This is a genomic window from Mycobacterium sp. NGS22 (assembly GCF_059813095.1).
Map to the genome: position 1 here is coordinate 57396 of NZ_JCALDY010000005.1, position 57305 is coordinate 114700.

The window sequence follows — 57305 nt, forward strand, 5'->3', positions numbered from 1 at the left end:
GGCATCGCCCGGGCGATCGCCGACGGTGGCAACAGCGTCACCCAGACCGCGGCGGTGATCGGCACCGCTCAGTACCTGTCGCCCGAGCAGGCCCGCGGCGACCCGGTCGACGCCCGCTCGGATGTCTATTCGCTGGGCTGTGTGCTGTACGAGATGCTCACCGGCGAGCCACCTTTCACCGGTGATTCGCCGGTGTCGGTGGCCTACCAGCACGTCCGCGAAGATCCCATCCCGCCCTCGGAACGCCACGAGGGGATCTCCGCCGACCTCGACGCCGTCGTGCTCAAGGCGCTGGCCAAGAACCCCGAGAACCGGTACCAGACCGCCGCCGAAATGCGCACCGACCTGGTCCGCGTGCACAACGGCGAGGCGCCCGAGGCTCCCAAGGTGCTCACCGGCGCCGAGCGCAAGGCATTCATGTCCTCCTCGGGTCCCGGTCACGGCGGTCCGCGGACCGACCCGCTGCCCCGGCAGAACTTCGACGAGTCCGACACCGGCGGTGGTGCCTCGGTGGGCCGCTGGATCGCCGTGGTCGCGGTGCTGGCGGTGCTGACGATCGCGGTGACCATCGCCATCAACACCTTCGGCGGTAACACCCGCAAGGTCCAGGTTCCCGACGTGCGCGGACAGGCATCCGCCGACGCGATCGCCGCCCTGCAGAACAAGGGCTTCAAGACGCGCACCCAGCAAAGGCCCGACTCGACGATCCTGCCTGACCATGTGATCGGCACCGACCCGGTCGCCAACGCCTCGGTGGGCGCCGGCGACGAGATCACCGTCAACGTTTCGACCGGGCCCGAGCAGCGCGAAGTGCCCGACGTGTCGTCGCTGACCTATGCCGAAGCGGTCAAGAAACTCACCGCGGCCGGTTTCAGCAAGTTCAAGGAAGCCAAGTCGCCGTCGACCGCCGAGCAAGCCGGCAAGGTGATCGGCACCAACCCGCCGGCCAATCAGACCCAGGCGATCACCAACGTGATCACCATCATCATCGGCTCGGGTCCGGAGACCAAGCAGATTCCCGACGTCGCGGGTCAGACCGTGGAGATGGCGCAGCGCAACCTCACCGTCTACGGGTTCTCGAAGTTCAGTCAGTCGTTTGTGGACAGCCCCCGCACCGCCGGCGACGTGATCTCCACCAGTCCGCCCGCAGGCACCACGGTGCCGGTCGATTCGGTCATCGAATTGCAGGTGTCCAAGGGCAATCAATTCGTGATGCCCGACCTGTCCGGGATGTTCTGGACGGACGCCGAGCCCCGGCTGCGGGCGCTGGGCTGGACCGGGTTACTGGACAAAGGCCCCGACGTGGACGCCGGTGGCGCCCAGCACAACAAGGTCGTCTACCAGAGCCCGCCGGCCGGTACGGGAGTGAACCGCGACGGCGTGATCACGCTGAAGTTCGGTCAGTAGCCCCGGCCTGACCGGCCGCCTCGGCCGGGAAATGCGGCCGCACCGCGGTGAGAACCTCGTTTTCCAGCCGGCGCACCAACGTGTCGTCGCGCGCCCAGCCGCAGTAGGTCAGCCAGTTGGCCAGCATCCGGTGACCGCCTTCGGTCAGGATCGATTCGGGGTGGAACTGGACGCCGTGGATGGGCAGCGCGGTGTGCCGCACGGCCATGATCACGCCGCTGGGGGTGTGCGCGATCGCCTCCAACTCGGCTGGCAGCGACTCCGGCAGGATGGTCAGGGAATGGTAGCGCGTTGCGGTGAAGGGATCCGGAAGTCCTTGCAGCACACCGGCATTGGTGTGGATAACGCTGCTGGTCTTGCCGTGCAGCAACTCCGGTGCGCGGTCGACGGTGGCCCCGAACGCCACCCCGATCGCCTGGTGTCCCAGGCATACCCCGAGCAGCGGCGTGCCGGCCGCGGCGCAGGCATGGACCATGCTGATCGAGGCGCCCGCGCGCTCGGGGGTGCCGGGGCCGGGACTGAGCAGCACACCGTCGAAGTCGGTGGCGACGGTCTCGGGGCCTTCGGCGCCGGTGAGTCGTGCGTCGTCGTTGCGCCACACGGCGGCCTCGACGCCCAGCTGACCCAGGTACTGGACCAGGTTGAACACGAAGCTGTCGTAGTTGTCGACGACCAGAATCCGCACCGTGACAGGTTACCGCCCGGGTCCGATGACCGTTGTCAGTAGCCGATCGGCCCCATCGGCTTCGCGTAGTGCAGGCGGACCGGTTCGGCATGGCCGACGATCTGGACGTCGGGCTTGACGTCCTCGCGATAACCGAGCCCGAATCGCACCACGTACTGCTTGTACAGCGTGACCAGAGGAGCGGCGGCCAGGGCGTTCTGCATGGCGGTGGCGTTGCCGATCGCGGTGATCGAATAGGGCGGGCTGTAGGTACGGCCGTTGAGCAGCAGCGTGTTTCCGACGCAGCGCACCACCGAGGTGGCGATGATGCGCTGGTCCTGCATCTGGATCGCCTCCGCCCCCGCGCTCCACAGCGCGTTGAGGACCCCGTCGATGTCCTGCTGGTGCACGACCAGGTCGTCCGGAGTCGCGTCGCGGGGGAACCGGCCGTTGGCGTCGCGCTGCGCGTCGTTGAGGACGACCACCAGGCCGGGCCCGTGCACCGGATTCATGTCGGCTTCGCCGGCCAGCTCGGCGGCCCGCCGCAGCATCGCGCGCAGCGCGGTGTCCGCGGAGCGGCCGTGCGCGGTGTCGAGCTTGCCGGTCAACTCCTCCCGTTCGGCGTCCAACCGGATCACCGAAGCCCGGGCCTCACGCACCAGGTCGACCAGGCGCGGCGCGTCGCTGCGGCGGATCTCGCTGCCGCCGGACACTCCGTGCGTCGCGGCCAGCAGCACCCCGGCCAGCAGACACACCACCGGGACGCCGAAGCGCCACGGCGACCGGCGCTGGTCGGCTCGCTGATCGGCCAAGGCTGTCTCCGTCTCCTGGTCGTGGCTGCCGGTGAGCTAATCTCGTACCCGAGATCCGCCTGCAGCTGCAACCGTAATCGTTGCACTTGTCCCGTTCGTTCGATTACCAGTCGCTACGTTCGATTACCACTCGCTCGTCCAGTATCAGAGGTAGCAAATGCCGAAGTCCAAGGTCCGCAAGAAGAACGACTTCACCGTCAGTGCGGTAAGCCGCACACCGGTGAAGGTCAAGGTCGGTCCGTCGAGCGTGTGGTTCGTTTGCCTGTTCATCGGTCTGATGCTGATCGGCCTGGTGTGGCTGATGGTTTTCCAGCTGGCGGCGTACGGGCCGCAGGCTCCGGCTGCCCTGCACTGGATGGCCGAACTGGGTCCGTGGAACTACGCGATCGCGTTCGCCTTCATGATCACCGGGTTGTTGCTGACGATGCGCTGGCACTGACCGTCAGCGCAGGCGTAATGGATTCATGTCGTGTGCGTCGTGTTAGCACGCCAGCAACCATCCGGACACCCAATCACACGCGTGTGATTCATCCCCACTGTTGATAGCTGCTGTGGATAACCGTATCCGTGGTGGTGAAAGGGTCCAAAGAGGGCATGCAGCAAACTGAATGGTCGCCGCGTACCGCCGGAATCGCAGCGTGCGGCGTTGGCGGTGCGATACTAGCTATCGCCGCTGTGACCCTGGTCACAGATCCTCCGGGGCGCTTTATCGCCGGAGTTGCCGCGGTGGGTCTGCTGCTGTTTGCCGGCGCGTCGTGGCGGGCGCGACCCAAGCTGGCAATCACCGCCGACGCCCTGCTGGTGCGCGGTTGGTTCCGCACCCAGGTACTGTGCCGCGAGATGATCGAGATCATCAAGATCAGCGAGTTCCGCCGGCACGGGCGCCGGGTGCGGCTACTGGAGATCGAGACCGTCGGCGGGGGACTGATCGTGCTGTCCCGGTGGGACCTGGGCACCGACCCGCTGGAGGTACTCGACGCGCTCACCGACGCCGGCTACGCCGGTTAAGCCGGTCGGGGCCACGTTTCGGCCGAGCAGACGCAAAAGCACCCGATTTGGCCGGTCTAAGGGGGCTTTTGCGTCTGCTCGGCAGGGTTCAGGAGATGGTGATGGACTCGATCGCGACCGCTTCGAGCGGGCGGTCGCTGCCGTCGGTGGCCGTCGACGCGATCGCGTCCACGACGCGCTGCGACTCCGGGTCGACGACCTCGCCGAAGATGGTGTGCCGCCTGTTCAGGTGCGGGGTCGGGCCGACGGTGATGAAGAACTGCGAGCCGTTGGTGCCCGGGCCGGCGTTGGCCATCGCAAGCAGGTAGGGCCGGTCGAACTGCAACTCGGGGTGGAACTCGTCGGCGAACTTGTAGCCTGGGCCGCCGCGCCCGGTGCCGGTGGGGTCGCCGCCCTGGATCATGAAGCCCCGGATCACCCGGTGGAACACCGCGCCGTCGTAGAACGGTCCCGACGGCCCGCCCGACGCGTTCTGGGTCGAGTACTCCTTGGTGCCTTGCGCCAGGCCGACGAAGTTGGCGACGGTCTTGGGCGCGTGGTTGCCGAACAGGGCGACCTTGATGTCTCCCTTGTTGGTGTGCAGCGTGGCGCTGGCGGTCTGATTAGGGCTGTTGGTCACGGGATCACAGTCTGCCATCACGCGCGGATCGCGCGTCAGCCGGTGCCACTGGCATCTGTTTGATGTCGGTACTGGCTCGACGACCCGGTACCTGATAGGACTGCGTAGGACTCGAGCGGTAGACAGAGAGGCGGCGCGATGAGCGTGAAGTCCGACGGCACGGTCGCATCCGGGCTGACCCCCCGGGAGCGGCTGACCAGAGGCCTGACCTACTCGACGGTAGGACCGGTGGATGTCACCCGCGGCCTCGTCGGGCTCGGGGCGCAGGGCACCCGGTCGACCGCGACGGAGATTCGTCGCCGCTACCGGGAGGGCCGGCTGGCCCGCGAACTCGCCGCGGCCCAGGAGACGATCGGCCAGGAGCTGGCAGCCGCCCAGGAAGTCGTCGCCAACTTGCCGCAGTTGCTGCAGGAGGCCCGCCGTAATCAGCGCCGCAGCAAGAAGCCCTGGGTGATCGCGGGTGCCGCTGGTGTCGCGGTCCTGGCCGCCGGGGGTATCGCGTTCAGCATCGTGCGCCGCTCGTCGCGTCCGGACCCGTCGCCCCTTCCGCCCAGCGTCGACGTCCAACCCCGTCCGTAGTCGCTGCCGCGGCCCCCGCGAGGGGCCGCAAAATGTACGGCGAAGCACCGGTTTTCTGACATTTTGGGGACCCTCGCGCGCTCAGCCTCGCCCCACGATGCCCGTCACAGGTGCGGTTTGACGTCCTCGGCCACCCACTGCGCGTAATCCAGATACTCCTGAACTCCCCGCACCCGCGGGATCGGCACCGAGCTGTACGTGACGCCCTGCGCGGCAAGCCAACTCAGCCGGTCGATGAGTTCGGCGGCGCTCTTGCCGGCGCGCGCATCGGGGTCGTCGCGCACCACATGTCCTTCGCCGACACGGTTGGTCCCCAAGCCGTGCACGACGTCGAAGGCGCGGCCGTCGTAGCCGGGCTGGGACTTGATGAACTCGATCCGTTCGGCGATGTGGTGCGGCGGCGTCAGAAAGCACCACCACCCAGTGGCGAAGCGGGCCGCGCGGCGCAACGCGGCGTCCGAGTCACCGCCGATCCACACCGGAAGATGCGGCCGCTGAACGGGTTTGGGTTCGAAGGCCACGTCGCGGAAGGACACGTACCGGCCGTCGAAGCTGGGGCTGTCGCTGGTCCATAACTCGAGGATGGCGGCCAGATATTCGTCGGCCATCCGGCCCCGCTCGTGAAACGGGACTCCGAGCAATTCGAATTCGGGCTTCAGCCAACCGATGCCGAAGGTGACCGTGATGCGCCCGCCGCTCATCCAGTCGGCGGTGGCCAGGGCCTTGGCGAGCACGATGGGATGCTGCAGCGGCAGCAGGGTGACCGCTGAGCTGAGCCGGATCCGGTCGGTGGCGCCGGCGAGGTAGGCCTGCGCCACCGTAGACTGCAGGAAATGCGGGCCGGACAGTTCGACGTGCTCGGTGGGTATGACGTAGTGCTCGGGCACCGCGATCATGTCGTATCCCCACTGGTCCGCGTATTTGGCCATCCGGGTCTGCTCGGCGCCGGTCACGTCGGCTTCCCACGGTTGCATCATGGCTTTGAGTCGCATGGTGTGGGGGAGCGGGAACAGTAATTTCACAGCCGCGACGTCCTTTCCCGGACCGAGTGACTCTCGGCCCTGGCCGGTGCATTGTCTACCCGTACAGGATGGCCATGAGGAGGCCCGATGAGCGAGCACGATGTACGCATGATCATCCTGTCGACCGACGATTTGGACGAATCGATCCGGTTCTACAGCGAGACGCTTGGGATGGCGGTCAAGTTTCGCGACGGAACCCACTTCGCGGCGTTGGACGGCGGATCGGTGACGCTGGCGCTGGCGACCGCGGTGGACCATCCGATCCCCGGCCAGGTCGTCGTCGGGATCAAGACCGATGACGTCGACGCCGCGGCGAAAGCCGTCGAGGCCAGTGGCGGCGGCATCGTGAACGGTCCGTACGACGACGCGCACGAGCGGCGGGCCGTGGTCTATGACAACAAGGGCAACGGATTGGTGTTCTACAGTCCGCTGAGGCGCTGAACAGCTGCTTCGAAAATTTGTGGAGCCTAGGGGAATCGAACCCCTGACACCCGCCTTGCAAAGGCGGTGCTCTACCAACTGAGCTAAGGCCCCTCTGGGTGACCGGGTGGGTGATCAGAGGTTGGGTCGGGCGCCACGTGCCAGACTTCGACATCGCGCCGCGAGCGGACTACCGCCGCAGTCGCCGCGCCGAGGGCGGCGGTTACTGCCAGCGGCAATGCCAACTTCACACGACGTCTTGACGGGCTCATGTCGTGGGCCTAGGAGGACTCGAACCTCCGACCTCTTCGTTATCAGCGAAGCGCTCTAACCGCCTGAGCTATAGGCCCGTACTGCGCGTACGGCCGAGCAGCGAGATTACCGCACCGGCCGCCCGACTCCCAAAACGCTAATCCCGATCCGCCAGTGTGACTTCGATACCGCCGATCAGATCGGTCGTCAGGTTGTAGACGAACGCGGCGATCGTGGCCATCGCGGTCATCAGCACGATGTTGACCAACCCGATCAGCACGGCCCCCCCGAAGATGGTGCCGCTGGAGACGAGTTCGCCGCTGCTGCCGCTGGTGTTGTTCAGCAGGTCGCCGACGTTGCTGTTGAGCTTGGCCCACACACCCATACCGCCGAGCACCAGATAGAGGAACGCGACCGCGATCATCCACACGAAGAACAACGCCACCGACAGCAGCAGCGACACCTTCAAGGTGCTCCACGGGTCGATCCGGCGGATCTGCATGCTGGCCCGTACCGGCCCCCGCGCCCGGCGGGACCCGACGGCGACCCGAGACTCCCGCGCCTCACCGCTGGACCGGCGGGTGCCCGACGAGGTGGCGGTGTCCGAGCTGCGCTCGGAAGTGGATTTGTTCGACGTCGCCCGCGGGATCGGCCCGGACAGGTCGGGCAGTTCGCTGGCGTACGCCTCGTTGGGTGAATTCTCGCTACGCACTGCTTGGGCCTCCGCCTGTGAGCCGGTGGTCGGGGCCGACCCTCCGGAGATGAAGCGATTCAGCCGCGCCTCGGGATTGGTGGGCGGGCGGACATCGGTGGGCCGGTCGGCCGCGGGCCGTGGCCCCGATTGGGATCCGGATTGGGACGAGGCTCGAGCAGCTCCGCGCTGCCAGGGCGGCGGATCGCCGGCATCCGGCACGCGGCCCGGTCCGGTCGTGGCTCGGTGTGCGCCGGCACGTTCACCGGACCCGTCCCCGTTCGGGTTGTCACCCGGGCTGGGTGCACCCGGCTCGTTCGGTGAACTCACCCCGACTCCTAACGTGTGTTCTCGAGTAGCCGAGTCTATGCCGGGTCGGCAGGGCGCCGATCCACCGCCCGCTAGGTGGCCGAACCCTCGTCGCTTTCGCCGTTCTCCTCCGCGCCTTCCTCGGCGTTGCGGGCGATGGCCAGCAGCGTGTCGCCTTCACCCAGGTTCATCAGGCGGACACCCTTGGTCTGGCGTCCCGCCTTGCGCACCTGGCGGGCCGTGGTCCGGATGACGCCGCCACCGGAGGTGATCGCGTAGAGCTCGCTCTCGTCGTCGACGATCAAAGCGCCGACCAGTCGGCCGCGCCGCCGGTCGTACATGATGGTCAGCACACCCTTGCCGCCGCGGCCCTGCACCGGGTACTCCTCGATCCCGGTGCGTTTGGCGTAACCGCCCGCGGTGGCCACCAGCAGATAGGTGCCTTCGCGGACCACGTTCAGCGACAGCAGCCGGTCGTCGGCGTTGAACCGCATGCCCTGTACGCCGGAGGTGGCGCGGCCCATCGGTCGCAGCGCCTCGTCGGTCGCCGAGAACCGGATGGATTGCCCGTTCGCCGACACCAGCAACAAGTCGTCGTCTGCCGAGCACAGCACGGCCCCGACGAGTTCGTCTTCGCCGCGCAAGTTGACCGCGACGATGCCGCCTGAGCGGTTGGAGTCGAAGTCGGTGAGTCGGGACTTCTTCACCAGGCCGTTGCGGGTGGCCAGTACCAGGTACGGCGCGTCTTCGTAACTCTTGATCTGGATGACCTGGGCGATGCGCTCCTCCGGCTGGAACGCCAGCAGGTTGGCGACGTGCTGGCCGCGCGCCGTGCGCAGCGCCTCGGGCAATTCGTAGGCCTTCGCCCGATATACCCGGCCCTGGGTGGTGAAGAACAGGATCCAGTCATGGGTCGAGCAGACGAAGAAGTGTCGCACGATGTCGTCTTGCTTGAGTCCGGCACCTTGCACGCCCTTGCCGCCGCGCTTTTGGCTGCGGTACAGATCGGTCTTGGTGCGCTTGGCGTAGCCGGTTTCGGTGATGGTGACGACGACGTCCTCACGCGCGATCAGGTCCTCGTCGCTGACGTCGCCGTCGGCGGCGACGATCCGGGTGCGACGGTCGTCGCCGTGTTTTTGCACAATCTCGTCGAGCTCTCCCCTTACGATGCCGCGCTGCCGTTCGGGTTTGGCGAGAATGTCTTCCAGGTCGGCGATTTCGGCTTCGATCTTGGCCAGGTCATCGACGATGCGCTGCCGTTCCAGCGCGGCCAGCCGGCGCAGCTGCATGTCCAGGATGGCCTGGGCCTGGATCTCGTCGATGTCGAGCAGTTCGATCAGGCCCTGGCGGGCGACGTCGACGGTCTCCGATGCCCGGATGAGCGCGATGACTTCGTCCAGCGCGTCCAGCGCCTTGACCAGACCACGCAGAATGTGGGCCCGCTCGTTGGCTTTTCGCAGCCGATAGGTGGTGCGACGGACGATCACGTCGAGTTGGTGCTCGACGTAGTAACGGATCATCTGGTCCAGGCGCAGGGTGCGCGGCACCCCGTCGACGATGGAGAGCATGTTGGCGCCGAAGCTGGTTTGCAGCTGGGTGTGCTTGTAGAGGTTATTCAGCACCACCTTGGCCACGGCGTCGCGTTTGAGTTCGATCACGATGCGCAGCCCGACCCGGTCGCTGGACTGATCCTCGATGTTGGCGATGCCGGTCAGCCTGCCGTCCCGCACCTGCTCGGCGATCGAGGTGATGAAGTTGTCGTGGTTGACCTGATAGGGCAACTCGGTGATCACCAGCGACGTGCGTCCGCGCGAATCCTCTTCCACCTCAACGACTCCGCGCATCCGGATGGAGCCGCGACCGGTGGTGTAGGCGTCGGAGATGCCTTGCGATCCGACGATGAGCCCGTGCGTGGGGAAGTCAGGCCCCTTGACGCGTTCCATGACGGCGGCCAGCGTCGCCTCTTCGTCGGCGTCGTGGTTGTCCAGGCACCAGAACACCGCCTCGGCGAGCTCGCGCAGGTTGTGCGGCGGGATGTTGGTGGCCATACCGACCGCGATCCCGCCCGAGCCGTTGGCCAGCAGGTTCGGGAACCGGCTCGGCAGTACCGTGGGTTCCTGCACCCGGCCGTCATAGTTCGGGATGAAATCGACTGTCTCCTCGTCGATTTCGCGCAGCATCTCCATGGCCAGCGGCGTCAGGCGGGCTTCGGTGTTGTGACTGACAAAACCGTTGGTCAGGAACGCATGGTCGTCGGTGTCGACGCGGAGGCTGTAGACCGGTTGCACACCGGCGTCGGTCACCGAGGCAACTTTGGCGTAGTAGAAGCGGCCGTCGGTGAGGTCGGTCGCGATGGCGCGTACATCGGGATCAGCAATGCGCGAGAGGATTTCGTCGCCATCGCGCCGCCAGCGGCCGAGTCGATCGATGTTGTGCTTTCGCAGCCATTCCTTGTCGACCCAACGGCTCGCGCAGTGCTTACGAATGAACTGCGCCAGGCCCGGAACGTGATCGCTGTCCATGCCCGCGCACGGCGGCATGGCTGAGAGGATATTGGTCAGCTTCTTTTGCTTGGCGCCACCGAATCCGACTTGGGCTGCGAATGATCCGGCTTGGGCCCGGTTGGTGATGACGACCTTGTACTCGCCGACGGCGTGCAGGTAGCGGCGGGATATGACGCCGAATTCGAGCAGCAGCTGCTGCACGTCAATGGCTAGCTGCTTGCTGCGCGTCGAGTAAGAGATCTGGATCGTGTTGCGCGGGAGTGCTGAACACGATCCGTCGCCTTCGAACAGTGCTTGCAGGAAGGCGCGCTTGACGGCGGCGGGGGAGCGCCACAGCCATGCCGGTACTGCCATGTCCGCCGAACGCTGACCAACTAGTTCGCAGAGTCGTGTACCTCTGAAATTGGTGAGGTTTTGGATATCCAGTTCATGGAGGGTCGAACCGGACGCGATAGTGCGTGAATACACGTAGCGCCGCCCACCCACAATCGCGTCGTACGCGGCGACGACCGTGTTGAAGTAGGCTCGGTCTACGTTGTTGAATCCGGCGCGCTTCTCCGAGACGAACCCTTCGCTGATAAAGGCGCCCAGCAGCAGTGCTTCCATCGTGTCGTGCCAGTCGGCTGGCCCGAACTCCGTTGGTGGCGTGCGTTGTAGCACGACATAGTCGTCAGGGGTTACCTCCTCGATCAACTTCCACAACAGCGTCGGCACGCCGCCCACATCAACCAGGCAAAGCAATGGGTGATTCGCGGTGCCAGTGACTTGATAGCCTTCGGCGGTGCGCACCGTGTAGGTCTGGTGCTCACCCGAATGGAACAGGCGGTCGGCGGCGACGGGGTTTCCGTGCCGGTCGAGAACCTTCAGATCGACCTCGTTGTCGGAATTCGGCCGAGCCCCGGCGACGATGTCGGCGATGCGAACAGATTGCCCGAAAGGCAAGCGCACCAACGCATCCCCGGAACAGCAATACCTCATCGCCGCCGGCGGGTCGTTGCCCGGCGAGCCGAAGTTGCCCTGCCCGTCGACCAGCGGGTACCGCAGCGACCACGGCTGCGCCATGCGCACCAACGTGTCGTAGATCGAGGCGTCGCCGTGCGGGTGGTAGTTACCCATCGTCTCGGCGACCGAGCGCGCCGACTTGGCGTGGCTGCGGTCCGGGCGGAATCCCGAGTCGTACATCGCATACAACACCCGGCGGTGCACCGGCTTGAGCCCGTCACGGACCTCTGGCAGCGCGCGCCCAACGATGACGCTCATCGCGTAATCGATGTAACTGCGCTGCATCTCGTGCTGGATGTCGACCGGCTCGATCCGGTCGACCGAGTCGTCACCAGGCGGCAGCGTCGTGTCTGTCATGAATTCCTCGTTTGTCTGGTCAAAACGTGGATGGGACTAAACGTCCAGGAAGCGAACGTCTTTGGCGTTGCGGGTGATGAAGCTGCGGCGGGCTTCGACATCCTCACCCATCAGGATGGAGAACAGCTCGTCGGCCGCGGCGGCATCGTCGAGGGTGACCTGCCGCAGCACCCGCACCGACGGGTCCATCGTGGTTTCCCACAGCTCCTTGGCGTCCATCTCACCGAGACCCTTGTAGCGCTGAATGCCGTCTTCCTTGTTGATCTTCTTGCCGGCCTTCAGGCCCGCCTCGAGCAGGCCGTCGCGCTCGCGGTCGGAGTAGGCGAATTCGGGTTCGGTGCGCTGCCACTTCAACTTGTACAGCGGCGGCTGTGCGAGGAACACGTGCCCGTTCTCGATCAGCGGACGCATGAAGCGGAACAACAAGGTCAGCAGCAGCGTCGAAATGTGTTGTCCGTCAACGTCTGCATCGGCCATCAGCACGATCTTGTGGTAGCGCAGCTTGGTCAGGTCGAACTCGTCGTGGATACCGGTGCCGAGCGCGGTGATGATGGCTTGCACTTCGGTGTTCTTCAGCACCCGGTCGATGCGGGCCTTTTCGACGTTGATGATCTTGCCGCGCAACGGCAGGATCGCCTGGAACATCGAGTCGCGCCCGCTCTTGGCCGAACCGCCGGCCGAGTCCCCTTCCACCACATACAGTTCCGACTTACGCGGATCTGTCGAGCGGCAGTCGGCCAGCTTGCCGGGCAGACCGCCCAGATCGGTGGCGCTCTTGCGGCGCACCAGCTCTCGCGCTTTGCGCGCCGCGATCCGGGCCTGCGCGGACGAAACCGCCTTGTTAACCACCGTTTTCGCCTCGGACGGGTTCGCCTCGAACCAGTGCGTCAGCTGCTCGTTGCACACCTTCTGCACGAACGACTTGACTTCGGTGTTGCCCAGCTTCGTCTTGGTCTGACCCTCGAACTGCGGTTCGGCGACCTTGACAGAGATGACCGCCGCCAGCCCTTCGCGGATGTCGTCACCGGTGAGGTTGGGGTCCTTGTCTTTCAACAACTTCTTGTCTTTGGCGTACTTGTTCACCACCGACGTCAGCGCGCTGCGGAAACCCTCTTCGTGCGTCCCGCCCTCATGGGTGTTGATGGTGTTGGCGAAGGTGTGCACCGATTCGGAGTAGCCGCCGTTCCACTGCATGGCGATCTCGACCTCGTGGCCGGTGCCCTTGCCGTCGAAGTCGATCACGCTCTGCTGAATCGGGCTCTTGGTGCGGTTGATGTGCTTGACGAAATCCACCAGGCCGCCGGGGTAGTGGAAGGTGCGCTTCTTGACCTTCTGCGGCGCTTTGGCTTCTGCTTCGATTTCTTCCGCGGACTTGGGGGCTTCGGCGTGGTCGCTGACCACCTCGTCGACGACTTCGTCCTGCTCCACCCGCTCGTCGGTGAGGTTGATGGTCAGCCCCTTGTTCAGAAACGCCATCTCCTGCAGCCGACGGGCCACGGTCTCGAAGTCGTATTCGGTGGTTTCGAAGATGTCCGGGTCGGCCCAGAACCGGATGGTGGTCCCGGTCTTCTTGGTTGCTTCACCCTGCTTCAACGTGCCCGGCACGGCGCGGTCGTAATACTGCGACCACTGGTGTCCGTCGCGCTTGATGTCGACTTCGAGTCGGGTGGACAGCGCGTTGACCACCGAGACGCCCACGCCGTGCAGACCACCGCTCACGTTGTAGCCGCTGTTCTCCCCGCCGAACTTGCCGCCGGCGTGCAGCTGGGTCATTACCACATCGACGGTGGGCGCTCCGGTGGCGTGCATGGCGACCGGGATGCCGCGGCCGTTGTCGGCGACTTCGACGCTGCCGTCATCGAGCAGCTTCACGTCGACCTGGGTGGCGTAGCCGGCCATCGCCTCGTCCACCGAATTGTCGACGACTTCCCACACCAGATGGTGCAGACCGCGCTCACCGGTGGACCCGATATACATGCCCGGGCGTTTACGGACGGCCTCCAGACCCTCCAGAACGGTGATGGCCGAAGCGCCGTATTCGTCTTGTGCCTTCTTCTTCTGGGCAGCCACTGGCGGGACGCTCTCCTTGGGGTTCGCAGACAAGCGGCCCAACACCGCTCACGGATCCCTCACAGTCTACCGTCACCCACCGTCAGGACTGACTCTGCGGCGGCGTTTCCACACACCTAATCGTGCCGTGCGTGGAATTTCTCGATTCAGGATAGGGTTGACCGCTTCGGGAGGTAGCTGGCCGCGTTCTGGCGGCTCTCAGGCAACACCCCGGGTGGCCCTATCCGTAGGTGTCGCGGGGCCCTTTACCGCCGGGTGCGCGCAGGGGCCCTTTCCGCCAAGACGGCGCGGCGGGCCCGGTGATCTTCAGCGAGGTCACGACACCGTTGCCCACGGCGGCGGCGATTTTCGCCAGCAGCTGGGCCTGCATGAGCCGCAACTGGGTGGCCCAGGCGGTCGACTCGGCCGTCACACTGAGCACCCCGTCGTTGAGCGCCGCTGGGGTCGCATGGTCGGCGATCTGATGACCGACGACCGCATTCCACTGACCGAAGACCATGCCTTCGGCCACCTGAGTGGTCCAGCCCTGTTGCTTGGCCAGGTCGCGGGTCAACCGGCCCAGGGGTTGCGGGTCGCGGGAATCCGGGCCGGGACCCGACCACCGACGGCGTGATCCCGCGCCGCGGCGCCCCCGGGGCTCGACGGGTGCGGCCCGGCCCCGGCCGGCGTCCTGTCCGCGCGCGCGTGCGGCGGAGCGGGCTTCTTCCAGCGTGCGCCGGACCAGGTCCAGGCCGCGCTGGTTCACCTCCCCCTGATCTGCCGGCTCGTCGGTCACGGTTGCACCTCCGACACCGGACCGGAATCGCCGTCGCGCAACTCGATACGCACCTGTCGAGCCTCCCAGCCGTCGGGAATGTCTTCGGGCACCGCCGCGGTGACCAGCACCTGTTCAGCGGACTCGGCGGCCGCGGCCAACGCCTGACGCCGCTTGGTATCCAATTCGGCGAACACGTCGTCGAGCAGCAGCACCGGGTCGCTGCCGTCGGTACGCAACAACTCATAGGCCGCCAGTCGCAGCGCCACCGCGAACGACCACGATTCGCCGTGGCTGGCAAAGCCTTTCGCGGGATGATCGCCGAGTCGCAATTCGAGGTCGTCGCGGTGCGGACCCACCAGACACACCCCGCGTTCCAGTTCGGCGTCACGGCGCGCGGCCAACGCCGTCAACAACGCGCTTTCCAGCAGCTCCCGATCCGGCACCAACGTGTCCGTGCTGGAACGGTAACCGATTGCCGCCGAACGTGATTCGGGTGCCAGCAGCCGGTAGGCCTGCTCTACCTCCGGGGCCAGTTGGTTCACCAGGTCGATACGGGCGGCCATGAGCTGGGCACCGTGCTCGGCCAGTCGGCTGTCCCACACCTCCAACGTGTCCAGCGCCCCCCGATCACCCCGAAACCGCGCCCCGGCCAACGATTTCAACAACGCGGTGCGCTGCCGGAGCACCTTGTCGTAGTCGGCCCGCACCCCGGCGATTGTCGGCCGGCGCACCGTCGCCAAATCGTCGAGGTAGCGACGCCGATCCGCGGGGTCGCCGCGCACCAGCGCCAGGTCTTCCGGAGCGAACAACACCGCGCGCAGCACGCCGACGATCTCGCGCGTGCTACGGACCGGGGACCTGTTCAACCGCGCCTTGTTCGCCCGGCCCGCGGCGATCTCGAGGTCGACGGCACATTCGCGGCCCTCGTTCACCACGATGGTCGACACCACCGCCCGATCGGCACCCGTGCGGATCAGCGGTGCGTCGGTACCGACCCGATGGGACCCCAGGGTCGACGAATACCACAGCGCTTCGACAAGATTGGTCTTGCCGAAGCCGTTGCGGCCGACGAAAACCGTGCGGCCGGGCGCCAATTCGAGGTCCACCCGCTCCCAGGACCGGAAATCACGCAAGCCCAGATGCCGGACGTACACGTGTGCGTCCCAGCGATTCAGCCCGGCAGCCGCACCGGCATCAACAAGTACACGTAGTCCGTCGGCACCGCAGCGAACGGCCCGCTGCCAGTCGGCACCTCGTCATCGGCCGAAGCCGGCCGCAGCAGGGCGGGCTTGCCCGGGGTGGTGAAACCGAACGACACCCGCTCGGAGTGCAGCGAACCCAGTCCGTCGGTCAGGTAAGTGGGGTTGAACGCGATGGTCAACGGTTCTCCGGCGTAGTCGACCGCGAGATCTTCTTCGGCACGTCCGACGTCGTCGGCGCCGGCCGACAGCCGCAGCATGCCCTCGGCGAACTCCATGCGAATCTGCGCGCCACGCTCGGCCACCAGCGCGACCAGCTTGATCGCCTCGGTCAATTCGGCCACGTTGATCGTGGCCACCGCGGTGTGTTCGGCCGGCAGCAGCTGGCGGAACTTCGGGAACTCGGCATCCAGCAATCGGGTGGTGCTGCGCTTGCCGTTGCCGCTGATCCCCAGCAGGCCGTCTTTTCCGACCGCGGACCCGGCACCCAGCGACAACCGGACTTCAGAGCCGTCGGCGCCGGCTTTGGCCGCTTCCGCCAGTGTCTTGGCCGGCACCAACACCGAGGCCTCGATGTCTGGGGACAACGCCGACCAGGTCAGTTCGCGCACGGCCAGCCGGAACCGGTCGGTGGCCGCCAAAACCACCGTCTCACCGGAGATCTCGACACGGATGCCGGTCAGCATCGGCAGCGTGTCATCCCGGCCGGCAGCGATGGCGACCTGGCCGATGGCTTCGGCGAACAACTCGGCCGGCAACGTCCCGGTCTCCTCGGGCAGGGTCGGCAGCGTCGGGTAATCCTCGACGGCCATCGTCGGCAGCGAGAACCTGGCGCTCCCACAGGTCAGGGCGACCCGGTTGCCGTCGACGTAGAAATCCACCGGTTTGTTCGGCAACGCCCTGGTGATGTCGGACAACAACCGCCCAGACACCAAAACGCTTCCCGGGGAAGCGATTTCGGCGGGAACTTGGACCTCGGCGGAGACTTCGTAGTCGAATCCGGAGATGGTCAGGCCGTCCTCGGTGCCGTTCAGCAACACCCCGGACAGCACCGGCACCGTCGGCCGTGACGGCAGGTTCTTGGCGACCCACGACACCGCATCGGCGAACGACTCCCGGACCAGACGAAACCTCAAGTCGGTGACAGCACGTGTCGTAGCCGCGTCCATTGCGTCCCTTCACCTAACAGTGAACTTCAAATCCATGGGCCAGCTCCCCCGCCGGCGTCGGGGACTGCGCAACGGCAGTCGAAGAACAACCGTAGAGCTTCTCGAGCCAACTTGAAAGCTAATCGCCGACGCCGACAAACCGACGCCGGGACCGGTCTGCGGGCACCGAAGACGAACTGTCCCCAACCGTGTACTTCAAACCAGAAACGACGAAGAGATCTCAATATCAGTATTAAGGGGTGTGCAATCTGGGGACAGCTGGGTCTTCGCGCTGCTAGGGCGCGGGCGGCACTGTGCATGACGGGGCCTGCGGTTGTGAGATCCGTGGTGGACAACTGGGGATGAATCACCGATGTGCACCGGACGGCCGGTGGTGCACGGCAGTTTTCCCGGTTTGTGCACAGAACTACACACACCGCGACGGTGGGACGGTTGTGACTCGAGGGGGCAAAGTTTTTTGCAAAAAATGTGCCCCGAGGGCGCCGGATCGGATCGGTGTCAGCGCTTGGAGCGCTGCCGGATGCGGGTGGTGAGCTCTTTGACGTTGTCGAAGATCTCACGCCGCTGCGCCATTTCCCCGCGGATCTTCTTCTCCGCGTACATCACCGTGGTGTGATCGCGGCCGAACGCCTGCCCGATCTTGGGCAAGGACAGGTCGGTCAGCTCCCGGCACAGGTACATCGCGATCTGACGGGATTGGGCCAGCGGGCGGGCCTTGCCGGGGCCGCGTAATTCCTCGACGGTGGTGTCGAAATACTCCGCGGTGGCCGCCATGATGGTGGCCGCGCTGATCTGCATGCCGCTCGCGTCGGCGATCAGGTCGCGCAGCACGATCTCGGCCAGCGCCTTGTCGATCGGGGTCTTGTTCAGCGACGCGAACGCGGTGACCCGGATCAGCGCACCCTCGAGCTCGCGGATATTGCGTTCGATGCTGCTGGCGATCAGTTCCAGGACGTCGTCGGGCACCGCCAGCCGTTCCACTTGTGCTTTCTTGCGCAGGATGGCGATGCGGGTCTCGAGGTCCGGCGGCTGCACGTCGGTGATCAGTCCCCACTCGAACCGCGTCCGCAGCCGGTCTTCGAGGGTGGCCAGCTGTTTGGGAGGACGGTCCGAGGAGATGACGATCTGCTTGTTGGCGTTGTGCAGCGTGTTGAAGGTGTGGAAGAACTCTTCCTGGATCCCGTCCTTGCCTTCGATGAACTGGATGTCATCGACGAGCAACACGTCCACATCGCGGTAGCTGCGCTTGAAGGACACCTTGCGGTCGTCACGCAGCGAGTTGATGAAGTCGTTGGTGAATTCCTCGGTGGAGACGTACTTGACCCGCATGCCGGGGAACAGGCGCTGCGCGTAGTTACCGGCGGCGTGCAACAGGTGCGTCTTGCCCAGGCCGGACTCGCCCCAGATGAACAGCGGGTTGTACGCCCGCGCGGGTGCCTCGGCGATCGCCAGCGTCGCGGCGTGCGCGAACCGGTTGGAGGAGCCGATCACAAACGTGTCGAACGTGTAGCGGCGGTTGAGGCTGGTGCCGCCGGCCGCCGCGGTGTCGCTGGTGTGCGGGCGCGCGCTGAAATAAGTCGGCCAGCTCTGGGCGTCGCCGTCGTCCTCGGCTTCGTCGGCGTCGCCGGCGGGTGGTGGCGCCGTGTCGTTCGGTGGCAACGCGCCGTCGTCGTCAGGGGGTGGGGCGATGCGCACGCCGAGTTGGATCTGCTGGCCGAGCCGGCGGCTGAGTGCATCGGTGATCGGGTTACGCAGGTGACGTTCGATCTCGTTCTGCACGAACACACTCGGGACCGACAGCAACGCAAAGCCCTCGACGATGGTCAGCGGTTGCACGAGGTTGAGCCACGCGCGCTGCTGGGGAGTCAGGGGAGTGGTGAGGGGGGATCCGTTGCCGGAGTCACCGTTGAGTTCGGCGACAACCGCGTTCCACACCGTGGCGAATCCGGAACCGGGGTCATCGGTCAACGACGCATCTCCTGGTCCGACGGTCGAGGTACAGCGGGGTCCCGGCGACGAGCAGCTGTCCACATGGTTATCCACAGGTGTGGAAGGAACGGTCGATAACGTGCCGCAGCATTTGCGCCGCGGTTCGCGATCTCCGTGCTGAAGACAACCACGAAAGTTGTCCGGTCAGCTAGTCGATCCGCCATCCTCGCTTCATTGTCGACAGAGCTCCAAGTCCGCCCCGGCTTGGAAACTACACCCCGCGAAGCTAACAGTTTTCGTTGCGGCTGCCAACAGTTCTTTTTTGTATTCCGGTGGGCTCCTTGATGTTCTGGCGGGTCGGGTCCAGGACCGAGGCGGTGTGGGCAGGTTTGACCAGGCGAAGTCGCATCAGTACCCTCAAACAGTCGCCCGAAAGTCGGCGATACGGCTGCGACCCGGGGCCAGAACCCGGGGACCGCGCCGGCCAGCAAGCGAGACACTCTCCGACCGACGAGCTGTTAGGCCTCAGCGGGCGGATGGTTATGCCGAACACAGCGAGGAGAACGCCGTGGCCAAGGGCAAGCGGACCTTCCAGCCGAACAACCGGCGGCGAGCCCGGGTTCATGGTTTCCGGCTGCGGATGCGCACCCGTGCCGGACGCGCCATCGTTTCCAACCGGCGCAGCAAGGGTCGCCGCTCTTTGACTGCCTGATCGCAAGATCGGGCTTTCCAGCGGTGCTTTCTCCACGCAACCGCATGAGGCGGTCGACGGAGTTTGACGCGACAGTGAAGTACGGCATGCGCACGGTGCAGCCGGATGTCGTCGTCCATGTACGCCGGGGCACTGAGTCCGAGGGCGCAAGGCAGGAAAGTCGCGGCCCCCGGGTGGGATTGATCATCGCCAAGCGGGTAGGCACGGCGGTCGAACGTCACCGGGTGGCCCGCCGGCTGCGCCATGTGGCGCGGCCGATGCTGGACAGTCTGCATCCGCTCGATCAGGTGGTGATCCGCGCACTGCCCAGTAGCCGCCACGTCTCCTCGGCGTGGTTGGAACGACAGCTGCGCAGTGGCCTGCGGCGGGCTTTCGAACTCGCGGGTACCGAGCGGTGAAGGTCTCGGCGGTTGGCGCCCCGGTGGTTCGCACGGTGGTCTACCTGATCCAGCTCTACCGGCACATGGTGTCGCCGCTGCGACCGCCGTCATGTCGGTTCATGCCTACCTGTAGCCAATACGCCGTCGAAGCGCTGACCGAATACGGGGCGATTCGCGGGGGGTGGCTGGCGGTGGCCAGACTCGCCAAGTGTGGTCCCTGGCATCGGGGAGGATGGGACCCGATCCCGGAGCGCCACGAGCGCCGGGCTGACTTCGACGACGCCGCGGTCGACGGTGCGGCAGAGCAACGGGAGAGTGGAACTTTTGTTTGATTTCTTCAGCCTCGACTTCGTCTATTACCCGGTGTCGTGGATCATGTGGCTCTGGTACCGGGCATTCGCCTACGTGCTGGGACCCGACAACTTCTTCGCCTGGGCGCTGGCGGTGATGTTCCTGGTGTTCACCTTGCGGGCGCTGCTGTACAAGCCGTTCGTCAAGCAGATCCGCACCACCCGGCAGATGCAGGAGCTGCAGCCGCAGATCAAGGCGCTGCAAAAGAAGTACGGCAAAGACCGGCAGCGGATGGCGATGGAGATGCAGAAGCTGCAGCGCGAGCACGGCTTCAATCCGATCCTGGGCTGCCTGCCGATGCTGGCTCAGCTCCCGGTGTTCCTGGGCCTGTACCACGTGCTGATGTCGTTCAACCGGACGCAGTCCGGGATCGGCCGGATGGGCCTCTCGGTGAAGGAAAACCGCGAACTGGGCAACTACGTGTTCAGCGCGACGGACGTCGGGCACTTCCTCGACGCGAACCTGTTCGGGGCGCCGATCGGTGCGGCGATTCGCCAGACCACCGGTCTGGACGCGTTCAGCCAGTTCGATCGGGGCATGTTGATCGCCGTGAGCGTGCCGGTGATGATCCTGGCCGGTATCGCCACGTACCTGAACAGCCGGGCGTCGGTGGCGCGGCAGAGCCCGGAGGCGGCCGCCAACCCGCAGACCGCCATGATGAACAAGCTGGCGCTGTACGTGTTTCCGCTCGGGGTGTTGATCGGACCGGTCCTGTTCCCGATGCCGCTGGCGATCATCCTGTATTGGTTCGCCAACAACATCTGGACGTTCGGTCAGCAGCACTACGTGTTCGGGATGATCGAGAAGGAAGACGAAGCCAAGAAGCAGGAAGCCATCCAGCGCCGCGCCGCCAATGCGCCCGCGCCGGGTGCCAAGCCCATTCGCAACAGGCCGACTCCGCCCAGCGCGAACAGTTCGGCGGGAGAGACCGGGTCGTCGGACGCGACAGTCGGCGCGGTCGAGGAGGACACGGTGGAGACCGCGCCCTCGCCGCCCGAGAAGCCGAATGCAGGGAGCCGACCTAATCAACCGGGCCGCACACCACGCCCCGGCGCACGACCCAAGAAGCGCAAACGTTAGCTCGCTCGGCCCGCGGTGCGCCGCGGAGAGCGACTGAGGAACCATGCGGCGCACCAGCCGCGAATACCCACAGGGAATGAGGGGAGAGAACGCTATGACGGATGCTGACATCACCGATGTCGACACCCAAGACCAACCCGAGACCGAGGCGGCGAACGGGGCAGCGGTCGACGACGGCGAGGACCTGGAAGAGCGCTTGGTCGCCGAAGGCGAGATCGCCGGGGACTATCTGGAAGAGCTGTTGGACCTGCTGGACTTCGACGGCGACATCGACTTGGACGTCGAAGGCAACCGCGCGGTTGTGAGCATCGACGGCAGCGACGATCTCAACAAGTTGGTCGGCCGCGGGGGCGAGGTGCTGGACGCGCTGCAAGAGCTCACCCGGCTGGCCGTGCACCAGAAGACCGGCGTGCGCAGCCGGCTGATGCTGGACATCGCGAGTTGGCGCCGTCGTCGCCGGGACGAACTGGCGTCGCTGGGTGACAAGGTGGCCCGGCGGGTAGCCGAGACCGGTGAGCGCGAGGCCCTCTCGCCGATGACACCGTTCGAGCGCAAGATCGTCCACGACGCGGTCGCTGCCGTGCCCGGGGTGCACAGCGAAAGCGAGGGCGTGGAACCGTCCCGCCGCGTCGTCGTGCTGCGTGACTGATTCGTAGGACGACTGTGACCCGGCCGCGATGGCCGGAGTTACAGCGGTGTAGTTCGGTCGGGTTGGGACGCGGGAACGGAGGAATGTTTCACGTGAAACATGTCGATCCGTTCCCACCGCAGCCCGACGACAGCGCTCCGGGAGCCGACGTCAGTGCCGCCACTGCAACGGCGGAGGCGGTCTTCGGTCCACGGATCGAGCTGGCGCGACGCTACGCAGACATCCTGGCTACCGCGGGAGTGGAGCGCGGGTTGCTGGGTCCGCGGGAAGTCGCACGCCTGTGGGAGCGTCACATCTTGAACTCCGCGGCCATCGCGGAACTGCTCGCCCCGAACGATCGGATCATCGACATCGGCTCGGGAGCCGGGTTGCCGGGCCTGCCGCTGGCGATTGCCCGGCCAGACTTGCGTGTCGTCCTCCTGGAGCCGATGCTGAGGCGCACCGACTTTCTCCGCGAGGTCGCCGAAGAGTTGGACCTGCCGGTCCAGGTGGTACGTGGCCGCGCGGAGGAACCCGGCATTCGCAAGAGGTACGGCGGCAGCGATGCGGCGGTTTCACGGGCCGTCGCCTCGCTAGACAAACTGACGAAGTGGAGTATGCCGTTGCTGAGGCATGAGGGACAGATGATCGCCGTCAAGGGCGAGCGTGCTCAGGAAGAGGTCGAGGAACACCGGCGTGGGATGGCTGCGTCCGGTGCGGTCGATGTCAGGGTGGTGGCGTGTGGCGCGACCTATTTGGAGCGACCCGCGACCGCGGTGGTGGCGCGGCGCGGCAAGCCGGTCCGGCGTACGCGGGCGTCCGGGGGAGCGGCATGAGATGGAGCCGTAACGCAGCCGCGCCGACGGAGCAACCGGGCCCCACGCCCGGTCAATCGGCCGTCCCGTCGGCGACCGATCCACGGGCCCAGGAGGGCGTGGCCCCAGCCCCGGTGGCGGCGACGCCGTCGCGGGCGCAGAATCCTACGGCGAATGTTTCACGTGAAACATCGACCGAGTTCGACACTCCCATCGGGGCCGCCGCCGAGCGGGCGATGCGAGTGCTGCACACCACCCATGAGCCGCTGCCACGGCCCCGGCAGCGCCGCGTCTTCACCATCGCCAACCAGAAGGGCGGGGTGGGGAAGACGACCACCGCCGTCAACCTCGCGGCCGCACTCGCGGTCCAGGGCCTCAAGACGCTCGTCGTTGACCTCGACCCGCAGGGCAACGCCAGCACCGCACTGGGCATCACCGATCGGCAATCGGGCACGCCGTCGTCCTACGAAGTGCTGATCGGTGAGGTGGCCCTGCGGGATGCGCTGCGCCGCAGCCCGCACAGCGAACGGCTCTTCTGTGTGCCGGCCACCATCGACCTCGCCGGCGCGGAGATCGAATTGGTCAGCATGGTGGCGCGGGAGAACCGGTTACGCAACGCCTTGGCCGAACTGGACAGCTTCGACTTCGACTACGTCTTCGTGGATTGTCCACCGTCGCTGGGTCTGCTCACCATCAACGCTCTCGTAGCGGCACCCGAGGTGTTGATCCCGATTCAGTGCGAGTACTACGCCCTCGAGGGTGTGTCACAGCTGATGCGCAACATCGAAATGGTGAAGGCTCACCTCAATCCGCAACTCGACGTGACGACGGTGATCCTCACGATGTACGACGGTCGGACCAAGCTCGCGGATCAGGTCGCCGAAGAGGTGCGGCGGTACTTCGGGGACAAGGTCCTGCGCACGGTCATCCCGCGCAGCGTGAAGGTTTCCGAGGCACCGGGCTACAGCATGACGATCATCGATTACGATCCCGGTTCGCGCGGGGCGATGAGTTATCTGGATGCCAGCCGCGAACTCGCCCAACGCGATCGACCACCAGCCGGGAGGGAATAACTGATGACGACACCGTCACGCCGCAAGGGCGGCCTGGGCCGCGGCCTGGCTTCGCTGATCCCCACCGGTCCCGCCGACGGCGACTCCGGCCCGTCGACACTGGGACCGCGCATGGGGTCCGCAGCCGCCGACGTGGTGATCGGCGGCCCGCTACCGGACGCCGCCGCGATGGGCGCGGTATACCGGGAGATCGCACCGACCGACATCGAGCCCAACCCTCGTCAGCCGCGGCAGGTCTTCGACGACGAGGCGCTCTCGGAGTTGGTGCATTCCATCCGCGAATTCGGGCTGTTGCAGCCGATCGTGGTGCGCGCGGTCCCGGGAGCGACGAGTGGTGCCCGCTATCAGATCGTGATGGGGGAGCGGAGGTGGCGCGCGGCGCAGGAGGCGGGCCTCGCCACGATCCCGGCCATCGTGCGCGAGACGGGCGACGACAACCTGTTGCGCGACGCACTGCTGGAGAACATCCACCGGGTCCAGCTGAACCCCTTGGAAGAAGCGGCGGCATACCAACAGCTGCTCGACGAGTTCGGGGTCACCCACGACGAACTGGCCGCCCGCATCGGCCGGTCACGCCCCCTGATCACCAACATGATCCGGTTGCTCAAGTTGCCGATACCCGTTCAGCGTCGGGTGGCCGCGGGTGTGCTGTCCGCCGGCCACGCGCGGGCTCTGCTGTCCCTGGAAGCCGGACCGGAGGCGCAGGAGGAACTGGCGAGCCGGATCGTCGCGGAAGGCCTCTCGGTGCGCGCCACCGAGGAGGCAGTCACGTTGGCCAACCGGGGGGACGGCGCCGCGCCGGCACCGCCCCGGCGTAAGCCGATCCAGATGCCCGGGCTGCAGGATGTTGCCGAGCGACTGTCGAATGCCTTCGACACCCGGGTCACCGTCGCGCTCGGAAAGCGTAAGGGCAAGATCGTGGTCGAATTCGGCTCGGTCGACGACCTGCAGCGGATCATCGATCTGATGACCGCGACGAAGGCGTGAGACGGCTCGACCCGACATACCAAGTAATTACGTCACTGTGACACCGACCTGGTTCCGGGACCCGTCCCGATCGACTCGAGCCGCCGTCGATAACGGAGATCCGTTGTGCGTCAAGTTTTTTCGGACTTCGACGAGCCGACCGACGGCGACACTGGCCCGATACCGGCCGACTCTCCTATTCTGGAGGGGTTGCCGGAGTACGTCAGGCCGGGGAGAGCGGGGACGAGCCACATCGGCCGTGCTACGTCGCGAGAACGCCGGGTGGCATGCGCAAGGTCGTCGGGCGTGAGCACCGCACGGAGACTAGGAGTCTAGTGTCAGCTCGGATTACAGCGCTGCGGCTCGAAGCCTTCGAGCAGCTCCCCAAGCACGCGCGGCGGTGCGTGTTCTGGGAGGTCGACCCGGCGACGCTCGGCAAGGACGAGCACCTGGCCGATCCTGAATTCGAAAAGGAAGCATGGCTGTCGATGGTCATGCTGGAATGGGGCTCGTGCGGGCAGGTCGCCACCGCGGTCCCCGACGAGCGCAGTCAGGCCGAACCGCCGTGCGTGGGGTACGTCCTCTACGCGCCACCGCGGGCGGTGCCGCGGGCACATCGTTTTCCGACCGCGCCGGTGTCGGCGGACGCGGTGCTGCTGACCTCGATGGGAATCGAGCGCGGGCACACCCCCTCCGAGATTCTCGACGACCTGCCGGCCAGTCTGATTGCCCGGGTCATCGACGAGTTGGTGCGCCGCGGCGTGCGGGCACTGGAGGCATTCGGCCGCACCGAGGCGGCCACCGAGTTGCAGCCGCCGATCGACCCCGATATCCAGCCGGTGGTGGAATCGCTCGGGGACTGCTCCGTCGAGCACTGCATCATCGACGCGGACTTCTTGCTGGACGTGGGGTTTGTGGTGGTCGCGCCGCATCCGTACTTTCCGCGGCTGCGCCTCGAACTGGACAAGGGGCTGGGCTGGAAGGCCGAAGTCGAAGCCGCCCTGGAGCGCCTGCTGGAGAATGCGCAACTGGAACAGCCGGTCGGGGCGGGGACGGCGGGCAATACCCTCGAAGCTCGGCGCCGGTCCGGTTAAGAGCCTCGGCGCCGGTCCGGTTAGGAACCGGTGATCCGGCTGGCCCGTTCCCGCTCGACACTCAACTCGTGGGCGAGCAGTTCGGCGAAAGTGAAAGTGCCGGTGGGCCGGTCGTTCTTACCCAACAGGTAGAGCCGCTTCACCGCGGCGAGAATGCCTTCGGCGATCGCGTCGCGAGTGCGGGTCGCGATCAGCATGTCGCGATCGCCGGGATTGGTGATGTAACCGACATCGACCTGGACGGTCGGCATCCTGGTCAGCCGCAACAGATCCCAGGTGCGGCCGTGCACCCGGCAGTCACGTAACCCCGTGCGGGCCACCACTTCTCGTTGGATGAAGTCGGCCAAGTTGCGGCCGATGGTGGACACCGAACCGTGTGAGTTGCCGAAGTGGAACGACGCTACGCCGTTTGCCGAAGGGCTGCTTTGGGTTTCGCAGCGCAGGCTGATCATCAGGTCCGCGCCAACGGAATTGGCGATCGCCGCACGTTCGGCGTCCGACGGACTTCCGTTGGTCGGCCGGGACAGGAACGTCTCCATGCCGATGGCCGTCATGCGACCTTCGAGCCGACTTGCCAAGTCCCACAGCACGTCTGCTTCGCTGATCGGACCGCCCGGCCCGTTGGTGATCAGGCCGTGGTCGTTGCCGCCGCGACCCGGATCGATGATGATGCGCTTGCCCGACAGCTTGGGCCCGGACCGGCGGACCAGCTCCTCTTCACGGATCGCGTGCGGTGAGCCACCAGAGACCCGGGAACTGAGAAAGTACAAAGAGCGCAACGTTTCCGGGCCGCAGATGCCGTCGGCCGACAGTCCGTACTCACGCTGATAGGACATCAGTGCGTTGTGGGTCTGCAGGCCGAAATGCCCGTCCACCAGACCGGTGTAGAAACCGAGATCCTGCAGCCGGGCCTGCAGTGTGGCGACGTCGTCACCGTAGAGAGGCGCACCGAACTGGTGATACAGGGTGCGGGCACCGAGGCGGTAGGAGGCTTCCTTCAGCGCGCGGTAGGTCGCCTCCCCGACGACGCCGTCCACCAACAGACCGCGGTGCTGCTGGAAGGCGCGGACGGCGTGGTCGAGTTCGCCGTCGAAAACGTCGGCCGCGACATGGCGGCCGGTGTCCAGGTCTTCGTCGGGGTTGTCCAGCATTCCCAGCGCGGCCAGCGCCGCCCGGATTTCGGTGACCGCGGCGCCGCGGTCGCCACAGCGCAGCGCGTCGCCGTCTTCACGGCGCGGATCCGGCATACCAAGGGCCCTCCGGGACTAATTGACATCGCCGCCAAATGCAGCGCAGTTAACCCGTATTGTCGCAGATCCTCGCCCAGATCAGGAAAACCCCAGGCCAGTCGGGGACTCGTTTCGGCAACAATAGCGGCGCCACCCGGACGCCGGACGGAACGATATGCGGCCGGTCAGGCCAGCTCGGGAACCGCGTCGGAGAGTTCGCGCAGCAACGCCGCTTTGCCCTTGGCGCCGACGATGCGCTTCACCGGCTGACCGTCCTTGAACAGGATCAGGGTGGGGATCGAGACGACGTCGAACTCGACCGCGGTCTGGGGGTTGGCGTCCACGTCCAGTTTGGCCACGGTCAGGTCGGCCGAGCGCTCGGCGGCGATCTCTTCAAGCACCGGCGCCACCATCTTGCACGGACCGCACCAGGTCGCCCAAAAGTCAACCAGCACAGGCTTGTTGCTGGACAGCACGTCGGTGGGGAAGGAGGCGTCGGAGACCTCGATCGTGCCGGATTTCTTCTCGAGGTCGCTCATCGCTTTGCTCCAATCAATTCGGTGCTGTCGGCCGGTCCAACCGATTGGTGTCCCGCGAGCCACCGTTCGGCGTCGATAGCAGCCGCGCAGCCGCTGCCCGCCGCGGTGATGGCCTGCCGGTAGGTGCGGTCCACCAGGTCTCCGGCGGCGAAGACGCCGTCCAGGGAGGTGCTGGTGGTGCGTCCCTGAACCAGGACGTAGCCGTCCGGGTCGAGGTCGACGGCGTCGCGCACCAGCGCCGAGCGCGGCTCGTGGCCGATCGCGACGAACACCCCGGTCACCGGCAAGGTGGTCTCCTCGCCGGTGCGGGTGTCGCGCAACCGCAGGCCGGTCACCGTGTTGTCGCCGTCGACTCCGAGCACAGCCTTGTTGGTGAGGATGGTGATCTTCTCGTTTTCCACGGCCCGGTTGAGCATGATCTTGGACGCGCGGAACTCTTCGCGCCGGTGAATCAGGGTGACGCTGCGGGCGAACCGGGTCAGGAAGGTGGCTTCCTCCATGGCCGAGTCGCCGCCCCCGATCACGGCGATGTCCTGGTCGCGGAAGAAGAACCCGTCGCAGGTGGCGCACGAACTCACTCCGCGGCCCAGCAGTTCCTGTTCGCCGGGGACGTGCAGGTAGCGTGCGGCCGCACCCATCGCCAGGATGACGGCGCGGGCGCGAAACGTCTCGCCTTCGGCGGTCACCACGGTCTTGACCGGGCCGTCCAGCGACACCGATTCGACGTCTTCCATGCGCAGGTCGGCGCCGAAGCGCAGCGCCTGCTCGCGCATCTGGTCCATCAGTTCCGGGCCGGTGATGCCGTCGCGGAAGCCGGGGTAGTTCTCCACCTCGGTCGTGGTCATCAGCGCCCCGCCGAACGAGGTGCCTTCGAAGACCAGCGGCTTCAGTTGCGCCCGGGCGGTGTAGAGCGCCGCGGTGTAGCCGGCCGGACCGGAGCCGATGACGATGACGTCGTGAATGGTGTCTGGGGAAGCGGAAGCGGTCATGCGTGCCTTTCGGGCGGGAACCGGTCACATGGGGACATAGCTCTGCAAAGTCTACGAACGCCAGACTAGGCAGTGCTGTTCCCGGTGGTGGCGCACGACACTAGGCGCGCGGCACTTAGCCGCGGGGAACCGTGGTGGTGGCCAGCAGCCCGGTGTCGGCGGCGCTGCAGTTCTGCGCCACCGCGTAGGCCGTCACGGTGTCGGGGGTGTCGCCGGGCATGACCAGCAGCACACCGGGGCGCGCGTTGACCTCCACCGGTTGAGCGCCCAACACCTGCACGGACGCCGGATAGCCGAGTCCGCTGAGGCACGAGGCGCGTTGGGCGGGGTTGGCGAGGGTGCCGAAGTCGGGCGGGCGGCGCAGCAGTTCCAGGATGTCGGGATCCGACAGCGGTATCACCGGGACGGGTGTGGAGACGGTGATGTGCCCGGCGGTCGGCCCCAGATCCGGTTGCGGCGCAGGCTCGTTCAGCAGCGCGAAGGTTCCGATGGCGACGGCGGCGACGACCGCGCACACCCCGGCGATGCCGGCCAACAGCCGCCCGGGACGCACGGGTGGACGTGCCGCGTGGGCGGCGCCGCGGGAGCTCTCGGCTCCGCGAGTCCCGTCCGCGGACTCGGCACCGAAGTCCGCCAGGTCGCGGCGCACCTGGTTGAGGGCCACTAAGGCCTCGGCGGCCTGCGGGTCGGTGCGGATCCGGCTGCGAACTGCGGCGGCGGTGTCGTCGTCGAGCAGCCCGGCCTGCAAGTCGGCGAGCAGTTCGACACTCAGCCGCGGATCCGGATCGTTCTGGGCACCAGTCATCGGACCCAGTGTCCGTCATGGGCACGTCGCCGTTGGCGCCCCCCCGTACCCACGGGGCGCGTCCGGGCCGGGAATGCGGTTGCGGGACAGGCGAATGCCGCACTCTAGCAACCTAATTCGCAGGTATCGAGGTACCCGAGCAAGTAGGCGAGCCGGGCACGCGCGCGGGCGCATCGGCTCTTGACGGTGCCCTCGGCCACACCCAGCAACGCGGCGGTCTCGGCGATCGAACACCCCAACATGTCGACGGCGACGACGGCCGCCCGGTGCTCGACGGACAGCCGCATCAGCGCCCGCTGCACGACGATCGCGGTCTCGACCTGCGCGGTGCGGTCGGCGACCGGATAGTCGTCGTCCAACGGCACCGCCGGCCGGGACTTGGCCCGGCGCAGCCGATCCAGGCACGCGTTGAGCACGATGCGGTGCAACCACGAGCCGACCTCGGCGTCATAGCGGAACGCGCCGGCGCTGCGGTGTGCCGACAGCATCGCGTCCTGCAGCGCGTCGTCGGCGTCCTCGGGGCTCACGCTGGTCAGCCGGGCCAGCCGGTAGAGCCGTCGGTGGTGCCGTGCGAAGAGTTCGGCGAAGGCGTGACGGTCCCCGGCGACGTGCGCGGCCAGCAGTTCAGCGTCGCTGTCGGGCTGTCGTCTCGCGTCCCATCTACCCCGGAAACCCACCCGCCGGAACGTAGCCGAACGGCGGCGGCCGGGCACTTCAGGAAGCGGCTTGGATGGTGATTTCGGAGATCGCGGCCTGGTTCTTGCCGTCGGTGGTGCCCAGCGTGGAGATCCACACCAGCAGGTTCGAGGTCGGGGCGGACGCCTTGACCTGAATGGTGTTGTGGCCGGGCTTGAGTGCGGTGGCCGGCGTCAACACGGTGGTGTCGCTGAGCTTCGACGGGTTCGGCGAGGCCGAGGAGCGGATCTCGACCTTCGTCCCGGTGCTGGAGATGTCGATCGTCACGGTGCCGACGACGGTGGGTTTGGGTAGCTGCAGCAGCAATCCGACCCCGTTCTTGAAGTTGGGGAACGGCACCGAGTCGGTGTACGGGTCGGTCTGCCACGAGGTGGCCGGATTGCCGTCGATCGCGTTCCCGGCGTCGGCGGCGGCGTCGGCGTCACCTTCGGGGGAGAAAACGGTCGCCTTGGTGGGTTTGACGGTGCTGCCCGACGGTGCGGCAGGGCCGGGGGATTCCGAAGCCGACGAGGACGACGGGTTGTTCAGCCCGAGCTGATCGCCCTTGAGCCCGCTGCCGACGTCGCCGAAGATCTTGCTCACCACCGACGCCAGCACCAGCAGCGCGACCAGCAGCACCGCCGCACCGGCGCCCAGCCCGATCAGCAGGTTGCGGCGGCGGCGGGAGTAGACTTCGCCGCCGCGCTCGGCTGCGGCGCGGCGCGGGGAGGTGGGCGCGGGCACATCGTCGATCGGACTGATCACCTCGGTGCGGTCGGCGACCGCGGTGGCCTGTTGAAGTAGGTTCAAAAGCGTTGAGGCGCTTCGTATTCCGCCGTCCTCCTGGACCGAGCGCACGGCGACGGCGGAAATCTGGAACGGGATGTCACGGTCGACGACGGTCGGTTCGACGGGCTGGCCGCCGGCGTCGCGTTCGGCTGGGGCCAACCCGCTGCGCACCCCGGTCTCCGGCAGCGGCCACCGGTTGACCAGCAGGGCATACAGGGCGGCGCCTATCCCGCGGATATCGTCCTGCGGGTTGGCGTCGGGCATGGTGGCCGGGTAGGCCAGCACCACGTCGCCGTCGATGCTGACCCGCACCCGGCTCGGGTGGTCCAAGGACAGCGCGACACCGGCGCGGTGCGCGGCGTCGGCGGCGGCCGCCAGCGACTGCATCGCCCGGATCGCGCCGACCGGCGACGGCGAGGTGTCCGCGACTTCCTGTAGGGAGCCCCCGCGGATCCACTCGGCGACCACCAGGCCGCCGGTTTTGGTGTGGACGACGTCCAGGACGCGGGCGATGCCCGGCTTGTCGATCCGGCTCAGCCGCAGCGTGCGCGACAGGATTTCCTGCAGCACCTCGTCGGGCAGCGCACCCTCGGGATCGACGAACGTGAGCGCGACCTGGCGGTCCAGGGCGGTGTCCAGCGCCTGCCAGAAATGCAGCGGCGGTATGCCGCCGTGCGAGATCAGCAGGCGGTAGCGGCCGTTGGCGATCCGCCCCCCGGGCACCAGGTGGGAGTCGTCCTGCGGCGCCGCCGGTTCGGGTCCGCGCTCTCGGGGCGCGTCGAACGGGATCGGCCCCCGCGTCTCGGCAGGCGGGCCACCGTTGACCTGGTCGCGCGGTGCACTGCGGTCGTGACCCGGCGGAATGTCGGGCTGGAAGTCGTCGGCTCGCGGCGGCTGTTCTTGACCGGCCTTCGAGGTGGGCGAGGCACCGGCCGAGGCGCTGTCCGAAGTGCGGTCGGTCACCCCCAGTCCTTTCGCCAGGCCGGCCCCGCCAGGTCTGCGCCGGATGGGTTCCGGGACCGCATTTCCCCTCGGCAGGGACGGATTTCTTTGCTCAGGGTACGTGACCGGCGGGCGCTCGGACGACACCGTCGCCTTGGCCGGCGGCGGCTGAGGCCCGGGACGTCCCAGCCGGCGCCGAATCAGATCGAGGGCGGCGCGGGCCTCCGGGATCCGGGCGCCGAGCATCACCGCGGCCAGGATCGGCACCATGATGGCCGCCAGGGCGAACAGGCGCAGCAGCGACGCCATGCCGCCGTGCGCGGTCAGCCGGTCCAGTCCCAGCAGCCGGTCGGCGACGTGGGCGATCAGCCCGGCCAGCAGCGATGCCGAAATCGTCACCAGGATGGTCCGCACTTCGGCCAGGCCGATCAGCCGGCCGCCCTTCGGCCGCAGGCTGCGGCGCAGCAACAGGTGACCGACCAGCGCCCCGGCGAGGAAGCCGAGGCCGTTGGCGGTTCCGAGATACCCGGCGACCAGTTGCGGGTTGCTGGTCAGATGCGGTACGGAGAGCGAGCCCGCGATCTTGACCGCGGTGATGACGACAATGATGACGATCGGCGTCCACGGTTGCTCGCGGGCGTAGAACACCCGCAGCTGCAGCAGCACCAACGCGTAGGGGATCAGCGTGAACGCCGACAGCGCGATCGCGGCGCCCAGGTAACCGGCGTCGACCTGACCGAAATGCCCATAGGCGAACAGTGCGCTGCCCATCGCCGAGCCGCCGACGGTCATGAACGCGACCGCGGGAATGAGGGTGATCATGGTCAGCCGGGTCGCCAACGACAGGTCGGCCAGCACCGCCGGGATGTCGTCGGCGGCGGCGTTGCGGCTCAGCCGCGGCATCACCACCGTCAGCACCGTCACGCCGATCATGCCGAACGGCAGCATCAGCACCAGCCAGGTGTAGTTGTAGATCGCCGGACCGGAGGCGGCCGAGGTGCTGGCGATCTGGTTGCCGACGACCAGCCCGAGCTGGCTGATCAGCACGTAGAGCACCATCGCGGCGGCCATGGTGCCGAAGCGTTTGAGCCGCTCGTCGATTCCCCACAGCGGGCGCAGGCTGATGCGCTGGCGCCGGATCGCCACCAGCAACACCGCGGTCTGCGCGAACACCCCCAGGCTGGTGCCGACGCCCAGGACCAACAGCTTGGCGTTGCCCATCTCGACGGGGTCGACGGACAGCTCACCGGGGACCAGCAGGTAGACACCCAAGGTGGCGATCGCGACGACATTGTTGACGACGGGCGCCCAGGCCGGTGGCCCGAAGATGTTGCGGGTGTTCAGGATCGCCATGAACACCGACGACAGGCCGTAGACCAGCACCTGAGGCAGCAGCAGGTAGGCGAACGCGGTGGTGAGGGATTCGTTGACCTCGGGATTGCGGCCCAGCATCAGTCGGACCAGGAGCGGCGCGGCCAGTACCGACAGCGCGGTGGCCAACAGCAGCAAGGTGGTGGCCAGGGTGACCAGCCGCCGCATGAAGGCCGCGCCGCCGTCGGGGTCGTCCTGCTCGGCGCGGGCCAGCACCGGCACGAAGATCGCGGTGAACGTCGCCTCCAAGACGAGCGCGGCGACCAGGTTGGGCAGCTGATTGGCGACCGAGAAGGAACTGGACAGGGCCGCACCCAGGATCGCGGCCAACAGCACGATCCGGGCGAAACCGGTAAGACGGCTGATCAGCGTCGCGAACGCCATCCCCCAGGACCGCTTCACCAGCGCGGCGTCGGAAAGTTCGGGTCGACGGCGCGGCTGTCCGGCGGGTGGTTGCTGCGGGGTCCAGCCGGGGCGGGGCGGCAGGCCGGGCGGCGGCACGGGAGACCGGGGCTGGGAGAGCGGCGGACGCTGCGACGGCCGGTGCGGCCGTGGTTGCACCCGCCGGGGTGCGGGGTTCATACGCGATGCTCTTCGTGAGCCCGACGTTCGGTTGCCCGGTGCTGCTCGACGGACCGGCCGTGGGCGGGCGGATCGGGCCGATCCAGGTCGGCGCGGTCGGGCTGGCCGCGGAAGCGGTGCCACAACCGCCGTCCGGCCAACGCCACCAGCACCGCCGCCGCGGTGAGGGTGATCGCGAACAGCACCTTGCCGTAGGCGTTGGAGTGCACCGACAACCGCACCGGCTCGCCGAGCGCCGCTCCGTCCGGGGTGCGCAGTCCGACGTCGACGGCCACCCGCTGGGTGAAGTTGACTTCGACCGGCACGCGCAGCGGCAGATATCCGGGCGGCAGTTCGATTTGCCCCACGTCGGTGACCGTCATGCCGGGCGGGGCGTCGACCTGCAATCGCACCCGGACCGGCACCGCGAGTCCGTTGTGCAGCGCCAACGGCAGCGGACTGTGCTCGGTGGCCAGCGTGTAGGAGCCGCTGGGGTTGACGATCGTCACCGCGCCGAAGAAGTCGTTGATCGTGGTGCCCACCACCGCCAACCGCTGTTGGGCCAAGCCGTTGCGGGTGTCGGGCGGCATCGACTGGCTCAACGAGCGCAGCATGTCCTCGCGCAGCGGCGCGGTGTACTGCTCCCCGGTGAGTCCGGTGCGGTCGTCGGTCATCATCGCCGAGGTCAGTTTGGACAGCCGGCCGACCTGTCCGGCGATCTGCGCGGTGACCTCGTCGCTGAAGCGGCCCCGCGCCGAGTTGTAGGCACCGGGTAGCTGCGGTGGCTCGGTGTGCGCCGCGGCCTCGGCGACCAGCGCCGGCAGCGGGCGCGGCACGGCCAGCCCGGAATGGACGGCGGTGGCCAGCGCGGTCAGGATCAGCTGCGCGTCGTCGCCTTGCAGCGTCCACGACGCCGGTGGCACCAGGATCTGGGTGCGCGGCGCGGCGTCGGGGGACAAGCCGCGCCACAGCATCGCGCCCAGCGCGTCCTGGCGGCGTGCGGTGACCGAGTCGTGGTTGATGCGCACCGCCAGCGACGGGTCCAGGTAGGTGGGCATCACCGGGTTGGTGCCGGCCGCGGCCAGCGCGGCGCCGATGGCCGGGTCGAACGGTGCCGTCACCACCCGGGTGGACAGCCGCCGCGGTGTGATCTCGGCGCTGCCGGTCGCGGTGGCGGCGTCCTGCGGCGGGAAGTCCGCGGCCGCTACCGCGACGGTGCTGTCGTTGGCGTCGAGCAGGCTGACCGCGCGGCTGGTGAGTGGGCCGTCGGGCAGCACGGTGGCGCCCCGGACCGAAGCGACGTCCAGGATGCGGTCGACGATGTCGCCGGTGCTGACTGTGGCGGTGGTGTTGAGGCTGGGATTGTTGACCCGCGCCAGGGCGTCCAGGTCGGCCTGGGCGTAGGGCAACGGCACCACACAGGTGCGGTGCGCCAACGCGCGCAACCGGTTCAGCCACAGGTTCGCCGGGGTCTGGCCGGTGCCCGGATGCGTCGGTTTGCCCGGCTGTTGGGCCGGGCCGTCGGGTGAATTGGACACCACGTAGCCCGCGGTCATCGCGTTGACGGTGACGAGCAGGTCGGGATCGACGGCCAAGCACAACGCGCGCCCCACCGCGCCGTCGGGATCGATGTCGCGGCTGGTCGCCAGCTCGGCCGCGGACAGCAGGGTGTCCAGCCGTCCCCCGGGGGCCAGCGACCCGGCCAGCTCGTCGTCGACCAGGCGTACCGGGATGGTGCCGCCGGGCACGCCGGGAGCCAGCCGGGGGCGGTCGGCCAACGGCCACAGCATGGTCATCCACACCGGCTTGCCGGTTTCGGGTGCCACGGCCGCGGCGATGTCACCGGCCTTGTCGGGCGGAACACCCACCACTGGCAACAGGAACCGGGCATTGTCCAGGCGCGCCGGCGCGCCGTAGTCGGGTGTCCCGTTGACGTTGACCAGCACGGGGAAGATGCCGGGCTTGTCGATTTCCAGCGACGGACCGGTCAGCGACCGCAGCGGGGCGGACAGGCTGAATCCGGCCTGCTGCCCGCGCTGCAGTTCGGGGGAGACCGTGAGGAAGTCGGCGGCCGGCTCGTACTGGTCGGTGTTGCCGTCCAGGGAGGTGCGCAGCGCGGACGAGGAGGTGACGGCGCCGGCGTGCTCGAGCCGGACCATCACGTCGTGCACCGGCCGGTCACCGATGTTGGTCACCATGCCGCTGACGGTGACGACGGGATCGCTGGAGGTGGTCACGATGTCCGGGGTCACCTGGTCGATGCGTACCTGCACGAACGGGGTCGGGGCGGGTTCACCGGCATTGGCGGGCGGGGGAGCGGTGAGCGCCATGCCGAATCCGGCCACGATGCCCGTCACCGCGGCGAGACGCACCAACTTGGCCCACCGAAGTCGTGGCGCGATCACGGCCCCTGCCCGTGACCGTTCTTCCGGCCCGGAGCGGAGTCGTTGGCGTGACGGGTGCGCGAGTGTGTCTGCGGGCGTCTGCGCGGCGAGCTCGGCGGCAGCGGCGGCAGCGCCTCCTCGCCGTCGCTCTGCAGCTTGCCGATCAGTTCGTCGGCGACCTCGGCCAGTTTGCGTTCGTCGGCGTAGGCGAGCCGGGACGGCAGCTCGTGAATGGGCACCCACGCCACCTCGGCGACCTCCAGGTCTTCGTCGGAGAGCTCTCCGCCCAGGAACCGCATCAGATAGTGGTGCACGGTCTTGTGCACCCGGCGGCCGTCGGTGACGAACCAGTAGTCGATGCGCCCCAGGGCGGCCAACACGCTGCCCCGGATACCCGTCTCCTCGGCAACTTCACGGATCGCGGTCTGCTCGGCGGTTTCGCCGAGCTCGATGTGCCCCTTGGGCAGCGACCACAACATCCGGCCGCGACGATCGACCCGACCGATCAGTGCGGCAACCTGCTCGTCACGCGGGCCGTCGATTCCGTCGATGACCAGGCCTCCGGCCGACGTCTCGTGCACGGTACGCATCCGGTCGGGGCCGCGCCGGACGCGGCGCTTTGCCGCGGTCGCCGGGCTGGGCGCAGCGTCGGGCGCTGGAGTGTCCGCGGTGTTCTCGGCCGGACGCGCGCCGCCACGACCGCGACGCCGGCCCCGGCGCCTGCGCGGTCTGGCCTGTTCGCCCTCCGACATTCAAGCGATATTAGCTGGCCGACGTGGGTGTTCTGGACTCACTCGCCGTCCGGGGGGCCGGGTCGTTGCCGGTCGGGGACGGCCCTCTTCGTGACGTGGGCCACTCGCATCAGGTGCGGCCGGCCCGGCAAAGAGTGTGAACCCACGGTTTTGCGGGTGAGTCCAGGGCGAAGATTCGGCGACTTTTCCGCCCTGGTTACACCCGCAAAGCCGTCACTGCACACTCCACGCTGCACGACGGCCCGCATCGTCGTCCGACTAGGCTGACCGAACGTGGCCGAACCCGCCCAGGATGCCGAACTGCTGACCGCCGCCGCGGTCGCGCTGCACCAGCACGCCGCGGTGCTCGGCGAACTGGGCTCCGCGTTCGGCAGCGCCGGTCACCAGCTGTACCTGGTCGGCGGTTCGGTGCGCGACGCGCTGCTGGGGCGGTTGAGCCCGGATCTGGACTTCACCACCGACGCCCGCCCCGAACAGATCCAGAAGATCGTGCGGCCGCTGGCCGATGCGCTGTGGGACACCGGCATCGAGTTCGGCACTGTCGGGGTGGGCAAAGGCGAGCACCGACTCGAGATCACCACCTTCCGCGCCGACACCTACGACCAGGTGTCGCGCAATCCGGAGGTGCAATTCGGCGATCGCCTGGAAGACGACCTGGTCCGGCGCGACTTCACCGTCAACGCCATGGCAGTTCGTGTCACGCCGACGGGTGCGGGAGAGTTCCTCGATCCGCTCAACGGACTGGCAGCGCTGCGCGCCCGAGTGCTGGACACCCCGTCGTCCCCGGAGGTGTCCTTCGGCGACGACCCGCTGCGGATGCTGCGCGCCGCCCGGTTCGTCTCCCAGCTCGGGTTCACCGTCGCGCCGCGGGTGCTGGCGGCCATCGAGGAGATGGCGCCGCAGCTGGCGCGGATCAGCGCCGAGCGGGTGGCCGCCGAACTGGACAAAATGCTGCTCGGCGCGCATCCGGTCGCCGGGATCGAGCTGCTGGTGCAGTCCGGGATGGGTGCGGTGGTACTGCCCGAGATCGGCGGCATGCAGATGGCCATCGACGAGCATCACCAGCACAAGGACGTCTACCAGCATTCGCTGACCGTGCTGCGCCAGGCCATCGAACTCGAAGTCGACGGCCCCGACCTGGTGCTGCGCTGGGCCGCGCTGCTGCACGACATCGGCAAGCCGGCCACCCGCCGCCATGAGGCCAACGGCGGCGTGAGCTTCCACCACCACGAGGTGGTCGGCGCCAAGATGGTCCGCAAGCGGATGCGGGCGCTGAAGTATTCCAAGCAGATGGTCGAGGACGTGTCGCAGCTGGTGTTCCTGCACCTGCGGTTCCACGGCTACGGCGAGGGAAAGTGGACCGATTCGGCGGTGCGTCGTTACGTCACCGACGCCGGTCCGCTGCTGCCGCGGCTGCACAAGCTGGTGCGGGCGGACTGCACCACCCGCAACAAGCGCCGCGCCGCCCGGCTGCGCGCGTCGTACGACCGGCTCGAGGAGCGCATCGCCGAGCTGGCCGCCCAGGAGGACCTGGACCGGGTGCGCCCGGACCTGGACGGCAACGAGATCATGCGGCTGCTCGACATCCCGGCCGGCCCGCAGGTGGGGGAGGCGTGGCGGTTCCTCAAGGAGCTGCGGCTGGACCGCGGGCCGCTGTCCAACGACGAGGCGACCGAGGAACTGCTGTCCTGGTGGAAGGCGCGCCAGCACTAATCGGACTAGTCGTACTAGTCCGATCTCGATATCGTGGCCCGTATGAAGACCGTCTCCAGCACGGAGGCCAAAGCGCGCCTCAACGCGCTTTTGAGTGAAGTGCAGCGCACGGGCGTGTCTGTCACGATCACCAGCCATGGCCAACCGGTCGCTGTCTTGTCCCCGGTGAATCCGGTGCCGCGGAAGTTCGGTCAACTGCCCATGCTCGAGGTGCCGGACAACTTCGATGATCCGTTGCCAGAGTCCGAGATCGCCCGGTGGGAAGGAAGCTTGTGATCGCTGCGGTGCGTGTTCTGCTGGACACTCACGTGCTGCTGCGGCTACTCAGCGCGCCCCAGAGGGTCAAGAGTTCGACCCGAGAGCTCCTGCGCGATCCCCAAACAGAGGTACTGATCTCCGCCGCGTCGGCATGGGAGATTGCGATCAAGACGCGGGCGGGCCGTCTGGCCGGCCAAGTGCTGCTGTCAGCTTGGAACGACGTCGTCGCGGATCTGCGAGCCACCGAGCTGGCCATCGGGGCCGATGACGCAATCTTGGCCGGGGGGTTGTCCTGGGATCACCAAGATCCGTTTGATCGAGTGCTCGTTTCCCAAGCCATCCGGCGGAATCTGGCCATCGTGACTGTCGACCGCCAAATTGTGCGCTCAGCACTCGCCCCCACGATCGAAGCCTGACCAAATCGAGGGAACCGCCCGCGCCGACCTTGCGTCGAAACCATCGTGGAGTACTGCCTGAGCGGTGACGACGGCGCCGCCGCGATCTGGAATCGCCCACCGGATCTCGACCTCGACGGTGACGGCCTGTTCGACGCACTCGGACTGGATCTGGACGGCGACGGAATGCGCGACGACGCGCTGGTGGATCTCGACGGTGACGGTATCGCCGACCACGCCGTACTGGACGTCGACAACGACGGCACGCCGGAAAGCTATTTCGTCGACGACGGAACCGGCACCTGGGCGGTCGCCGTCGACCGCGGCGGCCAGCTGCGATGGTTCGGACTCGACGGCGTCGAACACACCGGCGGTCCGCTGGTCGACTTCGACGGGCAGGGCCAGCCCGATGACCGACTCTTCGATTCCGACGGCGACGGGCTGGCCGACCAGGTGCTGTGCACCGGCCCGACCGGCGTCACCGGATACGTCGACACCGACGGCGACGGCCGCTGGAATGTCCGGCTCACCGACACCGACGGCGACGGCACCGCCGACGGCGCGGGCACCCTTTAATTTCAATGCCTGTGAGCACAGCTAACTATTCTCGGCATATGTCCGCCGTTTGACACAAGGTCCATTCTGGTGTGCACTAAACAGCCTGTTCCGCCCGCATAATGCCTGGCAACGGGTGAAGTGACAGCCGGGGGCAGCTGGTCTAGTTTTACGCAGACCCTGGCTCGGCGAGTCCAAATAATTGAGGGAGACGTAAATATGGCAAACGCAACCGTTGTCACTCCAGAGTTACTGCGCAGCACGCAGCAGCGTATCGAAGCGCGATTGCAGGAGGCGGCCGCGATCGCCAACCAGTACCTGAGCGGGCACGAGAACATCATCAGCGGCACGGGTTGGGCCGGCGACGCCGGCAACACCTCGTTGAACACCGCGGGTCAGATCCACCACGACCTGCAACAGATCATGACGGGCGGTCAGCGGTTGGCGCACGGCCTGGGCCAAGCGGCAGTTCTGATGGAAAACCACGAAGCCGACGCGGCGCACAACCTCAACGGCGTGTTCGGCGGAGGGACCCAAGCGGTCTAGGCATTTCGTCCGACGAGTCCAATCCGCTGACCATTCTCGAGTAAGGAACCAACCGTCATGGCAGATCACATTGTCTACAACCACGGCGCCGTCATCGGCTTCGCCGGTGAAGTCGGGTCGCAGGCCGCCCAACTGATGGAAATCCACAGCGACGTCCTGAACCTCACCCAGGCGCTGGGCGACTTCTTCCAAGGGCACGGCGCCACCGCCTTCTTCGATGCCCAGCAGCAAATGCTGCACGGGCTGGAGGACATGATCCAGACCGTCAGCCGCCACGCCCACACCGTCCACAGCGTCGACGAGATGGCCCAGGCAACCGACGCCCAGATGGGCAATTTGTTCACCTAGCCACATTGATCGGCCCGGGGCGCATGCGATGCGTGCGCCCCGGGCCTATATCAAGGAACACCGTGTTAACCACCACCCTCGACGGTCTCTGGGCCCTGCAGGTGCTCACCGGCATCGAGACCATCGCCCCCGAGCTGGGGCTGCGACCCCACCTGCCCAGCGTGGAATCCCGGCTGCTGGCACTGCAACACCCCGTCACGGCCGAGTTGCGCGACGTCGGGGTGATCGACCAGACGGGCGCGGTGGACAGCGCCGTCGTCGAATGGCTGACCGTGTTGTCCCGGCGCGACATCGCGTTGTTCATCCAGATTCGCACGCCCGATCAGGACGAACCCGCAACCGCGCTACTGGCCCGGTTCGCCCAGTGGTGGGTCGTCATCGAACGCTCCGCGGACCTGATCCGCATCAGCGGCGCCGGCACCGCCAGCGCGGAAGGTTCGGCGAGCGCGGTGCTCGAGGCACAGATCGAGCGGTTGTGCGGTCAGAACGCCCCGGCGGCGTTGCGGCCGGTCACCCTCGACGCGGACGCCTTGCGCGCGGCGTCCACCGACAGCGCTGCCCTGAACCGTTTCCTGACCGAACAGAAGCTCGAAGCAGATCAGCTGAAAGGCCTGACACTCGCCGCGGATCCGGACCAGTCCGCCCGGGCCTCGGTTGTGGCGATCCAGTCCGGGGTGGCCGGCGGCCGATCCCTGAGAACGCACATCGAGGCAAGCGCGGTGACGATCATCGATACCCCCGACGGGCGATTGCTCGCCGAAGAGGTCGAATCCGGCGGACGGAAGTGGATGATCATCGCGCCCGGGACGACGAGCAACATCGCCGCGGCGGTCAGCCAGATGGTGCGGCGGCTGCCGGCCGAGCAGGAATGGTTTTCGTACCGAAAAGTCGTGTGATCGAGAGGTATTACTCAAGTGTTAGTGGTGGCGTCGTGACGAATTCGTGGAACGCAACGTCGAATTCGGCGGAACAGGTCGGGGCACCCCCGGTGCGCTATCAGCATCAGGAGTCCGTCTCGGGCACTCTGCGAATCTCCGACATGGTGGCCCCGCGCCGAATCCCACCCGGATCGGGCTGGCGAAAGTTCTTGCACAACATCTCCTTTCGCACGATCAACCTCGGCGAGTCCCCGGCCGAACGGCACTACCGGGAACTGCAGGACCGGATCCGCCGGCACATCCGCAAGCAGTACGTGATCGGGGTCGTCTCGGGCAAGGGCGGCGTCGGCAAAACCACTATGACCGCGTGCATCGGCGGTGTCTTCCGGGAGTGCCGGCCCGACAACGTCGTCGCCATCGACGCCGCACCCGGATTCGGGACGCTGGCCGGCCGGATCGACGAATCCCCACCCGGTGACTACTCGGCGGTGCTGAACGACACCGACGTCCAGGGCTACGCCGACATCCGAGAGCACTTGGGACAGAACAGCATCGGGCTCGACGTGTTGGCCGGCAACCGAGCCTCGGATCAACCGCGGCCGCTGGTTCCCTCGATGTTCACCGGCGTGCTGTCGCGGCTGCGCCGTACCCACACCGTGATCGTGGTGGACACCTCCGACGACCTCGAACACCCGGTGATGAAGGCGGTTCTGGACGCCTGCGACGCGTTGGTGTTCGTCTCGGGCCTGACCGCGGACACCTCGCTGCCGGTGACGCGCGCGATCGACCTGCTGCGGTCGATGGGTTACCACGAATTGGTGTCCCGAAGCACCGTCGTCCTCAACGACAGTCGCAACAAGTACGACCCGGACGCCCGCGCATACCTCACCGAACGGTTCAAACAATCCGGGGCGACGGTCGAATTCATGCCCTATGACCCCTATCTGGCCAAGGGCGGCATCATCGACACCCGGCACGAACTGAAGAAGAAGACGCGACTGCGCCTGTTCGAGATCGCCGCGGCACTGGCCGACAAGTACATTCCGGACGCCGACAGGCCGCGTTAATGGCAAAGGTTTCGTTTCCTGCCCGCTGTGCGGTCGCCGTCGTCTGCGGTGAGCACCTGCTCTCACAGGTGTACCCGGCCTCGGTTCCCATCGAGGTCTTCATCGACAACATCGTCGAACTGCTCAACGACGAACTCAAGCGCCGGGGTGTGCCCGGACTGGCAGCGGGCGTCGGATACGAACTGCACAAGGCCAACGGGGTGCGCCTCGACGTCACCAAGACCCTCGACGAACTCGGTGTGGAGGACGGCGCGACCCTGACGTTGGTGCCCGCCGTCGAGGGCGAGTCGTTCGAGCCGCAGTACGAGTCGCTGTCCACCGGCCTCGCGCGGGTCGGCAAGAGACTCTTCGAGCCGGTCACCGCACAGACCGCCGCGCACACCGCGCTGGCGATCGTGGCGATGGTCGCGCTCACGGTACTGGGATTGGCTGTGCGGCAACGCCTCTCGCAGGACTCGCTACTGCCCGCTGTCGTCACCGCCGGGACGGCAGTGGTGGTCGCAGGCGGCGCCGCGGCGGTGTGGCGTTGGTGGCCGCACCGCAGCGACATGCTCGACGGGTTGGGCTGGCTGGCGGTGCCGCTGCTCGCGGTGGCGCTGGGTAGCAGTGCACCGGGCAAGCTCGCTGCGCCGCATCTTTTCATCACCGCGTTGGCGACTGCGGTGTTGACGTGCGGAGTCGCCGCGGCGACCCAACGCCATGTCGACGCCGCAGCGGCCGTGGTGACCCTGAGCGCGGTCGGCGCCACGGTGTCGGCGGTCCGGATGTGGTGGCCGGTCCCGCCTCAGTGGCTGGGGATGTGCACCCTGGTGGCTTTGCTGCTGCTGCTGACCCTGGCGCCGACGATCGCGCTGTGGGTCGCCCGGATCCGGCCACCGCATTTCGGCTCGATCACCGGGCGAGACCTGTTTCGGCGCAGAGACGGGATGCCGGTCGACGCGGTCACCCCGGTAAGCGAAAGTGCCGAAGAGGACGTCGATCCCGACCCCACCCCGCGCGGTGCGCAGATCGCGACGGCGGCGATACGAGCCAACGATGTGCTCACCGGGATCTGTGTGGGGGCGGGCTCGACGCTGCCGTTCGCGGTGTGGGCGACCCTGATGCCCGGCCGCGACCGGGGCACGGCGGCCGCGGTGCTCGCCGGATTGTTCGTGACGATCTTCGTCAGCCGGGGCCGGGCCTTCGCCGACAAACGGCAGGCGGTCGCCCTGGTGGTCGGTGCCGCGGTCGCCACCTGCGTCGGGGTCGTCAAATACGTGGTGCACGAACCGGTGTCGTCCGGAGAAGCATTGGCCTCGGCGGCGGTGCTGCTGGCGGCCTTCGCCGGCGCCGGGCTGTTGGCGGCGCTGCTGGTGCCGATCACCAAGTTCACGCCCCTGGTGCGGATGGCCGCCGAATGGCTGGAGATCGTCGCGATCATCGCCGCCTTCCCGCTGGCTGCCTGGATCGGTGGCCTGTTCACCTGGGTGCGCATGCGATGAGTCAGCGAGCTAGCGCCGTCCGCCGACTCGGCGCGTTGACCCTGACTTTGTTCGTGTTGACCGTATTCATCAACCCTCTTGCCGCACAGGCGGTTCCACCTCCCGTGATCGATCCCGGACGGGTGCCGGCAGACGGCAGGCCGGGGCCGGACCAACCGATGCGGCAGAGCAACATGTGTGCTCGGACCATCACGGTGGCCGACCCGAACGTCTCGGTCACCGCCCCGGGCTTCACGATGCTCAATGTCAGCAAAGCCTGGCAGTACTCGACCGGCAACGGGGTTCCGGTGGCGATCATCGACACCGGCATCAATCCCAGTCCGCGGCTTCGGGTCGTCGCCGGCGGCGACTACATCATGAGCGGTGACGGGCTGATGGACTGCGATGCGCACGGGACCGTCGTCGCTTCGGTCATCGGCGCTGCGCCGCAAGGCAGTCCGATGCCGGCGCCGATGCCGAGCGCCCCAGCGTTTGCAGCTCCGGCCGGGCCGCCGGCAGTCGACTCCGCGCCGGCCCCGCCCGGGGGGCCGCCACCGCCACCGGCTGCACCGCCGCCGCCCACTCCCGTCACGGTCACCGAGACCAAACCGGTGCCTCCGCCGCCACCCCCGCCCGACGAACCTGCCAACGGGCCAGGAGATCCGGGCACCGGGAACACCGACGTCCCGGAGGTTCCCGGTCCAGCGCCTGGCGCCCCGGACGGGGTCGTGGGCGTCGCACCGCACGCGGTGGTCATCTCCATCCGGCAGTCGTCGCGCGCCTACGAACCGGTGAACCCCGGACCCGGGGACTCGGAGGTGCGCAAGAAGGCGGGTTCGATCGCGACGTTGGCTCGGGCCATCGTGCACGCCGCCAACATGGGCGCCAAGGTCGTCAATATCAGTGTGACGTCGTGCGTTTCGGCGGCCGATCCGATGGACCAGGCCGCTCTCGGCGCCGCCGTCTGGTACGCAGCCACCGTCAAGGACGCGCTGATCGTCGCCGCGGCGGGCAACGACAGCGAGGACGGTTGTGCACAGAACCCGTCGTTCGATCCGTTGAGCGTGTCAGACCCGCGGGACTGGCATCAGGTCAAGACCGTCTCCTCACCGTCGTGGTTTTCCGACTACGTGTTATCGGTTGGGGCCGTGGACAATACGGGCGCACCGATCAGCAAGAGCCTGGCCGGTCCGTGGGTCGCGGCCGCGGCCCCCGGCGTCGGCATCATGGGGTTGTCCCCGCAGACCGGGGGTCCGGTCAACGCCTACCCGCCGATCCGTGCGGGGGAGAAGAACATGCCCATCTGGGGCACCAGCTTCTCGGCGGCATATGTCAGCGGCGTCGCGGCGTTGGTGCGGGCGAAATACCCCGCCTTGTCCGCGCACCAGATCGTCAACCGCATCATCCAGACGGCACATCACCCGCCGCGGGGGGTCGACAATCAAGTCGGATACGGCGTCGTGGACCCAGTGGCCGCACTGACGTTCGATGTGCCTGCCGGAGACAGGCTTCCGTCCCCGGCGCACAGCCGGATCGTCACCCCCGCGGCACCTGCACCGCCGCCCGACCACGGCGCTCGCGATGTCGCGCTGATCTTCGCCGCCGCGGTGATCGTCGGGGTCGCGGCGGTGGCACTGATCGCGCGGGTACGGCGCGAGCGATGACCGCGACGACCAAACTGAGCATCGTCGTCGGCGTCTTCGCCGCCGCTGTCGCCGGACTCGCCGTCGACGGATATCGCGGCGCCGCAGCCGGTTTGCTGATCGGGGTCGCGGTCAGCGTCGTTCGGTGGCGGGGTCGGACCGCCTGCTCGTGGCTCCTGCTGTGGTGGCGGCGAAACCGGCCGATTCGTTGGACCCCGCCGCGCACGGTGGCCAATGACCGCGCCGGCGGCGGGGTCCGATTTCAGGACGGCGTGGCGGTCGCAGCGATCCAACTCCTGGGCAAGGCGCACGTCCCGACGCTGTTCACCGGTTCGACTTCGACTCACACCGAGAACGCGCTCGACATCGCCTCATTGCAACCGCTGTTGCGGCAAAGCCTTGGGCTGTCGGTTGATTCGCTGAGCATAGTCAGCACGGGTGCCCGGCGGCGCAGCACCGGAGACTATCCCAGGGTCTACGACACGCTGATCGGCACGCCGCCATACGCCGGGCAGCGCGAAACGTGGGTGATCGTGCGGATCGCCGCGCTTGCCAATGTGGAAGCGCTGCAGCACCGTTGCTCGATCGGAACCGCGACACTGGCCGCCGCGCAGCGGATCAGCGCGGCGATGCGTCAACAGGGGATACGGGCGAGGGTGGCCACCGCCACCGACATCGCCGAGTTGGAACGCAGACTGGGCCGGTCGGGCCTGGAAGTGCCGAATCGCCGCTGGCATTCGGTGCGCGGCGACGGCGGGTGGCTGACCACCTACTGGTATCGCCCCGCCGAGATCACCGCGGCGGCGCTGTCGCAGGCATGGTCACTGCGCGCCGACCAAATCACCCAGAACATCACCCTTTTCGGGGACGGCAGCGCCGCGGCCACCCTGACGGTATGCAGCGCCCAACCCCCGACCGCTCCACCGAGCACCATGCTGCAGACACTGCCGGGCGAGCAGGCCGACGCCGTCGCAGCCAACCTATGTGGCCCGCTGCCGGTGTTGGGTGGGATCCGCCGCGGCCGCTTGACGCATCCGCTCGTCGTCCCGATAGGTCCATCGGGAGTGCTGCTGGGCAAGGCCGGCGCCGGAAACCGGATGGCGTTCCCGCTGAGCGATCCCGGTGAGTTCAGCCGGGTGCACATCGCGGCCGACGATGTGCTGGCCAAGCGGATCGTGGTGCGGCTGGCCGGGGCCGGTGAACGGGTCACGGTACACACTCGCGACGTCGAACGGTGGGCCAGCGTTCGAATGCCCGATGTCGCAGTCACCGATTCGGTCAAACCGATAGCCGGCACCACCGTCAGTGTCGTGGACGGCACCGTCACGCCCGCGCCCCGCCCCAATACCGTTGTCTCCGTGGGCGAACCGGACGCGCCGCACCGCGGGACCGCCGACGTACTGATCACCCAGAAAGGTCAGGCGACGGTTGAGGTGGTGACCGGTAGTCGAACGCACACCGTCGAGATCGAACTGTTCCGCGCCGAGAACCGCTACGTGTCGACCGAACCGACCAGCCTGCGAAGTGGCGAACTCGAGCTGGCGGAATCGCCATGACCAGCGCCACCAGCACAGCCGCCGCACGCAAACGGTTCGATCAGGCGATGACGTTGCTGGACAACGACGTTGCCGCCGCGAGAACCCGGTTTTTGGAAGCCACCGACATCGATCCGTCGATGGCCGACGCGTGGCTCGGCCGGATCGCCGCCGGTGACGAAGCGTTGTCGACCGTAGAGCAGCTGTACACGTTCGGTTCGCGACTGCACCGGGAGACGAACCGGCTCGGTGTGAGGCTTTCCGCGCCGATCAAAGCAGGTCCGTATCTGTCGATCTCGGTGACCGAGGCATCGCATGCCGGTTTGGCATTGGCGAGCGCGCTCGTCGACGACCGGCAGTACGGCAAAGCCGAGGCGCTGCTGGCGGATTCGTCGTTGCTCGATACCTGGGAAAACCATCAATGGCAGCAGCACATCGAGGCCTATCTGATGTTCGCCACGCAACGCTGGCCGGACGTGATCTCCGTCGCGGCGGCCATCCTGCCGCCGCAGGCCATCATCATGTCGGCCGTGACGGCAGCGACCTGCGCCCTGGCCGCGCACGCCGCGGCACACCTGGGCCAGGCGCGGGTCGCGCTGGATTGGGCCGACCGGGTCGAGGTGCACGGCAGCGGCGGCCAGGCGAGCCCGTCGCAGACGCGACGCCGCCTCACCGCAGCCGCGATAGACTCCGCCGAGTTCCCGTTGATAGCAGCGGATTTGGCCTATATCCGGGGGATGGCGCACCGTCAGCTCGGCGACGAGCATGAGGCGCAGGTGTGGCTGTCCAAGGCGGCGATCAACGGCGCGCTGATGGAGTCGGCCAAGCGCGCACTGGCCGACACCGGTCTGCAACTGGTTGTCACCGACGAGGAAGCGATCGGGACCCGGACGGATAAATGGGACGTCAAGACCCAGCGATCGGTCCAGCAGCGCACCGAAGCCGAACACGCCGAGCGGCGTAACGAGCTGCTGGTGCAGGGTCGGGCGCTGCTGGACAACCAGGTGGGGTTGGCCGAAGTCAAGCGCGCGGTGGCCGAGCTGGAGGACCAGATCGAGGTGCGCGCGCTGCGGCTGGCGGCCGGGCTGCCGGTGGCCAACCAAACCAATCACATGCTGCTGGTCGGACCTCCCGGTACCGGAAAGACCACTACCGCTGCAGCTTTGGGCAAGATCTACGCCGGTCTCGGCATCGTGCGCCACCCCGAGATCATCGAAGTCAAGCGGGCGGACTTCTGCGGCGAGCACATCGGGGCGTCCGGACCCAAAACCAACGAGCTGATCAACCGGTCGCTGGGCCGCATTCTGTTCATGGACGAGTTCTACTCGTTGGTGGAGCGTCATCAGGACGGCCGCCCGGACATGATCGGCATGGAAGCCGTCAACCAGTTGCTGGTCGCGCTGGAAGTCCACCGGTTCGACTTCTGCTTCGTCGGCGCGGGATATGAGAAAGAGGTCGATGAGTTCCTCACGGTGAACCCGGGTTTGGCCGGCCGATTCAATCGCAAGCTGCGCTTCGAGTCGTACTCTCCTGACGAGCTGGTTGAGATCGCGGTGCGCTACGGCGGTCCGCGCGCCACCATCATCGAGGCGGATGCCGCCGACGCGCTGAACGCCGCGTGCGCGACGCTGCGCGCTTATCGCGCCGCCGACGGCACGCACGGCATCGACGTGATGCACAACGGGCGCTTCGCGCGCAACGTCGTCGAGCGCGCCGAGCGGCTGCGGGATTCGCGGGTGGCCGCACAGCACCGCAGCGCCAAGGGTTCGGTGACGGTCGAGGATCTGCAGGTGCTGCGGTCCCAGGACGTGATCACGGCGGTGCGTGACGCGTGCGCGGAAAAGCATGTGCCGCTGGAACTTTGAGGGCGGGCAGATCAGCAGGCAGAACGAATGTCGGTGTGGGTGAAATCGTCGCCGCGAAACAGCAGCGGTTCGCCGGTCACATGAGCCAATGCGTAGCTGTAGGTGTCTCCGAGGTTGAGCCGAGCGGGATGCCCGCTGCCGCGGCCGTAGTCGCGGTAGGCCTGCGCGGCGACGCGGGCCTGTTCCCGATCGAAGGCCTCGACCCGGATTCCATAGGCGTCCAGCAACCTGTCGACCAACCGGCCGATCTCGGGCCGGTCCCGGCGCTGCATGACGGCGCACAGCTCCACGTAACTGGGTGCGGACATCCGGGAATCGGTCGAGCGCACGAGCGCCGCCTTGAGCGCGTCGGTGTCGGGTTCGCCAAGCGCGATGGCGACGATCGCCGACGTATCGACAATCACCGCGGCAGACCGGCCTCGTCGTACATCTCAGTCTCGCGTTTACCGATCGCGCGCTTGTCCTTCTTGCTCAGCAGCCTGGCGAACTCGCGGAGTACCTCGTCAGCGGCGGACTGACGAGCGGTAGCACGCGCCTGGTCCTCGTGGTCGAGCGCTTCGAGGCGGCGTGCGACCGCATCCTCGATGGCCGCCGTCTGGTTGGTGCCAGTGCGCCGCGCGAGTTCACGTACCAGCGCGACGGTGCGTTCACTCTTGATGTTCAGGCCCATGGTAGAAGGCTACCCATGGGAGGGTAGACGAGCTACACCTCGACGACGACCGCCCCGCCCTGCCCGCCGCCGGCGCACATCGCGGCAACGCCGATACCGCCGCCGCGCCGGGCCAATTCGTAGGTCAGGGTCGTGACCATCCGCGCCCCGGACGCGGCGATCGGGTGGCCCAGGCTGCAGCCGCTGCCGGAGAAGTTCACCTTCTCCTCGTCGATGCCGTACTCGCGGCACGCGGCGATGGGCACCGAGGCGAACGCCTCGTTGATCTCCCACAGCGCGACGTCCTGCGCCGACAGACCGGCCCGCTGCAGCACCTTGCCGATCACCTTGACCGCGCCCAGCCCACAGTCGCGCGGGGGCACACCGGCGGCGGCCCAGGCCCGCACCTTGCCCATCACGTTCAATCCCTCGGCGCTGGCGTAGTCGGCGTCGACCAGCGCGACCGCCGCCGCCGCGTCGTTGGTGCCGCTGCTGTTGCCGGCGGTGATCGAGAAGCCCTCGATCTCCGGGTGCAGCACCTTGAGCCCGGCCAGCTTCTCCACGGTGGTGTCGCGGCGCGGGTGCTCGTCGACGGAGAAGTCGACCACGGACCCGTCGTGCACGGTGATCTTCAGCGGCAGGATCTCGTCGGCGAACTTGCCGGCGTCCTGCGCGGCGACGGCACGCTGGTGCGAGCGGGCCGCCCACGCGTCCATCTCCTCGCGGGTGATACCGACCGACTGCGCGGTGTTCCAGCCGACGGTGATCGACATGTCCTTGGCCGGTGCGTCCGGGGTTTCGACGTGGGTGGGCGGCATCCACCGCTCCTCGAACTTCAGCTCCGGGCCCGGGATGCGCCAGTTGGTCAGCGGCGTCATCGACAGTGACTGCACACCGCCGGCGATCAGCACCCGCTCCATGCCCGAACCGATCTGCGCGGCCGCGTTGCCGATCGCGGTCAAGCTGCCGGCGCAGTGCCGGTTCACCGATTGGCCGGGCACGTGCTCCAGACCGGTGGCCGTCGCCGCGTACCGCGCCAAATCGCCACCGCCGTAATGGGATTCGGCGAAGATGATGTCGTCGATGTGCGACGGGTCGACTCCGGAGCGGCGAACCACCTCGGGGAGCACCGCGGTGATCAATGTTTCGGGCGGGGTGTTGACGAGCGTGCCCTTGAAGGACCGGCCGATCGCCGTCCGCACGGCGCCAACGATTACGGGTGTGCCCATCTCTAACCTCGCATTTTCTGGTGGGGAGTCGGGGCAATCGTAGCAAGTACCGTATTTACAATAGTAGTGAGCTATGTAACGCAGTCTGGGTGCGGTCCGCGGGCAAGCGACGACCTCATTGGACCTCAACCCCGCCTGCGAGCGCGGCGCGGGCGCCACCTCCCACGAGAAGTTCTTTGCCCGCCAGAACACCGAGGGCCTCGCCGTGGGGCTGCCGCTCGTTGATCCGGATTCTTCCGCTGCCGAGCGGGCGGGACCGGCACACGTTCGGTCGGGGGACGAAGACGTTGTCGGCGTCCACTATTGATGAGGCGGGGAGTGGTGACCGGCCGGCGAGGAATGGTTCTGCGGATCTGCCGAACGACGACGGTAGGCGCGGGCCGTCCACACCAAACCGACGATCAGCGAGACGGGACCGAGACCGAGCATGAACCAGGCTTTCTGGTGTTTGTTGTCAAGCTGCTCGTCAAACGACCGCAGGGTGATACTGCCGTTGCGACTGACTATCCGACAGGTATCACCGTTGCGCATTACCCTCCCGTGGCACGTCACCGAGTCGTCGGCGATAGAAGTGACGCCCATGATCAGCATGGAAAGCCCGACGACGACCAACAGCCCCGCCAGCACCACGTTCCGCATGTTCGAACGGTAGCGCCGTGTCACCGGTGAAATTGATTCCGCACGGGAGCCGGGAAACACGATGCCGATCGAGCTTTGAGCGCCCGTCGGTCGTTGCAGGCTTCGCCGCGGTGGTGACGGTGATACAGCCGCCACGAACCCCGACCCGAATAGCGCCGTTCGCGCACCCGTTACGTCTAAACTGCTCGCAGATCGACTCGGCAAACTCAATGAACGGAGTGATTCGGCGGTGCACCGGATCTTGCTGATGATGGTGGCGCTGGCTTTGATAACGGCACCGTTGGCCGCGCCGCCCGCATTGGCAATCACTCCGCCGCCGATCGATCCGGGCGCGCTGCCGCCCGACGTGACGGGCCCCGACCAGCCGACCGAACAGCGCGTCCAGTGCTCGGCGCCGACGGTCCTGCCGGACTCCACCTTCCACGACCCGCCGTGGAGCAACGCCTACATCGGGGTCAGCGAAGCCCACAAGTTCGCCACCGGAGCCGGTGTGACGGTTGCCGTGATCGACACCGGCGTCGACGCCTCGCCGCGGGTCCCCGCCGAACCGGGCGGTGATTTCGTCGACGCGGCCGGTAACGGGCTGTCCGACTGCGATGCGCACGGCACGTTGACCGCGGCCATCATCGGCGGCCGTCCCGCTCCCACCGACGGATATGTCGGTGTCGCGCCCGACGCGCGGCTGCTCTCGCTACGCCAGACCTCGGAAGCCTTCGAGCCTGTCGGCTCCCAACCCAATCCGAACGACCCCAACTCCACCCCGGCGGCCGGATCCATCCGCAGTCTGGCCCGGGCGGTCGTGCACGCCGCCAATCTCGGGGCCGGCGTCATCAACATCAGCGAGGCCGCCTGCTACAAGGTGACCAAGCCGATCGACGAGGCCAGCCTGGGCGCGGCGATCGACTACGCCGTCAACGTCAAGAACGTCGTGGTGGTCGTTGCGGCCGGCAACACCGGCGGCGACTGCGCGCAGAATCCGCCACCGGACGCGGCCAACCCCGCCGACCCGCGCGGCTGGAACAAGGTGCAGACCATCGTCACGCCCGCCTGGTACGGCGATTCGGTGATCACCGTGGGCGGAATCGGGCAAACCGGCGTGCCCAGCTCGTTCTCCATGCACGGACCGTGGGTGAACGTGGCGGCACCCGCGGAGAACATCATCTCGCTCGGCGACCAGGGCGAGCCGGCGAACGCGTTGCAGGGCAAGGAAGGCCCGGTTCCGATCGCGGGCACGTCGTTCGCCGCGGCCTACGTCTCCGGTTTGGCCGCACTGATCAGGCAACGCTTCCCGCAGCTGACTCCGGCGCAGGTGATGAACCGCATCCAGGCCACGGCGCGCCACCCGGGCGGGGGAACCGACAACCTGGTCGGGGACGGCGTGGTCAACGCCGTCGCGGCATTGACGTGGGACATCGCGCCCGGGCCGGCGCAGATCCGGTATGACGTCCGACGGATGCCGCCGCCGGTGATGGAGTCGGGACCGGACCGTCGGCCGATCACCATGGTGGCGGTGGCCGTCGGGGGTCTGATGCTGGCGTTGGTCCTCGGCGCGCTGACGGCGAGGGCGCTGAGGCGCCGATGAGCAGCCCAATCCGGTTGCGGTTCAGCACCGGTCACACGTTGATCTGGGCGGTGTCGGCGCCGCTGGCGGTCCTGCTGTTCCTGCCGACGCGTTACTGGTGGGCGGGCATCGCGCTGGTCGCCGTCGGTGCCGTCGTCGCCTTCGTCACGTTCTACGGGCGGCGGATCACCGGGTGGGTGGCGACGGTGTTCGCCTGGCTGCGGCGCCGCCGCACACCGCCGGACGTGCCGTCGGAACCGGAGGTCGGCGCCACGGTGAAGCCGGGGGACCACGTGGCGGTGCGCTGGCGCCGAGACCACCTGATCGCGGTGATCGAACTCAACCCGCGGCCGTTCACGCCTACCGTCATCGTCGACGGGCAGGCCCACACCGACGACGTGCTGGACACCCGGCTGCTCGAGGAACTGCTGTCGGTGCACTGTCCCGACATGGAGGCCGATATCGTCTCGGCGGGCTTCCGGGTGGGCCGCACCGCCGCCCCGGACGTGGTGAACCTCTACCAGCAGGTGATCGGCGCCGACCCCGCCCCGGCCAACCGGCGGACCTGGATCATGCTGCGGGCTGACCCCGAGCAGACCCGGCGGTCCGCGCAGCGACGCGACGAGGGTGTCGCCGGCCTCGCCCGGTATCTGGTCGCCTCGGCGACCCGGGTCGCCGACGCGTTGGCCAGCCACGGCGTCGACGCCGTCTGCGGACGCAGCTTCGACGACTACGACCACGCCATCGACATCGGCTTCGCGCGCGAGAAGTGGTCGATGATCAAGGGTCGCGACTCCTACACCGCGGCCTATACCGCGCTCGGTGGCCCGGACCTGTGGTGGTCGGCCCGCGCCGACTACACCATCACCCGCGTCAGGATCGCTCCCGGCCTCGCGCCCCAGGCCACTGTCCTGCTCACCACCGCCGGCAAACCGAAAACCCCGCGCGGCTTCACGCGCTTGTTCGGCGGTCAGCGTCCGGCGCTGACCGGCCAGGATCTCGTCGCCAACCGGCACTGTCAGATCCCGATCGGGTCGGCGGGCATTCTGGTGGGCGAGACGGTCAACCGGTGTCCGGTGTACCTGCCCTTCGACGACGTCGACGTCAGCCTCAATCTTGGTGACGCACAAACCTTTACACAGTTCGTGGTGCGCTCGGCGGCGGCGGGGGCGGCCGTGACGGTCGGTGCGCACTTCGAGGAATTCGCCCGGCTGATCGGCGCGCAGGTGGGGCCGGTGGCCAAGGTGGCATGGCCGCAAGCGACCACCTACCTGGGCCCGCACCCCGGCGTCGACAAGGTGATCCTGCGTCACAATCTGGTCGGCACGCCGCGGCACCGCGAACTGCCGATCCGGCGGGTGTCGCCGCCCGAGGAAAGCCGGTTCCAACTGGCGCTACCGAAGTAGTTCTATCCGGCGAATATTGCTGCAGGCGGCCTCGGCTTTAGCGACGATAATGGTTAGAGCATCAAGGAGGACGATCCGAAATGACTCAGCCGCAGACAGTGACGGTGGATCAGCAGGAGATTTTGTCGCGGGCTGACGAAGTCGAGGCGCCGATGGCGCAGCCGCCGACCGACGTCCCGTTGAGCCCCTGCGGTCTGACGGCGGCCAAGAACGCCGCCGAGCAACTCAAGCTGTCCGCCGAGAACATGCGGGACTTTCTGACCGCCGGGGTGCGCGAACGTGCCCGGCTGGCGACGTCCCTGCGCAACGCCGCCAAGGCCTACGGCGACGTCGACGAGGAAGGCGCGGCCGCATTGGACAGTGACGGCGGCGAAGTGGCCGGGGAATCGGCCGGCGGCGTCGGCGGCGACAGTTCCGCAGGCCTGCAGGACACCCCACAGGTGGCCGCGGCCGGCGGCGACGGATTCACCGACCTCAAAACCGCGGCAACCAAACTCGAGTCGGGCGACCAAGGCGCATCGCTGGCGGCGTTCGCCGACGGCTGGAACCAGCTCAGCTTCGGATTGCAGGGAGACAGGAAGCGGTTCCGGGTCTTCCAGAACTGGGACGGCGACGCGGCCACCGCGTGCGAGGCGTCGCTGGACCAGCAACGAGTCTGGATCACCCACATGGCGGACCTGGCGACGTCGCTGGCCAAACAGGCGACTTACATTGCGCAACTGCAGGTGTGGGCACGCCGCGCGCACCCGACGTTGGCCGACATCACCAAACTCGAAGAGCTGTCGAAGGATCCGGCGTACAAGGACCAGGCCATCAAGCTCTACGCGGAGTACCAGACCAAGTCCGAGCAGGTGCTCAGCGACTACAACAGCAAGGCTCAGCTGGAAGCGGTGAACCCGCCGAAGCCGCCGGCCGCCATCAAGATCGACCCGCCACCGCCGCCCCAGACGCCGGGTTTGATTCCCACTCAGGTGATGCAGGCGGCGGCGATGGCCGGCGGCGGTTCGGGCTCGGGGATGCAGACTCCGATGATGCCGCCGATGGGTGCCGGCGCGGGTAGCGGCGGCGGTATGCCGTCGGGCATCGGCGCCGAGATCGGTTCGGCGGGTCGCGACGCGGCCGCGAGTCTGGGCAAAGACCTTGGCGTCAAACCGATGTCGCTGGGCGGCGGCGGTGGTGGCGGCGGGATGCCGTCGATGCCGCTGGCCGAGGCGGGCGGCGCCGGCACCGGCATCTCGAGTGAATCGATGCGACCGGCCGGCGTGGGTGACATCGGCGGACTCGGCCAAGCGGGCGCCGGCCGCGGCAGCGGCATGGGTGGCGGCGGCATGGGAATGCCGATGGGTGCCCACGGCCAGGGCGGTGGGGGATCCAAATCCAAAGGCGCACAACAGGATGACGAAGCCCTCTACACCGAAGACAGGGAGTGGACCGAAGCGATCATCGGTCAACGCCGCCGGCAAGACATGAAGGAGCCGAAGTGACCCACATGGATATGGAACCCCACGTCGCCGCGGCGTTGGCCCTGGCGGCACGTTTCCAGCAGGCCCTCGAAGGCACGCTCAACCAGATGAACAACGGCGCGTTCCGCGGCGCCGACGAGGCCGGGAGCGTCGAGGTGACGATCAACGGACACCAGTGGCTCACCGGCGTGCGCATCGACGACGGTTTGATCAAGGAGATCGGTGCCGAGGCGGTGGGTGTGCGGATCAACGAGGCACTGCAGAACGCACAGTCGGCGGCGAGTAAGTACAACGCCGCGGCCGGCGAGCAGCTCACTGCGGCGCTCGCGGCTATGGGCAAAGCGGCCAACCCCGGACCCGCCTGACGTTGTTGCGCCGAATGTGAATCTCGCGACAGCGACTCGGCGTGTCGCGCAGCGAGATTCACACTCGGCCGCGGAATTGCAGTGTGCGGCAAGCGTTTATCAATGATCTTTGAAAGAGACGGCAATGGGTATCCCGAGACCGATCGGTGAGTATGCCGGTCAGATGCTGAGTTCGGGTGGTTGGCCGGAATCCGACGAGGACACGTTCTACGACCGTGCGCAGGAATACAACCGGATGCTGCGCAAAGTGACCGACGTGATGGATGCCGCCCGCCGCCAACAGGTCGAGGTCTTCGACGGCGGCGTCTGGTCGGGCGGTGCCGCCAACGCCGCCAACGGTGCGCTCGGTACGAATCTGACCGAGATGAGCACGCTGCAGGATTACCTGGCCACCGTCATCACCTGGCATCAGCACATCGGCGGCTTGATCGTCGCGGCGAAATCCGAGATCGGCAATAACGTCGACGGCGCTCAGCGGGAAATACTCATCCTGGAAAACGATCAGGAGCTGGAGCCAGAAGCGCGCCAGGCGGCCATCAATGCGCTGGTGCGGGAGACGCAGCAGGCCAACTCCAGTCTGGTTGCCGAGGCGGCCGAGCAGGTGCTGGCATCCAAGGACTGGAAGCCGCCGCACAACGCTCTGCAGGACCTGCTGCACCAGGTGACGCCCCCTGCCCCGGACGTCCCGACGCTGGTGGTCCCGACGCCGAGCACGCCGACGCCCGTCGTCCCCTCGCCGACGCCCTTCGAGCCGACGCCGGCCAATCCGTACGATCCGGTCGCGCCGGGCCAGCCGGTCACGCCGATCACCCCGACGCCGTTCGA

54 protein-coding genes and 2 tRNA genes (2 of these 56 cut by a window edge) are annotated in these 57305 nt (G+C 67.4%); 31 read left to right on the forward strand and 25 right to left on the reverse strand.

The window, feature by feature from the left end:
- Positions 1-1407, forward strand: partial view of a Stk1 family PASTA domain-containing Ser/Thr kinase gene (gene pknB, locus AC5Y47_RS05970; RefSeq protein WP_499942986.1) — the 3' portion only. 471 nt of this gene lie to the left of the window's left edge; only the last 1407 of its 1878 coding nucleotides appear in the window; its start codon lies off the left edge, out of view; it ends in the stop codon at positions 1405-1407.
- Here the strand turns inward: pknB and AC5Y47_RS05975 are convergent.
- Entirely contained in the window at positions 1385-2092 is a 708-nt protein-coding gene (locus tag AC5Y47_RS05975) for an aminodeoxychorismate/anthranilate synthase component II (RefSeq protein ID WP_499942988.1), read from the reverse strand. The genes pknB and AC5Y47_RS05975 overlap by 23 nt on opposite strands.
- Before the next feature lie 35 nt (positions 2093-2127).
- Complete coding sequence (locus AC5Y47_RS05980; RefSeq protein ID WP_499942989.1) at positions 2128-2883, reverse strand: DUF881 domain-containing protein; 756 nt, start codon at positions 2881-2883, stop codon at positions 2128-2130.
- A gap of 157 nt (positions 2884-3040) precedes the next feature.
- Between AC5Y47_RS05980 and crgA the strand changes: the two genes are divergently transcribed.
- Complete coding sequence (gene crgA / locus AC5Y47_RS05985) at positions 3041-3322, forward strand: cell division protein CrgA (protein ID WP_499942990.1); 282 nt, start codon at positions 3041-3043, stop codon at positions 3320-3322.
- A 155-nt stretch (positions 3323-3477) separates the two neighbouring features.
- Positions 3478-3891 (forward strand): PH domain-containing protein, encoded by a 414-nt coding sequence (locus AC5Y47_RS05990; RefSeq protein ID WP_499942992.1) that lies wholly within the window; start codon positions 3478-3480, stop codon positions 3889-3891.
- An 88-nt stretch (positions 3892-3979) separates the two neighbouring features.
- Here AC5Y47_RS05990 and AC5Y47_RS05995 read toward each other — a convergent pair whose 3' ends face one another.
- Positions 3980-4528 (reverse strand): peptidylprolyl isomerase, encoded by a 549-nt coding sequence (locus AC5Y47_RS05995; protein ID WP_499942993.1) that lies wholly within the window; start codon positions 4526-4528, stop codon positions 3980-3982.
- Between the two features lie 120 nt (positions 4529-4648).
- On the opposite strand from AC5Y47_RS05995, the gene cwsA reads away from it, so the two are divergent.
- A complete protein-coding gene (gene cwsA / locus AC5Y47_RS06000; protein ID WP_499942994.1) occupies positions 4649-5089 on the forward strand; it encodes a cell wall synthesis protein CwsA in 441 nt (146 codons plus the stop codon).
- A 104-nt stretch (positions 5090-5193) separates the two neighbouring features.
- On the opposite strand, the gene AC5Y47_RS06005 is transcribed toward cwsA, so the two are convergent.
- A complete protein-coding gene (locus AC5Y47_RS06005; RefSeq protein ID WP_499942996.1) occupies positions 5194-6111 on the reverse strand; it encodes a TIGR03619 family F420-dependent LLM class oxidoreductase in 918 nt (305 codons plus the stop codon).
- Between the two features lie 87 nt (positions 6112-6198).
- Between AC5Y47_RS06005 and AC5Y47_RS06010 the strand changes: the two genes are divergently transcribed.
- Positions 6199-6552, forward strand: a complete 354-nt coding sequence (locus AC5Y47_RS06010; protein ID WP_499942998.1) for a VOC family protein — start codon at positions 6199-6201, stop codon at positions 6550-6552.
- A 20-nt stretch (positions 6553-6572) separates the two neighbouring features.
- Here AC5Y47_RS06010 and AC5Y47_RS06015 read toward each other — a convergent pair.
- From AC5Y47_RS06015 to dnaA, 9 genes are all read right to left on the reverse strand, one after another.
- A tRNA-Ala gene (locus tag AC5Y47_RS06015) sits at positions 6573-6645 on the reverse strand.
- Positions 6646-6807: 162 nt separating this feature from the next.
- Positions 6808-6881, reverse strand: a tRNA-Ile gene (locus AC5Y47_RS06020).
- A 59-nt stretch (positions 6882-6940) separates the two neighbouring features.
- Positions 6941-7804, reverse strand: a complete 864-nt coding sequence (locus tag AC5Y47_RS06025) for a DUF3566 domain-containing protein (protein ID WP_499943000.1) — start codon at positions 7802-7804, stop codon at positions 6941-6943.
- A 71-nt stretch (positions 7805-7875) separates the two neighbouring features.
- Complete coding sequence (gyrA, locus tag AC5Y47_RS06030) at positions 7876-11646, reverse strand: intein-containing DNA gyrase subunit A (RefSeq protein ID WP_499943002.1); 3771 nt, start codon at positions 11644-11646, stop codon at positions 7876-7878.
- A 36-nt stretch (positions 11647-11682) separates the two neighbouring features.
- A complete protein-coding gene (gene gyrB, locus AC5Y47_RS06035; protein WP_499943003.1) occupies positions 11683-13716 on the reverse strand; it encodes a DNA topoisomerase (ATP-hydrolyzing) subunit B in 2034 nt (677 codons plus the stop codon).
- Positions 13717-13936: 220 nt separating this feature from the next.
- Positions 13937-14491, reverse strand: a complete 555-nt coding sequence (locus AC5Y47_RS06040) for a DUF721 family protein (RefSeq protein ID WP_499943004.1) — start codon at positions 14489-14491, stop codon at positions 13937-13939.
- Positions 14488-15627 (reverse strand): DNA replication/repair protein RecF, encoded by a 1140-nt coding sequence (recF, locus tag AC5Y47_RS06045; protein WP_499943006.1) that lies wholly within the window; start codon positions 15625-15627, stop codon positions 14488-14490. Before recF ends, AC5Y47_RS06040 begins: the two co-directional genes overlap by 4 nt.
- Positions 15628-15644: 17 nt before the next feature.
- Positions 15645-16841, reverse strand: coding sequence for a DNA polymerase III subunit beta (gene dnaN / locus AC5Y47_RS06050; protein ID WP_499943008.1), 1197 nt, complete (start codon positions 16839-16841; stop codon positions 15645-15647).
- Positions 16842-17339: 498 nt separating this feature from the next.
- Positions 17340-18809, reverse strand: coding sequence for a chromosomal replication initiator protein DnaA (dnaA, locus tag AC5Y47_RS06055; RefSeq protein ID WP_499943009.1), 1470 nt, complete (start codon positions 18807-18809; stop codon positions 17340-17342).
- Between the two features lie 529 nt (positions 18810-19338).
- Here dnaA and rpmH point away from each other — a divergent pair.
- The 9 genes from rpmH to AC5Y47_RS06100 all read left to right on the forward strand — a co-directional run bounded on the left by rpmH (position 19339) and on the right by AC5Y47_RS06100 (position 25869).
- Positions 19339-19482 (forward strand): 50S ribosomal protein L34, encoded by a 144-nt coding sequence (gene rpmH / locus AC5Y47_RS06060; protein ID WP_180916038.1) that lies wholly within the window; start codon positions 19339-19341, stop codon positions 19480-19482.
- 23 nt (positions 19483-19505) lie between these two features.
- The gene (gene rnpA / locus AC5Y47_RS06065; RefSeq protein ID WP_499943010.1) at positions 19506-19880 is read left to right on the forward strand and encodes a ribonuclease P protein component; all 375 of its coding nucleotides are present in this window, start codon (positions 19506-19508) and stop codon (positions 19878-19880) included.
- Positions 19881-19945: 65 nt separating this feature from the next.
- The gene (gene yidD, locus AC5Y47_RS06070) at positions 19946-20194 is read left to right on the forward strand and encodes a membrane protein insertion efficiency factor YidD (protein WP_499943168.1); all 249 of its coding nucleotides are present in this window, start codon (positions 19946-19948) and stop codon (positions 20192-20194) included.
- On the forward strand, positions 20178-21293 hold the full coding sequence (yidC, locus tag AC5Y47_RS06075; RefSeq protein ID WP_499943011.1) for a membrane protein insertase YidC: 1116 nt from the start codon (positions 20178-20180) through the stop codon (positions 21291-21293). Before yidD ends, yidC begins: the two co-directional genes overlap by 17 nt.
- Positions 21294-21387: 94 nt before the next feature.
- Positions 21388-21942 (forward strand): Jag family protein, encoded by a 555-nt coding sequence (locus tag AC5Y47_RS06080; protein WP_499943012.1) that lies wholly within the window; start codon positions 21388-21390, stop codon positions 21940-21942.
- An 83-nt stretch (positions 21943-22025) separates the two neighbouring features.
- Entirely contained in the window at positions 22026-22757 is a 732-nt protein-coding gene (rsmG, locus tag AC5Y47_RS06085; protein WP_499943013.1) for a 16S rRNA (guanine(527)-N(7))-methyltransferase RsmG, read from the forward strand.
- Positions 22754-23809, forward strand: a complete 1056-nt coding sequence (locus AC5Y47_RS06090) for a ParA family protein (protein ID WP_499943014.1) — start codon at positions 22754-22756, stop codon at positions 23807-23809. The genes rsmG and AC5Y47_RS06090 overlap by 4 nt, the downstream gene beginning before the upstream one ends.
- 3 nt (positions 23810-23812) lie before the next feature.
- The gene (locus AC5Y47_RS06095; protein ID WP_499943015.1) at positions 23813-24796 is read left to right on the forward strand and encodes a ParB/RepB/Spo0J family partition protein; all 984 of its coding nucleotides are present in this window, start codon (positions 23813-23815) and stop codon (positions 24794-24796) included.
- Between the two features lie 314 nt (positions 24797-25110).
- Positions 25111-25869, forward strand: coding sequence for an acetyltransferase (locus AC5Y47_RS06100; protein ID WP_499943016.1), 759 nt, complete (start codon positions 25111-25113; stop codon positions 25867-25869).
- Positions 25870-25889: 20 nt separating this feature from the next.
- Here AC5Y47_RS06100 and AC5Y47_RS06105 read toward each other — a convergent pair whose 3' ends face one another.
- The 8 genes from AC5Y47_RS06105 to AC5Y47_RS06140 form a co-directional block, all read right to left on the reverse strand.
- Positions 25890-27116, reverse strand: coding sequence for an N-acetylmuramoyl-L-alanine amidase (locus AC5Y47_RS06105; RefSeq protein ID WP_499943017.1), 1227 nt, complete (start codon positions 27114-27116; stop codon positions 25890-25892).
- Positions 27117-27283: 167 nt separating this feature from the next.
- The gene (trxA, locus tag AC5Y47_RS06110; RefSeq protein WP_499943018.1) at positions 27284-27637 is read right to left on the reverse strand and encodes a thioredoxin; all 354 of its coding nucleotides are present in this window, start codon (positions 27635-27637) and stop codon (positions 27284-27286) included.
- Positions 27634-28626 (reverse strand): thioredoxin-disulfide reductase, encoded by a 993-nt coding sequence (gene trxB / locus AC5Y47_RS06115; protein WP_499943019.1) that lies wholly within the window; start codon positions 28624-28626, stop codon positions 27634-27636. The genes trxA and trxB overlap by 4 nt, the downstream gene beginning before the upstream one ends.
- 115 nt (positions 28627-28741) lie before the next feature.
- The gene (locus AC5Y47_RS06120) at positions 28742-29431 is read right to left on the reverse strand and encodes an RsmA family anti-sigma factor (RefSeq protein ID WP_499943020.1); all 690 of its coding nucleotides are present in this window, start codon (positions 29429-29431) and stop codon (positions 28742-28744) included.
- A 104-nt stretch (positions 29432-29535) separates the two neighbouring features.
- The gene (gene sigM, locus AC5Y47_RS06125; RefSeq protein ID WP_499943021.1) at positions 29536-30108 is read right to left on the reverse strand and encodes an RNA polymerase sigma factor SigM; all 573 of its coding nucleotides are present in this window, start codon (positions 30106-30108) and stop codon (positions 29536-29538) included.
- A 37-nt stretch (positions 30109-30145) separates the two neighbouring features.
- Positions 30146-33790 (reverse strand): murein biosynthesis integral membrane protein MurJ, encoded by a 3645-nt coding sequence (gene murJ, locus AC5Y47_RS06130; protein ID WP_499943022.1) that lies wholly within the window; start codon positions 33788-33790, stop codon positions 30146-30148.
- The gene (locus tag AC5Y47_RS06135) at positions 33787-36174 is read right to left on the reverse strand and encodes a DUF6049 family protein (RefSeq protein ID WP_499943023.1); all 2388 of its coding nucleotides are present in this window, start codon (positions 36172-36174) and stop codon (positions 33787-33789) included. Before AC5Y47_RS06135 ends, murJ begins: the two co-directional genes overlap by 4 nt.
- Positions 36171-36905 carry an NUDIX hydrolase gene (locus tag AC5Y47_RS06140; protein ID WP_499943024.1) on the reverse strand — a complete coding sequence of 245 codons (735 nt, stop codon included), beginning with the start codon at positions 36903-36905 and terminating at the stop codon, positions 36171-36173. Before AC5Y47_RS06140 ends, AC5Y47_RS06135 begins: the two co-directional genes overlap by 4 nt.
- 273 nt (positions 36906-37178) lie before the next feature.
- Here AC5Y47_RS06140 and AC5Y47_RS06145 point away from each other — a divergent pair, with 273 nt between their 5' ends.
- The 12 genes from AC5Y47_RS06145 to eccA all read left to right on the forward strand — a co-directional run bounded on the left by AC5Y47_RS06145 (position 37179) and on the right by eccA (position 49168).
- On the forward strand, positions 37179-38618 hold the full coding sequence (locus tag AC5Y47_RS06145) for a CCA tRNA nucleotidyltransferase (protein ID WP_499943025.1): 1440 nt from the start codon (positions 37179-37181) through the stop codon (positions 38616-38618).
- Positions 38619-38660: 42 nt separating this feature from the next.
- Positions 38661-38894, forward strand: coding sequence for a type II toxin-antitoxin system Phd/YefM family antitoxin (locus AC5Y47_RS06150; RefSeq protein ID WP_499943026.1), 234 nt, complete (start codon positions 38661-38663; stop codon positions 38892-38894).
- Positions 38891-39292, forward strand: coding sequence for a type II toxin-antitoxin system VapC family toxin (locus tag AC5Y47_RS06155; RefSeq protein WP_499943027.1), 402 nt, complete (start codon positions 38891-38893; stop codon positions 39290-39292). Before AC5Y47_RS06150 ends, AC5Y47_RS06155 begins: the two co-directional genes overlap by 4 nt.
- A gap of 45 nt (positions 39293-39337) precedes the next feature.
- The gene (locus AC5Y47_RS06160; RefSeq protein ID WP_499943028.1) at positions 39338-39847 is read left to right on the forward strand and encodes a pullulanase; all 510 of its coding nucleotides are present in this window, start codon (positions 39338-39340) and stop codon (positions 39845-39847) included.
- A gap of 198 nt (positions 39848-40045) precedes the next feature.
- A complete protein-coding gene (locus AC5Y47_RS06165; protein WP_499943029.1) occupies positions 40046-40372 on the forward strand; it encodes a WXG100 family type VII secretion target in 327 nt (108 codons plus the stop codon).
- A gap of 57 nt (positions 40373-40429) precedes the next feature.
- Positions 40430-40720, forward strand: coding sequence for a WXG100 family type VII secretion target (locus tag AC5Y47_RS06170; protein WP_499943030.1), 291 nt, complete (start codon positions 40430-40432; stop codon positions 40718-40720).
- 62 nt (positions 40721-40782) lie between these two features.
- On the forward strand, positions 40783-41616 hold the full coding sequence (locus AC5Y47_RS06175) for an ESX secretion-associated protein EspG (RefSeq protein ID WP_499943031.1): 834 nt from the start codon (positions 40783-40785) through the stop codon (positions 41614-41616).
- A 35-nt stretch (positions 41617-41651) separates the two neighbouring features.
- Entirely contained in the window at positions 41652-42665 is a 1014-nt protein-coding gene (locus AC5Y47_RS06180; RefSeq protein ID WP_499943032.1) for a MinD/ParA family ATP-binding protein, read from the forward strand.
- Positions 42665-44146, forward strand: coding sequence for a type VII secretion integral membrane protein EccD (gene eccD, locus AC5Y47_RS06185; RefSeq protein WP_499943033.1), 1482 nt, complete (start codon positions 42665-42667; stop codon positions 44144-44146). Before AC5Y47_RS06180 ends, eccD begins: the two co-directional genes overlap by 1 nt.
- A complete protein-coding gene (gene mycP / locus AC5Y47_RS06190) occupies positions 44143-45789 on the forward strand; it encodes a type VII secretion-associated serine protease mycosin (protein ID WP_499943034.1) in 1647 nt (548 codons plus the stop codon). Before eccD ends, mycP (AC5Y47_RS06190) begins: the two co-directional genes overlap by 4 nt.
- Positions 45786-47324: a type VII secretion protein EccE gene (gene eccE, locus AC5Y47_RS06195; RefSeq protein ID WP_499943035.1), complete on the forward strand. Its 1539-nt coding sequence runs from the start codon at positions 45786-45788 to the stop codon at positions 47322-47324. Before mycP (AC5Y47_RS06190) ends, eccE (AC5Y47_RS06195) begins: the two co-directional genes overlap by 4 nt.
- The gene (eccA, locus tag AC5Y47_RS06200; RefSeq protein WP_499943036.1) at positions 47321-49168 is read left to right on the forward strand and encodes a type VII secretion AAA-ATPase EccA; all 1848 of its coding nucleotides are present in this window, start codon (positions 47321-47323) and stop codon (positions 49166-49168) included. The genes eccE (AC5Y47_RS06195) and eccA overlap by 4 nt, the downstream gene beginning before the upstream one ends.
- Positions 49169-49179: 11 nt before the next feature.
- On the opposite strand, the gene AC5Y47_RS06205 is transcribed toward eccA, so the two are convergent.
- The 4 genes from AC5Y47_RS06205 to AC5Y47_RS06220 all read right to left on the reverse strand — a co-directional run bounded on the left by AC5Y47_RS06205 (position 49180) and on the right by AC5Y47_RS06220 (position 51685).
- Positions 49180-49572: a type II toxin-antitoxin system VapC family toxin gene (locus tag AC5Y47_RS06205; RefSeq protein WP_499943037.1), complete on the reverse strand. Its 393-nt coding sequence runs from the start codon at positions 49570-49572 to the stop codon at positions 49180-49182.
- The gene (locus AC5Y47_RS06210; protein ID WP_499943038.1) at positions 49569-49838 is read right to left on the reverse strand and encodes a type II toxin-antitoxin system VapB family antitoxin; all 270 of its coding nucleotides are present in this window, start codon (positions 49836-49838) and stop codon (positions 49569-49571) included. The genes AC5Y47_RS06205 and AC5Y47_RS06210 overlap by 4 nt, the downstream gene beginning before the upstream one ends.
- A 32-nt stretch (positions 49839-49870) precedes the next feature.
- Positions 49871-51046 carry a thiolase family protein gene (locus tag AC5Y47_RS06215; protein ID WP_499943039.1) on the reverse strand — a complete coding sequence of 392 codons (1176 nt, stop codon included), beginning with the start codon at positions 51044-51046 and terminating at the stop codon, positions 49871-49873.
- 300 nt (positions 51047-51346) lie between these two features.
- Positions 51347-51685 (reverse strand): hypothetical protein, encoded by a 339-nt coding sequence (locus AC5Y47_RS06220; protein ID WP_499943040.1) that lies wholly within the window; start codon positions 51683-51685, stop codon positions 51347-51349.
- A gap of 229 nt (positions 51686-51914) precedes the next feature.
- On the opposite strand from AC5Y47_RS06220, the gene mycP (AC5Y47_RS06225) reads away from it, so the two are divergent.
- From mycP (AC5Y47_RS06225) to AC5Y47_RS06245, 5 genes are all read left to right on the forward strand, one after another.
- Positions 51915-53267, forward strand: a complete 1353-nt coding sequence (gene mycP / locus AC5Y47_RS06225) for a type VII secretion-associated serine protease mycosin (RefSeq protein WP_499943041.1) — start codon at positions 51915-51917, stop codon at positions 53265-53267.
- Positions 53264-54652 carry a type VII secretion protein EccE gene (gene eccE / locus AC5Y47_RS06230; RefSeq protein ID WP_499943042.1) on the forward strand — a complete coding sequence of 463 codons (1389 nt, stop codon included), beginning with the start codon at positions 53264-53266 and terminating at the stop codon, positions 54650-54652. Before mycP (AC5Y47_RS06225) ends, eccE (AC5Y47_RS06230) begins: the two co-directional genes overlap by 4 nt.
- Positions 54653-54732: 80 nt before the next feature.
- A complete protein-coding gene (gene espB / locus AC5Y47_RS06235) occupies positions 54733-56136 on the forward strand; it encodes an EspB family ESX-1 secretion system-associated protein (protein ID WP_499943043.1) in 1404 nt (467 codons plus the stop codon).
- Between the two features lie 5 nt (positions 56137-56141).
- Positions 56142-56480: a YbaB/EbfC family nucleoid-associated protein gene (locus AC5Y47_RS06240; protein WP_499943169.1), complete on the forward strand. Its 339-nt coding sequence runs from the start codon at positions 56142-56144 to the stop codon at positions 56478-56480.
- A gap of 124 nt (positions 56481-56604) precedes the next feature.
- On the forward strand, positions 56605-57305 hold the beginning of the coding sequence (locus AC5Y47_RS06245; protein ID WP_499943044.1) for an EspK C-terminal domain-containing protein. The gene runs 1600 nt beyond the window's last position; the window shows 701 of its 2301 coding nt (coding positions 1-701); the start codon lies at positions 56605-56607; its stop codon lies off the right edge, out of view.

Excerpts from the sequence above, each read along its gene's own strand:
- crgA (WP_499942990.1), top strand. The coding sequence starts at position 3,041 with ATGCCGAAGTCCAAGGTCCGCAAGAAGAACGACTTCACCGTCAGTGCG.
- AC5Y47_RS05990 (WP_499942992.1), top strand. The coding sequence starts at position 3,478 with ATGCAGCAAACTGAATGGTCGCCGCGTACCGCCGGAATCGCAGCGTGC.
- AC5Y47_RS05995 (WP_499942993.1), bottom strand. The coding sequence starts at position 4,528 with ATGGCAGACTGTGATCCCGTGACCAACAGCCCTAATCAGACCGCCAGC.
- cwsA (WP_499942994.1), top strand. The coding sequence starts at position 4,649 with ATGAGCGTGAAGTCCGACGGCACGGTCGCATCCGGGCTGACCCCCCGG.
- AC5Y47_RS06010 (WP_499942998.1), top strand. The coding sequence starts at position 6,199 with ATGAGCGAGCACGATGTACGCATGATCATCCTGTCGACCGACGATTTG.
- gyrA (WP_499943002.1), bottom strand. The coding sequence starts at position 11,646 with ATGACAGACACGACGCTGCCGCCTGGTGACGACTCGGTCGACCGGATC.
- dnaN (WP_499943008.1), bottom strand. The coding sequence starts at position 16,841 with ATGGACGCGGCTACGACACGTGCTGTCACCGACTTGAGGTTTCGTCTG.
- yidD (WP_499943168.1), top strand. The coding sequence starts at position 19,946 with ATGGTGTCGCCGCTGCGACCGCCGTCATGTCGGTTCATGCCTACCTGT.
- AC5Y47_RS06080 (WP_499943012.1), top strand. The coding sequence starts at position 21,388 with ATGACGGATGCTGACATCACCGATGTCGACACCCAAGACCAACCCGAG.
- rsmG (WP_499943013.1), top strand. The coding sequence starts at position 22,026 with ATGTTTCACGTGAAACATGTCGATCCGTTCCCACCGCAGCCCGACGAC.
- AC5Y47_RS06090 (WP_499943014.1), top strand. The coding sequence starts at position 22,754 with ATGAGATGGAGCCGTAACGCAGCCGCGCCGACGGAGCAACCGGGCCCC.
- AC5Y47_RS06095 (WP_499943015.1), top strand. The coding sequence starts at position 23,813 with ATGACGACACCGTCACGCCGCAAGGGCGGCCTGGGCCGCGGCCTGGCT.
- AC5Y47_RS06105 (WP_499943017.1), bottom strand. The coding sequence starts at position 27,116 with ATGCCGGATCCGCGCCGTGAAGACGGCGACGCGCTGCGCTGTGGCGAC.
- trxA (WP_499943018.1), bottom strand. The coding sequence starts at position 27,637 with ATGAGCGACCTCGAGAAGAAATCCGGCACGATCGAGGTCTCCGACGCC.
- trxB (WP_499943019.1), bottom strand. The coding sequence starts at position 28,626 with ATGACCGCTTCCGCTTCCCCAGACACCATTCACGACGTCATCGTCATC.
- AC5Y47_RS06120 (WP_499943020.1), bottom strand. The coding sequence starts at position 29,431 with ATGACTGGTGCCCAGAACGATCCGGATCCGCGGCTGAGTGTCGAACTG.
- murJ (WP_499943022.1), bottom strand. The coding sequence starts at position 33,790 with ATGAACCCCGCACCCCGGCGGGTGCAACCACGGCCGCACCGGCCGTCG.
- AC5Y47_RS06140 (WP_499943024.1), bottom strand. The coding sequence starts at position 36,905 with ATGTCGGAGGGCGAACAGGCCAGACCGCGCAGGCGCCGGGGCCGGCGT.
- AC5Y47_RS06150 (WP_499943026.1), top strand. The coding sequence starts at position 38,661 with ATGAAGACCGTCTCCAGCACGGAGGCCAAAGCGCGCCTCAACGCGCTT.
- AC5Y47_RS06165 (WP_499943029.1), top strand. The coding sequence starts at position 40,046 with ATGGCAAACGCAACCGTTGTCACTCCAGAGTTACTGCGCAGCACGCAG.
- AC5Y47_RS06170 (WP_499943030.1), top strand. The coding sequence starts at position 40,430 with ATGGCAGATCACATTGTCTACAACCACGGCGCCGTCATCGGCTTCGCC.
- eccD (WP_499943033.1), top strand. The coding sequence starts at position 42,665 with ATGGCAAAGGTTTCGTTTCCTGCCCGCTGTGCGGTCGCCGTCGTCTGC.
- mycP (WP_499943034.1), top strand. The coding sequence starts at position 44,143 with ATGAGTCAGCGAGCTAGCGCCGTCCGCCGACTCGGCGCGTTGACCCTG.
- eccE (WP_499943035.1), top strand. The coding sequence starts at position 45,786 with ATGACCGCGACGACCAAACTGAGCATCGTCGTCGGCGTCTTCGCCGCC.
- eccA (WP_499943036.1), top strand. The coding sequence starts at position 47,321 with ATGACCAGCGCCACCAGCACAGCCGCCGCACGCAAACGGTTCGATCAG.
- AC5Y47_RS06210 (WP_499943038.1), bottom strand. The coding sequence starts at position 49,838 with ATGGGCCTGAACATCAAGAGTGAACGCACCGTCGCGCTGGTACGTGAA.
- AC5Y47_RS06215 (WP_499943039.1), bottom strand. The coding sequence starts at position 51,046 with ATGGGCACACCCGTAATCGTTGGCGCCGTGCGGACGGCGATCGGCCGG.
- AC5Y47_RS06220 (WP_499943040.1), bottom strand. The coding sequence starts at position 51,685 with ATGCGGAACGTGGTGCTGGCGGGGCTGTTGGTCGTCGTCGGGCTTTCC.
- eccE (WP_499943042.1), top strand. The coding sequence starts at position 53,264 with ATGAGCAGCCCAATCCGGTTGCGGTTCAGCACCGGTCACACGTTGATC.
- espB (WP_499943043.1), top strand. The coding sequence starts at position 54,733 with ATGACTCAGCCGCAGACAGTGACGGTGGATCAGCAGGAGATTTTGTCG.
- AC5Y47_RS06240 (WP_499943169.1), top strand. The coding sequence starts at position 56,142 with ATGGATATGGAACCCCACGTCGCCGCGGCGTTGGCCCTGGCGGCACGT.